This is a genomic window from Pseudomonas sp. P97.38 (genome assembly GCF_001269745.1).
GTDB classification, from domain to species: domain Bacteria; phylum Pseudomonadota; class Gammaproteobacteria; order Pseudomonadales; family Pseudomonadaceae; genus Aquipseudomonas; species Aquipseudomonas chlororaphis_E.
This window is the reverse complement of sequence record NZ_LHVJ01000016.1, coordinates 1-55,062: the sequence shown is the minus strand read 5'-3', so window position 1 is coordinate 55,062 and position 55,062 is coordinate 1. Positions and strand designations below refer to the sequence as shown.

Annotated in this window: 59 protein-coding genes (1 of these 59 only partly in view); 26 read left to right on the top strand and 33 right to left on the bottom strand. The window is 63.9% G+C overall.

Annotation, left to right across the window (positions count from 1 at the left end):
- Positions 1-480 carry the 3' portion of a GTPase/DUF3482 domain-containing protein gene (locus tag AD664_RS13295; protein WP_053147161.1) on the top strand. It extends 897 nt beyond the left edge of the window, so only the last 480 of its 1,377 coding nucleotides appear in the window; its start codon lies off the left edge, out of view; the stop codon is at positions 478-480.
- A 149-nt stretch (positions 481-629) separates the two neighbouring features.
- On the opposite strand, the gene AD664_RS13290 is transcribed toward AD664_RS13295, so the two are convergent.
- Together AD664_RS13290 and AD664_RS13285 are read right to left on the bottom strand one after the other, a co-directional pair.
- Complete coding sequence (locus AD664_RS13290; RefSeq protein ID WP_053147159.1) at positions 630-1,121, bottom strand: DUF523 domain-containing protein; 492 nt, start codon at positions 1,119-1,121, stop codon at positions 630-632.
- Between the two features lie 4 nt (positions 1,122-1,125).
- On the bottom strand, positions 1,126-1,758 hold the full coding sequence (locus AD664_RS13285) for a 2OG-Fe(II) oxygenase (protein WP_053147157.1): 633 nt from the start codon (positions 1,756-1,758) through the stop codon (positions 1,126-1,128).
- Positions 1,759-1,898: 140 nt separating this feature from the next.
- Between AD664_RS13285 and AD664_RS13280 the strand changes: the two genes are divergently transcribed.
- Positions 1,899-2,642 carry a DUF2059 domain-containing protein gene (locus AD664_RS13280; RefSeq protein WP_042731305.1) on the top strand — a complete coding sequence of 248 codons (744 nt, stop codon included), beginning with the start codon at positions 1,899-1,901 and terminating at the stop codon, positions 2,640-2,642.
- A 127-nt stretch (positions 2,643-2,769) separates the two neighbouring features.
- Here the strand turns inward: AD664_RS13280 and AD664_RS13275 are convergent, their stop codons facing one another.
- Positions 2,770-3,717, bottom strand: a complete 948-nt coding sequence (locus AD664_RS13275; RefSeq protein WP_053147284.1) for an alpha/beta hydrolase — start codon at positions 3,715-3,717, stop codon at positions 2,770-2,772.
- Between the two features lie 108 nt (positions 3,718-3,825).
- Here AD664_RS13275 and AD664_RS13270 point away from each other — a divergent pair, with 108 nt between their 5' ends.
- The 14 genes from AD664_RS13270 to AD664_RS13205 all read left to right on the top strand — a co-directional run bounded on the left by AD664_RS13270 (position 3,826) and on the right by AD664_RS13205 (position 13,399).
- Positions 3,826-4,401, top strand: a complete 576-nt coding sequence (locus AD664_RS13270) for a DUF6436 domain-containing protein (RefSeq protein ID WP_053147155.1) — start codon at positions 3,826-3,828, stop codon at positions 4,399-4,401.
- A gap of 394 nt (positions 4,402-4,795) precedes the next feature.
- Positions 4,796-5,719 carry a sigma 54-interacting transcriptional regulator gene (locus AD664_RS13265; RefSeq protein WP_053147153.1) on the top strand — a complete coding sequence of 308 codons (924 nt, stop codon included), beginning with the start codon at positions 4,796-4,798 and terminating at the stop codon, positions 5,717-5,719.
- Positions 5,720-6,022: a hypothetical protein gene (locus tag AD664_RS13260; protein WP_343294205.1), complete on the top strand. Its 303-nt coding sequence runs from the start codon at positions 5,720-5,722 to the stop codon at positions 6,020-6,022.
- Positions 6,023-6,080: 58 nt separating this feature from the next.
- Positions 6,081-6,995, top strand: coding sequence for a type III secretion protein (locus tag AD664_RS13255; protein ID WP_053147151.1), 915 nt, complete (start codon positions 6,081-6,083; stop codon positions 6,993-6,995).
- Between the two features lie 46 nt (positions 6,996-7,041).
- Positions 7,042-7,416 carry a type III secretion system inner rod subunit SctI gene (gene sctI, locus AD664_RS13250; RefSeq protein ID WP_053147149.1) on the top strand — a complete coding sequence of 125 codons (375 nt, stop codon included), beginning with the start codon at positions 7,042-7,044 and terminating at the stop codon, positions 7,414-7,416.
- A gap of 14 nt (positions 7,417-7,430) precedes the next feature.
- Positions 7,431-8,315, top strand: coding sequence for a type III secretion system inner membrane ring lipoprotein SctJ (gene sctJ / locus AD664_RS13245; RefSeq protein ID WP_042731299.1), 885 nt, complete (start codon positions 7,431-7,433; stop codon positions 8,313-8,315).
- A complete protein-coding gene (locus AD664_RS13240) occupies positions 8,312-8,905 on the top strand; it encodes a hypothetical protein (protein WP_053147147.1) in 594 nt (197 codons plus the stop codon). Before sctJ ends, AD664_RS13240 begins: the two co-directional genes overlap by 4 nt.
- Positions 8,883-9,464 carry a type III secretion system stator protein SctL gene (gene sctL / locus AD664_RS13235; protein WP_053147145.1) on the top strand — a complete coding sequence of 194 codons (582 nt, stop codon included), beginning with the start codon at positions 8,883-8,885 and terminating at the stop codon, positions 9,462-9,464. Before AD664_RS13240 ends, sctL begins: the two co-directional genes overlap by 23 nt.
- A gap of 98 nt (positions 9,465-9,562) precedes the next feature.
- Positions 9,563-9,787: a type III secretion protein gene (locus tag AD664_RS13230; RefSeq protein WP_042731296.1), complete on the top strand. Its 225-nt coding sequence runs from the start codon at positions 9,563-9,565 to the stop codon at positions 9,785-9,787.
- Entirely contained in the window at positions 9,774-10,211 is a 438-nt protein-coding gene (locus AD664_RS13225) for a type III secretion system chaperone (RefSeq protein ID WP_047735832.1), read from the top strand. Before AD664_RS13230 ends, AD664_RS13225 begins: the two co-directional genes overlap by 14 nt.
- A complete protein-coding gene (sctC, locus tag AD664_RS13220) occupies positions 10,204-12,351 on the top strand; it encodes a type III secretion system outer membrane ring subunit SctC (RefSeq protein WP_053147143.1) in 2,148 nt (715 codons plus the stop codon). Before AD664_RS13225 ends, sctC begins: the two co-directional genes overlap by 8 nt.
- A complete protein-coding gene (hrpT, locus tag AD664_RS13215) occupies positions 12,348-12,557 on the top strand; it encodes an HrpT family type III secretion system protein (RefSeq protein WP_053147141.1) in 210 nt (69 codons plus the stop codon). The genes sctC and hrpT overlap by 4 nt, the downstream gene beginning before the upstream one ends.
- Positions 12,558-12,668: 111 nt before the next feature.
- Complete coding sequence (locus AD664_RS13210; protein ID WP_172679725.1) at positions 12,669-12,941, top strand: type III secretion protein HrpV; 273 nt, start codon at positions 12,669-12,671, stop codon at positions 12,939-12,941.
- Between the two features lie 8 nt (positions 12,942-12,949).
- Positions 12,950-13,399: a type III secretion system chaperone gene (locus tag AD664_RS13205; RefSeq protein WP_053147139.1), complete on the top strand. Its 450-nt coding sequence runs from the start codon at positions 12,950-12,952 to the stop codon at positions 13,397-13,399.
- 54 nt (positions 13,400-13,453) lie between these two features.
- Here AD664_RS13205 and AD664_RS27655 read toward each other — a convergent pair whose 3' ends face one another.
- From AD664_RS27655 to AD664_RS13145, 12 genes are all read right to left on the bottom strand, one after another.
- Entirely contained in the window at positions 13,454-13,975 is a 522-nt protein-coding gene (locus AD664_RS27655) for a type III effector (RefSeq protein WP_172679724.1), read from the bottom strand.
- Between the two features lie 126 nt (positions 13,976-14,101).
- On the bottom strand, positions 14,102-15,202 hold the full coding sequence (gene sctU, locus AD664_RS13195; RefSeq protein WP_047735829.1) for a type III secretion system export apparatus subunit SctU: 1,101 nt from the start codon (positions 15,200-15,202) through the stop codon (positions 14,102-14,104).
- A 15-nt stretch (positions 15,203-15,217) separates the two neighbouring features.
- The gene (gene sctT / locus AD664_RS13190; RefSeq protein WP_042731018.1) at positions 15,218-16,015 is read right to left on the bottom strand and encodes a type III secretion system export apparatus subunit SctT; all 798 of its coding nucleotides are present in this window, start codon (positions 16,013-16,015) and stop codon (positions 15,218-15,220) included.
- Positions 16,015-16,269 (bottom strand): type III secretion system export apparatus subunit SctS, encoded by a 255-nt coding sequence (gene sctS / locus AD664_RS13185; RefSeq protein WP_042731017.1) that lies wholly within the window; start codon positions 16,267-16,269, stop codon positions 16,015-16,017. Before sctS ends, sctT begins: the two co-directional genes overlap by 1 nt.
- A gap of 9 nt (positions 16,270-16,278) precedes the next feature.
- The gene (gene sctR, locus AD664_RS13180; protein ID WP_042731016.1) at positions 16,279-16,932 is read right to left on the bottom strand and encodes a type III secretion system export apparatus subunit SctR; all 654 of its coding nucleotides are present in this window, start codon (positions 16,930-16,932) and stop codon (positions 16,279-16,281) included.
- Positions 16,929-18,041 carry a FliM/FliN family flagellar motor switch protein gene (locus AD664_RS13175; RefSeq protein WP_053147137.1) on the bottom strand — a complete coding sequence of 371 codons (1,113 nt, stop codon included), beginning with the start codon at positions 18,039-18,041 and terminating at the stop codon, positions 16,929-16,931. The genes sctR and AD664_RS13175 overlap by 4 nt, the downstream gene beginning before the upstream one ends.
- A 1-nt stretch (position 18,042) precedes the next feature.
- Positions 18,043-18,606 (bottom strand): hypothetical protein, encoded by a 564-nt coding sequence (locus tag AD664_RS13170; protein ID WP_053147135.1) that lies wholly within the window; start codon positions 18,604-18,606, stop codon positions 18,043-18,045.
- Positions 18,599-19,018, bottom strand: coding sequence for a hypothetical protein (locus AD664_RS13165; protein WP_047735826.1), 420 nt, complete (start codon positions 19,016-19,018; stop codon positions 18,599-18,601). The genes AD664_RS13170 and AD664_RS13165 overlap by 8 nt, the downstream gene beginning before the upstream one ends.
- Entirely contained in the window at positions 19,005-20,363 is a 1,359-nt protein-coding gene (locus tag AD664_RS13160) for a FliI/YscN family ATPase (RefSeq protein ID WP_053147133.1), read from the bottom strand. Before AD664_RS13160 ends, AD664_RS13165 begins: the two co-directional genes overlap by 14 nt.
- Entirely contained in the window at positions 20,363-21,250 is an 888-nt protein-coding gene (locus AD664_RS13155) for an FHA domain-containing protein (protein WP_053147130.1), read from the bottom strand. The genes AD664_RS13160 and AD664_RS13155 overlap by 1 nt, the downstream gene beginning before the upstream one ends.
- A gap of 125 nt (positions 21,251-21,375) precedes the next feature.
- Positions 21,376-23,463, bottom strand: a complete 2,088-nt coding sequence (gene sctV / locus AD664_RS13150; RefSeq protein WP_053147128.1) for a type III secretion system export apparatus subunit SctV — start codon at positions 23,461-23,463, stop codon at positions 21,376-21,378.
- A complete protein-coding gene (locus AD664_RS13145) occupies positions 23,460-24,563 on the bottom strand; it encodes a TyeA family type III secretion system gatekeeper subunit (RefSeq protein ID WP_172679723.1) in 1,104 nt (367 codons plus the stop codon). Before AD664_RS13145 ends, sctV begins: the two co-directional genes overlap by 4 nt.
- 339 nt (positions 24,564-24,902) lie before the next feature.
- Between AD664_RS13145 and AD664_RS13140 the strand changes: the two genes are divergently transcribed.
- Positions 24,903-25,439, top strand: coding sequence for an RNA polymerase sigma factor (locus AD664_RS13140; RefSeq protein WP_047735823.1), 537 nt, complete (start codon positions 24,903-24,905; stop codon positions 25,437-25,439).
- A complete protein-coding gene (locus tag AD664_RS13135; protein WP_053147126.1) occupies positions 25,436-26,026 on the top strand; it encodes a GNAT family N-acetyltransferase in 591 nt (196 codons plus the stop codon). The genes AD664_RS13140 and AD664_RS13135 overlap by 4 nt, the downstream gene beginning before the upstream one ends.
- A 49-nt stretch (positions 26,027-26,075) precedes the next feature.
- Here AD664_RS13135 and AD664_RS13130 read toward each other — a convergent pair whose 3' ends face one another.
- Positions 26,076-27,305 (bottom strand): cytochrome P450, encoded by a 1,230-nt coding sequence (locus AD664_RS13130; RefSeq protein WP_053147124.1) that lies wholly within the window; start codon positions 27,303-27,305, stop codon positions 26,076-26,078.
- Positions 27,306-27,451: 146 nt separating this feature from the next.
- On the opposite strand from AD664_RS13130, the gene AD664_RS13125 reads away from it, so the two are divergent.
- Positions 27,452-28,609: a serine hydrolase domain-containing protein gene (locus AD664_RS13125; RefSeq protein WP_053147122.1), complete on the top strand. Its 1,158-nt coding sequence runs from the start codon at positions 27,452-27,454 to the stop codon at positions 28,607-28,609.
- Between the two features lie 45 nt (positions 28,610-28,654).
- Here AD664_RS13125 and AD664_RS13120 read toward each other — a convergent pair whose 3' ends face one another.
- Positions 28,655-29,779, bottom strand: coding sequence for a transglycosylase SLT domain-containing protein (locus AD664_RS13120; RefSeq protein ID WP_083454194.1), 1,125 nt, complete (start codon positions 29,777-29,779; stop codon positions 28,655-28,657).
- A 165-nt stretch (positions 29,780-29,944) separates the two neighbouring features.
- On the opposite strand from AD664_RS13120, the gene AD664_RS13115 reads away from it, so the two are divergent.
- The 4 genes from AD664_RS13115 to AD664_RS13100 all read left to right on the top strand — a co-directional run bounded on the left by AD664_RS13115 (position 29,945) and on the right by AD664_RS13100 (position 35,754).
- Positions 29,945-30,433: a type III effector gene (locus tag AD664_RS13115; protein ID WP_053147118.1), complete on the top strand. Its 489-nt coding sequence runs from the start codon at positions 29,945-29,947 to the stop codon at positions 30,431-30,433.
- A gap of 80 nt (positions 30,434-30,513) precedes the next feature.
- Entirely contained in the window at positions 30,514-32,559 is a 2,046-nt protein-coding gene (locus AD664_RS13110; protein ID WP_256207100.1) for a type III effector, read from the top strand.
- Positions 32,560-32,905: 346 nt separating this feature from the next.
- Positions 32,906-35,311, top strand: coding sequence for a penicillin acylase family protein (locus AD664_RS13105; protein WP_053147114.1), 2,406 nt, complete (start codon positions 32,906-32,908; stop codon positions 35,309-35,311).
- A 101-nt stretch (positions 35,312-35,412) separates the two neighbouring features.
- The gene (locus AD664_RS13100) at positions 35,413-35,754 is read left to right on the top strand and encodes a carboxymuconolactone decarboxylase family protein (protein WP_024780471.1); all 342 of its coding nucleotides are present in this window, start codon (positions 35,413-35,415) and stop codon (positions 35,752-35,754) included.
- Between the two features lie 352 nt (positions 35,755-36,106).
- Here AD664_RS13100 and AD664_RS13095 read toward each other — a convergent pair whose 3' ends face one another.
- The 8 genes from AD664_RS13095 to AD664_RS13060 all read right to left on the bottom strand — a co-directional run bounded on the left by AD664_RS13095 (position 36,107) and on the right by AD664_RS13060 (position 45,273).
- Entirely contained in the window at positions 36,107-36,994 is an 888-nt protein-coding gene (locus AD664_RS13095) for an ABC transporter permease subunit (protein WP_042729312.1), read from the bottom strand.
- A complete protein-coding gene (locus tag AD664_RS13090; RefSeq protein ID WP_053147112.1) occupies positions 36,991-37,911 on the bottom strand; it encodes an ABC transporter permease subunit in 921 nt (306 codons plus the stop codon). Before AD664_RS13090 ends, AD664_RS13095 begins: the two co-directional genes overlap by 4 nt.
- Positions 37,908-39,050: an ABC transporter ATP-binding protein gene (locus tag AD664_RS13085; RefSeq protein ID WP_042729314.1), complete on the bottom strand. Its 1,143-nt coding sequence runs from the start codon at positions 39,048-39,050 to the stop codon at positions 37,908-37,910. Before AD664_RS13085 ends, AD664_RS13090 begins: the two co-directional genes overlap by 4 nt.
- A 67-nt stretch (positions 39,051-39,117) precedes the next feature.
- Positions 39,118-40,215, bottom strand: coding sequence for a polyamine ABC transporter substrate-binding protein (locus AD664_RS13080; protein WP_053147110.1), 1,098 nt, complete (start codon positions 40,213-40,215; stop codon positions 39,118-39,120).
- Between the two features lie 185 nt (positions 40,216-40,400).
- Complete coding sequence (locus AD664_RS13075) at positions 40,401-41,513, bottom strand: polyamine ABC transporter substrate-binding protein (protein WP_053147108.1); 1,113 nt, start codon at positions 41,511-41,513, stop codon at positions 40,401-40,403.
- Positions 41,514-41,673: 160 nt separating this feature from the next.
- A complete protein-coding gene (locus AD664_RS13070) occupies positions 41,674-43,038 on the bottom strand; it encodes an aspartate aminotransferase family protein (protein ID WP_053147106.1) in 1,365 nt (454 codons plus the stop codon).
- Positions 43,039-43,097: 59 nt separating this feature from the next.
- Positions 43,098-44,456, bottom strand: a complete 1,359-nt coding sequence (locus AD664_RS13065) for a glutamine synthetase family protein (RefSeq protein WP_042729318.1) — start codon at positions 44,454-44,456, stop codon at positions 43,098-43,100.
- Between the two features lie 40 nt (positions 44,457-44,496).
- Positions 44,497-45,273 (bottom strand): gamma-glutamyl-gamma-aminobutyrate hydrolase family protein, encoded by a 777-nt coding sequence (locus AD664_RS13060; protein WP_042729319.1) that lies wholly within the window; start codon positions 45,271-45,273, stop codon positions 44,497-44,499.
- A 278-nt stretch (positions 45,274-45,551) separates the two neighbouring features.
- On the opposite strand from AD664_RS13060, the gene AD664_RS13055 reads away from it, so the two are divergent.
- On the top strand, positions 45,552-46,928 hold the full coding sequence (locus tag AD664_RS13055) for a glutamine synthetase family protein (protein ID WP_042729320.1): 1,377 nt from the start codon (positions 45,552-45,554) through the stop codon (positions 46,926-46,928).
- Positions 46,929-47,254: 326 nt separating this feature from the next.
- Positions 47,255-47,890, top strand: a complete 636-nt coding sequence (locus AD664_RS13050) for a TetR/AcrR family transcriptional regulator (RefSeq protein WP_053147104.1) — start codon at positions 47,255-47,257, stop codon at positions 47,888-47,890.
- 12 nt (positions 47,891-47,902) lie between these two features.
- On the opposite strand, the gene AD664_RS13045 is transcribed toward AD664_RS13050, so the two are convergent.
- The 8 genes from AD664_RS13045 to ssuE all read right to left on the bottom strand — a co-directional run bounded on the left by AD664_RS13045 (position 47,903) and on the right by ssuE (position 54,361).
- Complete coding sequence (locus tag AD664_RS13045) at positions 47,903-49,117, bottom strand: type II toxin-antitoxin system HipA family toxin (protein WP_053147102.1); 1,215 nt, start codon at positions 49,115-49,117, stop codon at positions 47,903-47,905.
- A complete protein-coding gene (locus tag AD664_RS13040; protein ID WP_042729323.1) occupies positions 49,117-49,434 on the bottom strand; it encodes a hypothetical protein in 318 nt (105 codons plus the stop codon). The genes AD664_RS13045 and AD664_RS13040 overlap by 1 nt, the downstream gene beginning before the upstream one ends.
- 188 nt (positions 49,435-49,622) lie before the next feature.
- On the bottom strand, positions 49,623-49,838 hold the full coding sequence (locus AD664_RS13035) for a molybdopterin-binding protein (protein ID WP_003177394.1): 216 nt from the start codon (positions 49,836-49,838) through the stop codon (positions 49,623-49,625).
- A gap of 105 nt (positions 49,839-49,943) precedes the next feature.
- Positions 49,944-50,750 carry an aliphatic sulfonates ABC transporter ATP-binding protein gene (gene ssuB, locus AD664_RS13030; RefSeq protein ID WP_053147099.1) on the bottom strand — a complete coding sequence of 269 codons (807 nt, stop codon included), beginning with the start codon at positions 50,748-50,750 and terminating at the stop codon, positions 49,944-49,946.
- Positions 50,747-51,529 (bottom strand): aliphatic sulfonate ABC transporter permease SsuC, encoded by a 783-nt coding sequence (gene ssuC, locus AD664_RS13025; RefSeq protein WP_047735815.1) that lies wholly within the window; start codon positions 51,527-51,529, stop codon positions 50,747-50,749. Before ssuC ends, ssuB begins: the two co-directional genes overlap by 4 nt.
- 7 nt (positions 51,530-51,536) lie before the next feature.
- Positions 51,537-52,685 (bottom strand): FMNH2-dependent alkanesulfonate monooxygenase, encoded by a 1,149-nt coding sequence (gene ssuD / locus AD664_RS13020; RefSeq protein WP_053147097.1) that lies wholly within the window; start codon positions 52,683-52,685, stop codon positions 51,537-51,539.
- A 25-nt stretch (positions 52,686-52,710) separates the two neighbouring features.
- Entirely contained in the window at positions 52,711-53,676 is a 966-nt protein-coding gene (locus tag AD664_RS13015) for a sulfonate ABC transporter substrate-binding protein (RefSeq protein WP_053147096.1), read from the bottom strand.
- A gap of 91 nt (positions 53,677-53,767) precedes the next feature.
- On the bottom strand, positions 53,768-54,361 hold the full coding sequence (gene ssuE, locus AD664_RS13010; RefSeq protein WP_042730186.1) for an NADPH-dependent FMN reductase: 594 nt from the start codon (positions 54,359-54,361) through the stop codon (positions 53,768-53,770).
- Positions 54,362-54,852: 491 nt separating this feature from the next.
- On the opposite strand from ssuE, the gene AD664_RS13000 reads away from it, so the two are divergent.
- A partial coding sequence (locus tag AD664_RS13000) for a transposase (protein WP_157061567.1) occupies positions 54,853-55,062 on the top strand: 210 nt, incomplete at its 3' end.

Here is a 55,062-nt window from a genome sequence, read left to right as displayed (position 1 = left end):
GATGACCTGTTCAATCCAGAAACCCTCAAGCAATTGGGTGTGCGGGTTGGCGGGGGAATCGCCGCAGGCGCCGCGGCCGGTGCCGGGGTGGACTTGCTGGTGGGCGGCCTGACCCTCGGCGCCGCCGCCCTCGCCGGGGCCATTGCCGGCGGCGCCCTGCAAACCGCCCGCAGCTACGGCAATCGACTCATGGGCAAACTCAAGGGCCAGCGTGAACTGACGGTGGACGACAGCGTGCTGCGCCTGCTGGCCCTGCGCCAACGGCAACTGCTGCAAGCCCTCAACCAGCGTGGCCATGCGGCCCTCGACAGCATCCGCATCGCCACGCCCCAGGCAGACAAGACCTGGCGCGAAGGCAAGCTGCCCGACGCCCTGGCCAAGGCCCGCGCCCATCCCCAGTGGTCTTGCCTCAACCCCCAGGCGCGGTTGAGCCAGGCCGAGCGGCAGGAGCAGATCGAGCAGTTGGCGGGTCAGTTATAGCCCACCCAAACCTGTGGCGAGGGAGCTTGCTCCCGCTGGATCACGCAGTGATCCCACAATGCGGCAGGTACCACGGCGCTCATGCCTGGGGCCGCTACGCTGCCCAGCGGGAGCAAGCTCCCTCGCCACAAAAGCCATATGGCCGGTGATTACTCGTCGCTCAACACCACGAGCGCCAACGCAACTTCAGCCAACTCCAACTCATTGAACACCCGCACCCCATGGCGCTTGAGCAAGGCCGCTGTCACGCCCTCGCCACTGACTTTCACGCCACTAAACGTGCCGTCGTAGGTCAGCAGGTTGCCGCACGATGGGCTGTTGGCCTTGAGCACGGCGATCCGGATGCCGTGTTCGCGGACCAGCGCCAGCGCCTGGTCGGCGCCCGACAGGAACTGCGCACTCACGTCCTCGCCCTCGGTGGTGATCACCGCCGCCTGGCCGTCGAGCACCTGGGCGCCTTGTCCCCCGGCAATCTCCGCCGCGGCCCGGGGCGTGGGCAGGCCGCCGGCGACTTCCGGGCACAGGGGCACGACCCGGCCTTCGTCGAGCCATTGCTGGAGTTGATCGAATGGCCCGCTGGCACCGCCGTCATAGCGCACCCGGTGGCCAAGCAGGCAGCGACTGACCAGGATCTTTTCCATGGGGTCAGAACAACTCGTTGCCGCGGCGCCGGAACCAGCCGGTCAAGGACAGGCGGTTGCGCGTGGCCGGCAGGACTTCGTGGGGGATCTCACCCGAGAGGAACACCACCAGGCAGCCCCCGACGGGCACGACGTCATGCTCCACGCCGTCGTCCAGGTACATGCGCAACTGGCCACCCTGTTCCGCCGACCAGGCGTCATTGAGGTAGAGCACCGCCGACACCATGCGCCGGTCGTCGTCGCGAAAGCGGTCGACGTGCTTGAGGTAGAACGCGCCGGGCGGGTACAGGGCGAAGTGGCTTTCGAAATCTTCCAGGCCCAGGAACAGCCCACGGTTCATCGCCTCGCGCAGGCTGTCCATCAAGGCCAGGTAATGATCGCAAGCCTGCGCCTGGCCAGGCTCGATCCATTGGATGCGATCACCCCGGATACCTTCGCGGATCTCCGAGAACGGTCCGCGCCCGACCGCCGCCGGCGCCAGTTCGCCTTCGGCGGCGCGCTGGCGACACTCGGCCGCCAGGGCGCGGGTCAGCGCGTCCGGCAGGAACAGGTTCTGCTGCGACCAGCCGTGCTCGGCCAGGTCGTCGACGATACGTAACAGCAGCGGGTGATCAGAAGGTATTTGCATGGCGCGCATAGTATGCCTGTGCCTGCAAAACCGACAGCGCCACGCAGCGACTTTACGGCGCCAGGTAGCACTGGCGTACGAACTTGATACGAATTCTCGACAAGTTCCCATGCCCCACGGAGAATAGTCGGCTGCTGACAGGAGTCCCTATGCGCCGTTTGCTTTTCTCACTGTTGATGTTCTGCGTGTTGCCCGCCTGGGCAGACAGCTACGACCAGTTGTACAAGGTCGCCGGCTGGCCGGAACAACGGGCGCATTTCAATGACGCCCTGAGCGCGGCCCAGCAGCGCTACCAGAGCAGCCTGCCACCGGCGGTGTTCCAGGCCCTGGTGACCAACAGCAATCAACGCTTCGCCCCCCAGGCCATGGACCAGCGGGCCGAGGCGCAAATGCGCAAGAACCTTCGCGATCCGAACCCGGCACTGAATTTTTTCCAGACGCCCCTGGGTCGCAAGGTCGTGGCGGCCGAGTTGCTGGCCACCCGGCGTGATCAACTGGCCAAGAACGCCAAGGGCCTGCCAAAGATGCAGGCCAGTGACAATCGCCTGCTGATCATCGGCCACCTGGCCCAGGCCCTGCCAGCCCGCGAGGCCGGCGCCGAGGTCAGCCTGGCGATCGCCGGCGTCGCGGCCGACAGCCTGAGTTCGATGATCCCCGGCCTGCTGGGCGCCGGCCAGGCCCAGGGCATGCTGAACGGCCAGCGCCAGCGGTTGATGGAGCAGATCGGCGCGGACCTGAACAACACGCTGCTGTACGTCTACCGTGACCTGAGCGATACCGAGCTGGAAGAATTCGCCACTTTCGCCGAATCAGCCGAGGGCCAGGCTTATTATCAAGCCGCGCTGGCGGCGATCCGGGCGGGGCTGGCGGTGGGGCAGAATCTCGGGCAGTAGTTCTTAGCGCCTGCACTGCCGCTTTCGCGAGCAAGCCCGCTCCCACACTGGATTTCGACAGGTCACGAAATCGGAGTTCACTCATGGCCTTGTGGGAGCGAGCTTGCTCGCGATTGCAAATTCAAAGTCACCGCCGCATCCGGCTCATCCGCTTCGCCAGAAACCCGAACATCTCCTGGCGCAACGCCAGGGTCTCGTTCGCCAGGTGATGCCGTCCCTGGGGCAGCATCAGCACCTGGGGCCGGTCGAACTTGCTGCGCAACACGTCCAGGTTGTGTTTCCAATCCACCGTCATGTCGGCCTGGCCCTGCACGATCAGCGGCTGGCGTGGGCTGCCCGGGGCGGCCTCGATACGCTTGATCCACTGGCCCAGCGCCCCGACCCATGCCGTGGGCAGGCGTAGCGGTTGCAGTGGGTCGGCTTGCAGGAATGGCAGGAACTGCGGGTCACTGGAGTTTTCGCTGAAGCGCCGGGCAATGCCGGTCACGAACGGCTTGAGCAGGTAATAACTGAGGCGCGACCAGCCCCACGCCCGCGGTCGCACCAAAGGCGACAGCAGGATGACCTGGCCCTGGGCCGGGCTCCGGGCGCCCTGGTTGAGCACGTGATCGACCACGATGGCCCCACCGGTGCTCTGCCCGCACAGGTGCCACGGCTGGGGCAGCTCCAGCGTGGCGGCCTCGCCCAACAGGCCCTGCAAGGTGGCCTGGTATTCGGCGAAATCACCGATGCTGGCGCGCTCGCCACTGGACAGGCCATGGCCCGGCAAGTCACAGGCGATCACCGCGAAGCCCTGCTCCAGGCCCCATTCGATCAAGTGCCGGTACAGCCCCATGTGATCGTAGTAGCCGTGGAACACGAACAGCGTCGCCACGGCTTTTTCCGGCCACCAGACCTGACTGACGAGCGTGTAGCCCTCTACCTCGAAACACCCCAGCCCCTTGCGTACGTCGCGCCCGGGAAAGTCCAGGCCATAGAAGCGCTGGTACGCCTGGGCTTGCTCCGACAGGGGTTGCCACCGGGCCAGGGGTTGCAGGCTGGCACGCAGGAGATCGGGATCGAAAGGGGCAGGCATCAATAGGTCCAGGCAGAAGCGCATCGCGCGAAACAGACTTTGTAGGCCTGCGATATTCATCTGTCGCGGCGGGCATGGCAAGCTACGCGACCTCAGAGGATCGACACCATGCGCCCGTCCCACCGCACGACCTTGCTTGCCAGCCTGCTTGCCCTCGCGTGCGCCATCCTGTTGTGGGTGGCCTACGACTGGTTCCAGGGGCGTTTTCTGCGGGCCTTCAGCCAACACACGGCGGTATTTTCCGGCGAGCCGCTGCGCCTGCCGTCCGAGCTGGCCGGCCCCGGTGCCATCCGCCTGGTGCATTTCTGGGACCCGGCCTGCCCGTGCAACGTCGGTAACCAGCAACACCTGTCCGAACTGGTCGATCAATATGCCGCGCAAGGCGTGGAGTTTTATGCGGTCCAGAAAACCGGCAGCCAGGGCCAATTGCCCGCGACGCTCAGCCGCCTCAAACCCCTCGCCACACTCCCCGGTTCCAACCAGATTCCCGCCAGCCCGGCAGTGGCGATCTGGGACCGCAGCGGCCAACTGGCGTACTTCGGTCCCTACAGCGAAGGGCTGACCTGCAACTCCACTAACAGCTTTATCGAACCGATCCTTGAAGCGCTTAGTAGTGGCCGAAAAGTTAATGCCACTAACACATTGGCGGTGGGCTGTTATTGCCCCTGGTCAACTCCAAAGTGACTAAGCCGAACTACGAAACGTATTTCCAAAACCCACTAGTTCAGTACTAAGCGATCGAACATTTGTTTGATTGTAGAGCGTTTGCTCCAAACAGGCGCTTGCGCTGAACCGTTTGTCGGATCCAATTTTCCGAAGCCCCTCCTCCACGCCCCATTTTTTGGCCGAACCCCATGCCAGACGGGTCGCGCAGGGGTGTTCCGGCTTTCCGGCCGTCGAGCTGAAACGATTAACATCTGCCGTGCCAGCATGAACTTTTTTTTAATCGGTTCTCTAAACCTCCGTAGCAAACAGAACGTTGGTCTCAAGTCGGTCATGCCGCGGCGCGGGAAATTTCTACGCGCCTTTGATCTTTAATTGTCGACCTCCTACCAAAACAAGAATGGAATCGTCAGTGATGCAAAAGATGCTTTGCGCTGCACTTTCCACTACCCATAAAGAGGATGTTCTCAACCTTGAGGCGTTTGCCCAAAGTGTGGCGCCGCTCATGGTTGACGTGCTATTGCGCGGCGAAACCGGCACCGGCAAAGACACGCTGGCGGAGAAAATCCACCGCATGTCCGGTCGTTCCGGCAAGTTCGTCGCCATCAACTGCGCCGCCATTCCCGAGAGCCTGGCGGAGAGTCAACTGTTCGGGGCCAACACCGGTGCGTTTACCGGTGTCAGCCAGAGCCGCGCAGGGTTCGTCGAGGCGGCGCATAACGGAACGCTGTACCTGGACGAGGTCGACAGCATGCCCCTGGCGTTGCAAGCCAAGCTGCTGCGTGTCCTGGAATCCAGGACCGTCCAGCGCTTGGGTTCGACCCAGAGCATCCCGGTGAACATGCGGGTGATCGCCTCCGCCCAGTGCCCTTTGGGGGAGATGGTCGAACGGGGCGAGTTTCGTCGCGACCTGTATTTCCGGCTGAACATCGTCAGCCTCAAGCTGCCGCCCCTGCGCAGCCGCAAGGAACGCATCGTGCCGCTGTTCCAGTCACTGGTGCGGCGCGAAGCCAAGGCCCTGGACCGGCCCTACATCGCCCCATCGCCGGAGTTGCTGTGCCACCTGATCGGCTACGCCTGGCCAGGGAACATCCGTGAGCTGCAATCCGCCGCCAAGCGCTACGTGCTCGGCCTGCCAGCGCTGCCGCGCGCCGAACAGTCGGAGCACTGCAACACCACGCTCAATTTGAAGGAACAACTGCAGCAGTTCGAGAAAGTGCTCATCGAAGACTGCATGCGTCGCCACCATCGTCATATCGACAAGGTCATCGCCGAGCTGGGCATCGCCCGGCGCACGCTCTACTACCGGATGAAGTGCCTGGAAATATCGATGGGTTGAGTGCCCGGCGTGGAACCGTTTCCACCTGCGCCGCCACCTAACCTTCGAGACACTCACAACCGTCTCGCCATTCCACAATCCGGAGATACGACTATGAGTTTTGGTGGAGCTTCTCTTGCGGCCTCCATGGCGGCCATGCAGCAGATGGATGCTACCTCGGCCGCGATGACGACCATGAAATCCGAATTCGACCAAAAGAAACTGATCGCCGACACCATGAACGCCATCTCGGCAGAGTCCATGGACAGTGCCACCAAGGCCATTACGGCCATGGGGGAGGCGTCCAAGAACATACGATTCTGACAACCCGCTTCAAGCCCCGCCGCGGCGGGGTCTCTTCAAGCGCGATGAGATCAGGCCCATGCATATCGATCGGCTGAACAGCCTTCGTCCTCCCGCAGCCCTTTCACATGACGACTCCACGCAACGCCGCGCCTCGATCACCCAGGGCCTGGCCGATGCGGTGATCGAGCACCTGACGCAGCACGCGGGCAGCGGCCGGTTGAAAGAGTCACTGGTGCGATGGGGCGGTGAACACGACTCGGCAGGCGGACGCTCGCCCTTCGGCTGGCAGCCCCCGCAGCAGGGCTTGGCCGCGGAAACGGAAAACCCGCTGAACCTGGTCCTGACGGACATCCTGGAAGAGATCAACGGCGGTACCGGCCAGAACCTGGAGGTCGATATCGACGACGCCTATTCCGATGAAGACCTGTTTGGCGACCTGGCGCAGATGTTCGCCCATCGCCGGCCACCCATCGGCGACAACGACGTCGGCAGCCAGAGTGATTTCGGCAGTGCGAACAACCCGTTCTGCGGCGCGCTGTTCGGCGCCTGGGAAACGGACGGCCCGCTCGACCGGCATAACGCCAGCCTGCGCCTGTTGCTCAGGCTCATCGCGGTGCTGGGCCGGCGCAAGCTGCTGACGCTGCTGGACATCGACGACAGCGCGGGCCAGGCGCGCTACGAGCCGGACGACCAGGACCTGTTGTTCGAGATCGCCAGCTTCATGGACCAGCACCCACAGCGCTACCCGCCGCCCAGCACCCACGGCGAAACGTGGACATGGACCGAGCGCATCGCCCTCGGCACGCCACTGCAAGCCCGCGAAACCCGGCTGTTCCAGCTGGCCCTGGAACAACTGGACCTGGCGCTGGCTCGCCTGGCGGGCCAGTACCCGGTCGCGCGGCGGCGAGCCCGACGCGGGCGTGAGGAAATCGAGTTTCACCTGAGCGTCACCGGCAGTGCCCGCAACGTCCTGCGGCTGATGTGCGCCTGAAGGCATCCGCCCCTTTTGATTCATCCCCTCGAAATTGGAGAAGCCCATGGAAATACAAGCCATCGATGCCAGCCAACTGGCCTCCTCAACGGCCAAGGCGGGCGCACGGCCGCAGGCCAGTGCCGAGACCAGCGACGTCAGCTGGTTCAACGCCCAGATGCGCGAGAAGCCACCGGCGCCGGATAACGAAAACAACGTCGCGGCACGCATCATCGATTCGCTGTCGAGTCGCTCCGGCGAACTGCAACGACTGGACGAGCGCGCCAACCGCGACATGCTCAAGGCCATCCGCACCGCCGATCCGCAGGACATGTTGCAGTCCAACCGGTCGTTGTCGTCGTTCCACCTGGAAAGCCTGATGACCGCGAAACTGGTCAGCAAAGGCTCCCAGGCGATCGAGAAGCTCACTAACCTCCAGTAAAGGAAATGCCGGCCATGTTCATGCGCGCATGCTCAACGTTGTTACTGTGCTTGCTGCTCACGGCTTGCGAGGAGCGGTCGGCGCTGCACAGCCGCCTCTCCGAGCAGGATGCCAACGAAGTGATCGCAGAGTTGGCGGACAAGAACATCGAGGCGAGCAAGCAAGTCGACAAGGACGGCATGACCGTCCTGGTCGAGCCCGCCGACATGAACAGTGCCGTCCACGTGCTCGAAGCGGCCGGCCTGCCGCGCCGCTCACGTTCCAGCCTGGGGGATATCTTCCGCAAGGAAGGGGTCATTTCCACGCCACTGGAAGAGCGCGCCCGCTACATCTACGCGTTGTCCCAGGAGCTCGAATCGACCCTGTCGCAGATCGACGGCGTGGTGCTCGCCCGGGTCCATGTGGTCCTGCCGGAACGGGTCGCCCCCGGTGAACCGGTGCAGCCGGCATCGGCCTCGGTGTTCATCAAGCACACCGGCGCGCTGGATCCCGACAGCATCACGCCACGGGTGCGCAACCTGATCGCCAGCGGGATCCCCGGCATGGCCGATGCGGCCCACAATGCGAGCAAGTTATCGGTGGTGTTCGTGCCCACCGTGCCGTATCAGGAGCGACGCAAGATGGCGCACTTCGGGCCGTTCGTCATGCAGGCCGAGGAAGTCGCCTACTGGCGAACGGTCACTGTGGTGGCGGGCATCATATTGCTGGGGATCCTGTTGGGCGCCGGCTATGGTCTCTACCGGTTGTGGCGCAAGGGCGCCCTGACGCTGCCGCGCTTTCTCGAACACAAGCTCGCCCGGCCGGGCGCCCCCGCCGCACCACCGGGCAACACGGCGGCACCGTTGTTCGCGGTCAAGACACCGGGCGCTGGAACCCATGACAAAGGCTCTGCCGCATGAGCGCCGCGCTGGAGTGGGTTCACTGGTGGCACCACGCCTGGCGCCAGGCCACCCCCGAATGGCAGCCACCCGACCTTGCCCGCCTGAGTGCGTCATGCCTCGACGCCCTCGCCCGCGGGCACCACGCCGCGCTGGCCAGGCGCTTCGGCATGACGCCCTGCACGCCACCCAGGCCGAGCCCGGCGCAGCAGGCACTGCTTTGCGCACCGGCGGCCCTGGCCCTGGCCTGTGAGCTGGTGGCGACCACCTGTTCACCGTTGACGGCCGCCCCGGCGTTGTCGGCGCAGGACCGCGCCTGGTGCGAACGCACGGCCAAGGCATTGCGCCCCGGGCATTGGCTCGAACCGGACCAGGATCCGCTCGCGCTGCTGCAGGCCTGGCTCGACGAACCGACCTGGCAACGGGCGCGCCTGGCATTCCCTCGCGCAAGGATCATGGCCATCGAATGCAGCACGGCGCCCCAACCGCCCGCGGCCAGGCTCGACACGCTCTGGCAGTCCGCCTGCTGGAAAGCCGGGCAAAGCCTGGCGCCCCCCGTCCCTACCGCCCACGACACGGAGATCCACGATGCTCGCCCGGCGCTCGCTTGAACTACGCCCCGAAGGCCAGGGCTTACTGCAGCCCTATATCGCGCGCGAAACCCTGGTCGATTGCGCCCGTGCGCAACGTGTCATCGAACACGCCAGGGACCAGGCCGCGCAGTTACTCGAACAGGCCAGCGAAGTGGCCGAAGCGCAGGTCCTCCAAGCCCAGGCGCAATTCTGGGACAAGGCCGACGCCCTGCTCGCCACATGGGAAGCGCAGCGCCAGGCGATGTGGGAGCAGATTGAAAGCAGCGCTGCACGGCTGGTCAACGAGGCCCTGCAAACGCTACTGGACGAGGTGCCCGAACCGGCGCGCATCGATGCGCTGGTGCGTCAGTTGGCCTCGGGGCAACGCGATCCGGCCGCCGCTACCCTGCACTGTCATCCCGAAGACCTGGCGAGCCTGACCCGCATCCTCGGCAACGCCAGCCCGCAAGCCTGGACACCGGTGGCCGATGCCGGCATGGACCGCCATCAGGTGAAACTGCAAACCCCTGGCGGCACGTTCCAGCTCGACTGGCCCAGCGCCGTGCAAGCGCTGCGGCTGCCAGAGCCGCAACCCTAAATCCAGTCCACCGCTTCTTTTCTCGCTTGCTTGCGGAACCGCCACGGGCGTAACCACCACTCACCGGGTGAACACGCCCAAGCCCGGAGGAACCGTTTATGTCTTCTATCGATGCCCTGCAGCGCCGCCTCGACACTTACTTCCAACGCGCCACCGACAACGTCAACAACGCGGCGATGAACGCTGCGCAGAGCCAGTCCCTGGACGACATGCACACCTTCCTCACCAGCATGAACGGCATGTCGGTCGCGGTGACGGCGGCCACTCAACAGACCACGGCCCACCACAACCTCGCCAAGGCGATCATCGATGCAATGCCATGAGCTGCGCGCGCAGCTCATTCGCTGGAGTGCCGGCGCCGATGAGCCCGCGCCTTTCACCCTGGTCATCGACGACGGCGACGTCACCTTCGACAAACTCGAAGGCGCGCTGCTGCTGTCGGTCGAGCTGCCCGCCAGCGTGTCCAACGAGGCGGCCCTGGAAGAGGTGCTCCGGCTGGCCCACCCGAGCCTTTCGCGATTCCCCGGGGCACTGGCGCGCGCGCCCCACGATGCGCGGCTGTGGCTGATGGCGCAGCTGGCTCCGGACGGACACGTCGACGACTTGATCGAGTTACTCGAAGCGCTGCTCAACCAGCGCGACACCTGGCAATCGATTCTGCAAAAAGCCCCACGTGGTGCGGCGGCGCCCGTGGCGCGGCGGCCCTCGCACGCTCATTTCCTCGGAACAGGACTGCGCCATGCCTAACCAGTGGTTTATGCCGTACCGCTTGATGACCGAAGGCAACGCTCGTCTTCGCCAATTGATCACGCAGCGCTGGGCGAGCCCCTCGCTGATCGCGCTGGTGCTGGCCGGCTCGCTTGGGCTGGCCGCGCCGACACAGGCCGCCGTGCCCACCGATTGGAAGAACACCCCCTATGCCTATGACGCCCAGGCCACGCCGCTGACCAAGGTGCTCGATGACTTCGCCAATACCTTCGGCGTGCAACTGGTGATCGACGGCAACGTCAAGGGCACGGTGGAAGGCCGGATGCGGGCCGAAAGCCCCCAGGCGTTCCTCGACCGGCTCGGGCTGGAGAATCGCTTCCAGTGGTTCGTGTACGGCAGCAGCCTGTACGTCAGCCCGTTGCAGAACCAGCGCTCCAAGCGCCTGGAGGTGTCCGCCGATGCCGTGCCGGACATGAAACAGGCGCTGACCGACATCGGCCTGCTGGACCCGCGTTTCGGCTGGGGTGAATTGCCTGACGAAGGCGTGGTGCTGATCACCGGTCCCGAACGCTACGTGCGCCTGGTGACGCAGTTCGCCAAGGCACGCAAGACCCCCGAAGAAAAACAGGAAGTCATCAGCTTCCCGCTGCGCTACGCCACCGCGGCCGACCGCAACATCAAATACCGCGGCGACACCCTGGTCATCCCCGGCGTCGCCAGCATCCTGCGGGGCCTGCTGGAGAATCGTGGCTCGACCTCCGGCGCGGCACCCACCGCCCTGCCCCAAGCGTCGTTCCAGAACATGCAGGGCAACCAATCGATGGCCATGGGCAATATCGAACAACTGGCCTTCAACGGCATGGGCCGTCCGAACACCACCCGCGTGCAGCCCGGCGATAGCGGCGGTGGGAGCCGCGGCAAGATCCGCGTCGAAGCCGATGTGCGCAACAACGCTGTGCTCATCTACGACGCGCCCAAGCGCCGGGAAATCTATACCCCGCTGATCCGCGACGTGGACGTGCCGCGCAAACTGGTGGAAATCGACGCGATCATCCTGGACATCGACCGGACCCAACTGGCCGAACTGGCCTCCAACTGGAACGTCGAGAGCGGCGACCTGATCGGCGGCGCCTCGATGCTGCGCCCCGGTGCCAGCTCGACGGTATTCATCCAGGACTACGGCGACTTTTCCGCGCAACTGCGCGCGCTGGAAGGCCGCGGCCTGGCCACGGTGGTCGCCAACCCCTCGGTCCTGACCCTGGAGAACCAGCCGGCGGTCATCGACTTCAGCCGTACCGAATACCTCTCCGCCATCGGCGAGCGCGTGGCCAACATCGAGCCCATCACCGCCGGCACCAGCCTGCAAGTGGTGCCGCATGCCATCGAGACCGGCGGGCACAAGCAGATCCAGATGGCCCTGGACATCGAAGACGGCCGTATCGAACCTTCCGAGGTTGGCCAGCAGACGCCCAGCGTACGCCGCGGGGTGGTCAGCACCCAGGCGGTGATGGGCGAAAGCCGTTCGCTGGTGGTGGGCGGTTTCCACACCGAGGAAACCGGCGACAACCTGGAACGGGTGCCATGGCTGGGACGCATCCCGCTGCTGGGGCCGCTGCTGTTTTCGTCGACCACCCGCGAAACCAGCCGCCGGGAGCGAGTGTTCATCCTGACTCCGCGCCTGATAGGCGACCAGGTCGACCCGGCTCGCTACATCTCGACCCTCGACCGCGAACAGGTCGACAGCGCCATGGCGCGCCTGGAAGAGCGGCGCAACGGCAAACGCCCGGTCGGTCGCCTGGAGGTCAGCGACGTGCTCGCCCGCCTGGCCGACGGCAACATCCCGGCCTCGTTCAAGCAGGCCGACTCGATTCCGTACTCCCCCGAGACGCTGTGCGCCTTGCAGCCCGGACTGACGCTGGACGCCTCGCGCGCCCAATGGTTCGCCGGCCCCGACTACGGCATCGCCGTGGGCGTGGTGCGCAACGATGGCCAGCGGCGGTTGCGCTTCGATGAAGCGAGCTGTGGCAGCCGCTGGACCCTGGCGGCCTCTGCCTGGCCGAAAGTGTGGCTGGAGCCTGGTGAGGAAACCGAAGTGTTCGTGGTCATGAACCAGCCCGCGCGCGTGCCGGGCGGCGAACGTCCTTCCCTACTGCAAACCACTGCGAGGATGAATCCATGAGTCGCACACCGCTGCTGCTGGCCGTACTCCTGAGCCTGCCGGTATTCGCCGGCTGCGCAAGTCGCTCGGGCTGCCAGGCCGGTTCCTGTGAACGTGCCGAGCCCGACCCTGCGCGGATCGTCGTCTGGTGGTCGCCCGGCATGCGCGGCGGCCTCGGCTCGCCCGAACACCCACTCGACCACAGCGTCGTCCCCTTGGAGAACTGAATCGGCATGTCTTTCTCGGTGCACAGCGCAAGCACTCGCCAAGCTTTTCAAAAGAACATCATCGCCGGCATTGCGACGTATTGGGAAATTGCCCCCGGCATTGAGTTCGGCTTGAGACGCGAGCCTCACAGCGTGGGGCTCGCGCTACAAGTACAAAGCCAGGTGCTACGCGCCAACCAGATCCAGCAAGCGCTCGAACGACGCTTCGCCAACCCGCTGGAATACGCCCAACTGTTCGTGTTCCTCGACCCACAGCGAGCGCTCGTGGTGTGGCAGGCGCTGCCGGACTCCTCCATCACATCTGAACTGCTCGACGAGATCCAGTCCCGACAGCTTTCGCTGCTGGGCCTGGAAGACCTCGACGACCGTCCAGCCACCTACTGAGGTTCACCATGACCGCCGCACCGCTCGCCCAACGTTTGATCTCGGCCCTCGCAGACCATCTGCACGCGGACTTGCAACTGGAGCAAGGCGTGTGCGCGCTGTATGACAAGCACAACCGCGAAGCGGTGGTCATCGAGTTGCCCGAGCACAGCGACATGGCCATTCTCCACTGCACGATCGAGGTGACGGTCCACGCCCCCGGCCTGCACAAGCGCCTGCTGGAACTCAACTTTCGCCTGGACCTGCTCGGCGGCAGTTGGCTGGCCTTGGACGACAAGGCCTGTGTTCGCCTGTGCGCCCACAGCGCGTTGTCGGCCCTCGACGAAACCCGGTTCTGTCATTGGGTGGTGGGGTTCGTCGCCCAGGTCAACGAGGTGCGCCCTCGCCTCCTCGATTTGGCCAAGCCGGGCGAACCCCGTCCGGCGAGCCTCGCCATGAACCGCACCCGCCTGGGTTGAACCGCCCCGTCGAGCCCCACCAGGCATGCCTGGCGGGGCCGTGGGCACCGGGCCTCAACGCAGCTTCATCGCTTCGCCACCTTCCTGCATGACCTTCCTGGCGCTGTCCAGGAAGCCCTTGGTGACTTCGGTCACCGTGTCGCTCATTAGCTTGGTCATGTCCGCGGCACTCTTGATTTTCAGCATCGCCGCCTGGCGCTCCTCGATGCCCATCTGAAGTTCGAACTGATTCGCCATCAACTGTCGTTGACGGGACTCCATGTCGCTCAGCAGCGTTTGCTCGGAGCTGGGTGCCGGCGGCGGGGTCGCCGTATCGGTTTCGGCGGATGGCCGTGGCTGCGGCGGCTGGGACCTGGCACGGGGCGCGCGGGTTTCCTCGCGGGTGCGGGTTCGACCGCGCTGATGCAACGTCGGGGGCGTCGAGGACGAACGCCCTCGTGCCTGCAAGCTCTGGCTGGTGCGGCGTTGCTGGGCTTCGAGGGGCTGCTGGCTCAACGTGGAAGCGTTGGACAACAGGCTGCTGTCGACCCCGTGCAGGGCGCCTGTGCGCCCGACAAGGCTTGGATCATGGGGCATGGGAAATTCTCCAGTGGGTTCCTCGGGGAGGATGGGCGGGCCATAGCGGCAAGCCGGCAGCGCCCGGACGAATCCGGCTCATCCCCTGAGTGGCCGCCACGGGTGCATCGGTTCCCTCGCCTGGCCTCAGCGCAGGTTCAACTCCGGAATCTCGATTACCTCGGCCTTGGCCTCGTCGTCCAGTTCCCGCAGCACCCGGTAGATGTGCGCCACTGCCTGGAGCGTCTCGCGGGGGATGAAACCGCCGACGTCCTCGCGGTAGATCGTGCGCGCCAGCCAGATGCACTGGATGACCGGGATCCGCGCCGCCTTGGCCCGCTCGATCAGCGCCCGGGCCTCGGCATCGACGCCCTTGACGATCAGTTGCGGCAGCGCCGTTTCCTCGGGCCGGTAGCGCAGCGCGACGGCAAAGTGAGTGGGGTTGACCACCAGCATGTCGGCGTCCTCCACCGGCTGGGTTTCCTTCTCGGCGGACTGCCCGGCCAACTGCCGGGCCAGGTTGCGGCGGTGCATCTTGACGTGCGGGTCGCCCTCCATTTCCTTGAATTCCTTGCGCACTTCTTCCTCGCTCATGCGCAAGCGCTTGGCAAAAAAGTACTTCTGCAGGCCGAAGTCGATGATCGCCAACACCAGCAACACCGCCAGGCACGTGTGCATGATGTGCCGGAACAGGCTGGCCAACCCGCGCCAGTAGGTTTGCAGGTCGCCGTTGACCAGGCTGACCAACGCCCCGAGCGCCGGCATCGTGACCAGGTACAGCACGGCCCCGATGAACACCGCCTTGACCAGCCCCATGAACAGGTTGATCAGCGCCTGCCCGGAAAACATCTGCTGGGCCTGGTTCAGCGGGTTCAGGCGGTTCGGGTCAGGCGCCAGGGCCTCGGGGGAGAACAGGAAGCCGAACTGTATCCAGCCGGCCACCAGCCGCGTGGCAATCGCCAGCCCCACGGTCATCAGGGTGAAGCTGAGCAACACGCTACCGGCATGGGCCAGGGTTTCCTCGAAGGCCCGCGTGAAATCGACGTCCAGCCGATGCAGCGGGAAGGCCGCCAGGTCTTGCAGCGTCTGCATGCTGTCATCGGCCAGCGTCAACGCCACCTCGGTGACCGCCGCGAGCACCAGCAGGCTGCTGAGGTCCTGGCTCTGGCCAACCTGGCCTTTGTTGCGGGCGTCGCGAATCTTCTTCGGTGTCGCGCTCTTGGTCTTTTCGCCACTGTCTTCACTCATCGGCGAGCCCCTCCCTCAAGGCGCCTGCAACAGCAGGTCTAGCAGGTGCCGGATTTCCCCATAACGGATGAGACGGCCGGTCATCGCGTCCCACAGCGTGGGCAGGTAGAACAGCAAGAAGCCCAGGCCGATCAGGCTCTTGGCCGGCATGGCGAGGATAAACACCTGCAGTTGCGGGCTGTACAGGCTCAGCAGCGCCAGGCTGAACTCCACCAGCAACAACAGGCCAATGAACGGCGCGGCGTAGAGCAGCATGTGCATGAACATCTCGGCGAGCAGCCCGAGGAACACCCCGAAACCATCCGCACCGGGCAACGGGAACCAGGTCGTGGGCGACCAGACCAGATAGCTGTCCCAGATCACCTGGGTCAAGGTGCCGATGCCCAGGGTGGCGACCAGCAACAGGATGATCATCTCCTTGAACAGGTGGCCCAGGGGCGTGGTATCGGTGCCTAGCGCCGGGTTCAACTGGCCGCCGATGAGCGCGCCGCGCTGGTTGTCCAGCAAGGCCCCCACCGATTCGTACAGCCAGAACGGCATCGCCAGCAACACCCCGAGCAAGAAGCCCAATATCAGCTCCTTGACCATCAAGCCGCCCAGGAACAGCCAGTTGACCTGAGCGTCGATCAGCGCCTGGCGGATACCGGGGGCCGGCAACATCGCCAAGGCGAAGACGATGGCATGGCGCGGCAGGCCGCGCAGGTGCTGGAAGCAGAACACCGGCACCAGGTAGGCGACCGGATAGATGCGCGCCATGCCAAGCGCCACCGACAGCAGCAGGTCGAAATAGGGCAGGAACGCCGAGGCCGCCATCAGGTATTGGCCATCATTTCAAAGGCCCGGCGCAGCAATCCCATCAGTTCTCCGCCCACCCAGCGCCCGGTCACCAGCAGGGTCAGCCCCACCGCCACCAGCTTGATGCCGAACGGCAGGGTCTGGTCCTGGATCTGCATCAAGGCCTGCACCAGCGAGGTCAGCACCCCCACCAGCACCGCCACGATCAACGGCGGCGCGGAGAGCAGGACCACCAGCAACATGCCTTCCTTGAACAGCGTCATCGCGTCCATCGCAGGTCCTCAGAGGTAGGAGTAGAAGAGGCTGTCCAGTAGCTGCGTCCAACCCTGGGCAAGCACGAAGACCAGCAACTTGAGCGGCAACGAAATGGTCATGGGCGCCACCATCTGCATGCCGAGCGCCAGCAGCAGGTTGGACACGATCAGGTCGATGACGATGAACGGGATGTAGATCAAAAAGCCCATCTGAAAGCCCGCCTCCAGTTCCGACAGCATGAACGCCGGGATCAGCAGCATCAGGTCATCGCGACTGGCCTGCTCGGCGCGCTCCTTGGGCCACATTCGCTGGGTGTTCTCCAACAGGTGGGTGAGGATGTCCGGGTTGGTGTTACGCGACATGAAGGCTTGCAGCGGCTTGATCGCGTTCAGGGCCGATCCCTGCAATGCCTCGGTGTTGCTGAAGTCCAGCGGCCGTTCTTTGAGCGCTTCGGCCACGTTGTGGCCCACCGGCGCCATGATGAACAGCGTCGCGGCCAGTGCAATGGCATACAGCGCCATGTTCGGCGGCACTTGCTGCACGCCGATGGCGTTACGGGTGATGGTCAGCACGATGGCGATCTTGAGGAACGCGCTACAGATGATCAGCAGCAGCGGCACCAGGGAAATGCCCCCGATGAACAGCGCCAGCAGGAAGGGGTCGACCCCCTGGAAGCTCATCCAGCCACATCCACGCGGACGATCTGCAAGCCCAGCCGGCCATCGACCTCCACCAACTCGCCATGGGCCACGGGCCGCTCGCCGTAGAACAAGGCCCCGGCCCCCGCCGCTACGCCTTGCACTTGCAGCACCGCGCCGGGCGCCAGGTTGCGCAGCTCGCCCAAGGTCAGGTTCAGGTGGCCGCAACGTACCGTGAGCGCCAGCGGCAGGTCGTCGAAACGTTCAAGGCGATCGACGGCCGCCTGTTGTGCCGCCGGTGCGTCCTCGGCTTCGGCGTCGGCCTGGGCCTGGGCCAAGGTCGCCGGGTCGAACGCCGCCGGGTCCTGTTCGTCGGCGGCGTAGCGGGCGGTGTCGTCCCATTCGGGCGTCAGGATGTCGGTGTCGGCGGTGCTGCTCATAGCGGTCTCCTCAAGCGCGAGTACGGTCAGGTGCAACGGTGCGGCGTGGCTGTGCACCTGCACATGTAGGCAATGCCGGCCCAGGCGAACCAGGCCTTGGCCGGATGAATCGAACCGGTGTGCCTCGGGTATCACCACGTCACCGGGACGCAGGGCGGCGAGCTGTCCGCTGGCCAGGGCCAGGTGCCCGACCAGCAGCGGCACGCGGAACACAAAGTGTTCGGTCCAGGGCACGGCCTGGTGCTGCCAGGGGGCCGCGTCGAGCAGGCCCAGCAAGGTCTGGCCGGGCACGTCCAGGTGGCTGACCACACGCGCGGCCCCCAACTGCACCTCGAGTCGACAGGCAATGCCGCTGACTCCGGTCGCGGCCAGTGGCTTGAGAAAACCGAAGGCGTGGCGCAAGGGCTCGCTCAGAAGCTGATGGAACAGGGACCAGAACCACTCGTCATCGGCCCCAGGCTCGGCGGGCAAGGCCACCGGGCACTCACCGAACAGGCTCAGCACCGGGCCGGGTTCGCCCAAGACAAACGTCCCATGGGCACACTCCAACACCGCGGGCGCGGTGCCCGTGGGACCGTTGCCCAGGCTCAGCGCCAGCCGCCCCGTTTCTCCCGCCACGTCGAACGGCAACTCGACGCCAGCCCCCAGCCGTTGGCGAGCAACGGCTTCCTCGGCGCTGACCGATGGCAGCGACAGTGCAAATGCGCTCATGTCAGTCGTCCTCCTCTACGCGTGCCACGTGCACGCTCACCGGTTGTCCCAGGCTCTGCGTCAAGGCGTCTTCGAGCTGGCCGCTTCGGCTCGACAGGCGCGCCTGCACCTCATCGCTTTCGCCACTCAGGCCGATGTCCCAGCCGGGACCACTGTCCAGCCGCCGCGCTAGCACCTTGATCCGTCCCAGGTGCGGCAGGTGCAGCAACAGGTCCAGTTGCAGGTCCTGGGTGGCGCGCAAGCGCGGCGTGAGCTGATCGACAAACGCCTCCACATCACTGCCGTCCAGGCCCACCAGGCCCGACAACGAGCCCGCCCCGGCAGTGTCCTGTTGCAAGCCGCCCTCTGGTGTCTCGACCCATTGGCGGAACCAGTAGCCGTCGCTGCGACCGATCATGGCTTCCGGGTCGCGATCGGTGCCGGGCGTGCAATCACGCAGCGTCGAGCGTGGCGCCCGACTCGCCTGGGCCGGTGGCGGTTCATACCCACGCAGCGGATGGCGAACCGGGGCGCTCGGCGGTTCGTGCAGAGGCACCGGTTCATGGCGTACGGGACGTTCATTCATCGCATGACTCCTGCGCCAGGCGCTCCATCAACGCCTTCAGCTTTTCCAGGTCGCGGCGGCGCCCGCGCAGGCGCTGCTGTGCCGCTTCCGTGTCCTGTGCCTGCTGGGCCCGGGCAGCGTCCAGCGCCTGCACGCCCTGGGCTTGCTCGGCCAGCTCGCCCATCAGGCGGCGTTCCTGGGTACTCCAGGCATTCAACTCGACCACGCTCAGCGCCCGCCCACGGTGTTCGTCGCACAGGGCCGCACGCTGCGCGGCCTGGCGTTCGCTGGCCGCCTGCCATTGCGCCCGCGCCGCCGCCACGCTGGCTTCGCGCTCACGCAGCAGGTCACGGGCCTGGCGCCACGCCCGCTCGGCCTGCGCCTCACGGTGACGACGCACCGGCGCCAGGGCATCCAGGTCAGCTTGGGACATAGGCGGTCAACTGGTGCAGGTGAGCCAGGGTCGAGGACATGGGCTCCGGCTCGCGCAGGTCCTGGCGCAAAAAACCGTCCAGGGCCCCGCGTGACTCCACGGCCAGGTCGGTCAGCGGGTCGGCGCCGGCCTGGTACTCACCCAGGCGCAGCATCAGTTCGATCTGATCGTAGGCCGACAACAACCGGCGCAGGTTGATGCCCGCCCGCAGGTGCTCCGCCTCGGCCACATTGGCCAGGGTCCGCGACAGGCTGGCCAGCACGTCGATGGCCGGGTAGTGCCCGCGCTCGGCCAGTTTTCGCGACAGGACAATGTGGCCGTCGAGCAACGAGCGCACTTCGTCGGCCACCGGATCGTTCATCGAGTCCTGCTCGATCAGCACGGTGTACAACGCGGTGATGGCGCCTTCTTGGGTCAACCCGGCCCGCTCGACCAGGCGCGGCAGCAGGCTGTAGACCGATGGCGGCAGGCCTCCGCGGCCCAGCGGCTCACCGGCGGCCAGGCCAATTTCACGCTGGGCCCGGGCAAACCGGGTCAGGGAATCGATCAACAGCAGGACGCGCCGGCCTTCGGCTCGAAAGCCCTCGGCCAGTGCCGTCGCCGTGAAAGCCGCGCGGGCGCGCTCCATGCTGGAACGGTCGGAAGTGGCGCACACCAGCACCGCGCGGGCCCGGAGTTCGTCGTCGAGTTCGTGATCGAGGAACTCGCGCAATTCGCGCCCACGTTCGCCAATCAGGCCGAACACGATGACGTCGCAATCGACGTTGCGGGCGATCTCTGCCAGCAACGTGGTCTTGCCGCAGCCGGCACCGGCGAACAACCCCACGCGCTGGCCTTCGCCGAGGGTCAGCGGCCCGTCGATGGCCCGTACGCCGGTGGTCAGGGCGTGCTGGATGCGGGGCCGGGCGGTGGGCGCAGGCGCTTCGCCAATCACCACCGACGCGTGCAGCACGGACGCATCGGCAAACGCACCGGCGCCACCGTCCACCAACGGCCGGCCAAACCCGTCCAGGACCTGGCCCAACAACTGCGGCCCCACGTGCACCCGGTGCGGCATGCCCAGGGGCTCCACCGTCGCCCCGACGCGCACGCCTTCCAGGCCGCCCAGGGCACTGAGCAAGGCGTCATGCTGGTCGAAGCCGACGATCTCGGCGAGCAGTGGCTCACGGGCATCGCGCTCGACCCGGCACAGATCGCCGATCTGCGCCTCGGGCAGCCGGCATTGCAACAGAATGCCGTTGACCCGTTGCACCCGCCCGCGCACCGCGACCGGCGCGAACCGCTGCAAGCGCGCTCGCTGGGCGCTTTCCCAGGCCTGCAGGCGTGCCGCCGCCGCGTGCGTCATCACCAGGTGACCTCGTAGCGTTGGTCACCTTCGAAGGTCACCTTGTCGTTGCCGATAGCGGTCAGGCGCAAGCCATCGATCTGGTCGCCGAGAAACAACCGGCGACCGTCGGACGTGACGACATGACCACGCTTGCCGCCCACGATCTGGGCGATCTGGAACGGCAACTGCGTCAGGTGCTCCTGCACGTTGGCGGTAATCGGAACCGGGGTTTCATAACGGTCGTTGAAACGCTCGACCAGGCGCTCGACAACCGCCAGGCGCTGGCGCGGCAGCTCGCCCACCAGCACCAGGCGATCGTCCCGGGACTCGACCTGAACCTGCGCCGCGAGGTCGCGCTCCTGCAACATGCGATCCAGCTCCAGGCGCACCGCCGCGACGTTGTCCAGCGTCACCTTGCTGCGCTTGAGCGACTGGGCCGGGCCGGGGGCCACGGGCTGCGCCGGTTGGCTGGTAAAGGCCCAGGCACTGGAGGCCACGGTGATCACGGCGGCAGCAATGGCCAGGCGCCTGGGCCACCAGGGCCGGGCCGCCGATTTCAGGTTGTCCGGGCTGCCTGCCGGCGTACTCTCCAACGTCGCCTCCTGGGGCCACGGTTGGTCGGCCGGGGCGAGGCACAGCCAGATGCCGGCGGCGACAAAAGGCGCGTTGACCGGCAACGGTTCCGTGGGCGTCCAGGGTTGTCCTTGGGCATCGCACACCACGCCATCCAGCAGCGCCAGCCGCCACTGTTCCTGCACTCGCTCAAGGCGCACGTGCCGGGCGCAGATGCCTGGATCGTAGAGGGCCAGGTCGGCGTCCTCCGCCGCCCCGACCACCCATTCATCGCCCACCAACGGCAAGGCCGCACCCCGGTGCAGACCACTCAATACCCGTAGCTCGAACATGGCCAACTCCTCAAGGGGCGACATCGCTCGCCCTCACCTGTTGTGGACGGGACACCCGCAGGCTCCCCTCCTCGTTATGTGCAATCCGTGCAATTGCCACGTGACGCCGCCGAAGCCGACGGCGGTCAGGCAGCATCCTCCACCCGCAGTTGTTCCTGCTCGAGGTCGAAGCGGCCCAACACGTTGACTTGGGCGTTGCTGTGCAACTCGCTGTAGGCGAGCACCGGCACGTGGTTGAACTCGTCGCGCAGCAGGTCGCGCAACGGTGCGCGCAGGTCCTGGGCCACCAACAGCACGGCCACGCGCTTGGCGCGCAGCGGGAAGCCTTCGCGCAACTGCAAGACCAGCGCCCGGGTGTGCCCGCTCTCCAGGGCAAAGAAGGTTTCGGTTTGCGTCTGGCGCAACGCCTCGCGCAACAGCGTTTCGGTTTCCGGCGTCAGCAGCCAGGCGTGCAGGCCCTCGGCGTCGCGGTACTGGTGATAGATCTGCGACTTCAGGGCGATGCGGGCGTAGTCGGTCAGGGCGCCGACGTCCCGTTCGTGTTGCCCGTGTTCGATCAACGACTCGGCGATCAGGCGCACCGCCCGCAGCGGCACCCCTTCGCCGGCCAGGCGTTGCAGCACCGCCGCGAAACGCGCAAGCGGCATGGTCCGCTGCAACTCCTGGACAAGCTCCGGCTGGCCCGCTTCGAGCCAGCTAAGGATCGACTTGCTTTCCTGCAGGCCAAGGAACTGCGGACCGGTGGCGAACATGGCGCGGCTCATCCGCTCCACCAGCAGCTCGGTGGCGGACACCGCCTCCACCCGCTCATCCGCCAGCAACGGGTCATCGGGCATCAACCACAGCCACTGCTGCTCGTCCCGCACCTCGCTGCCGACCTGCGCCTGGCGCGGTTCGAAAGGCAGGGGCCCGCGCGCCACGGCCACGCGCTCGCAGAAGGTGGCGCGCAACATCGGCACCTCATGCACGCAGAAGCGACATTCGTCGTCCTCCAGCAACGCGCTGTATTCGATTTCAAAGGGCGGCAACGTCAGGCCAAAGCCGGCCACCAGCCCATTGCGCTTCTTGCGGATCGTCTGGATGGCTTCTTCGGTGGCCGGGTGTCCCTGCATGGCCTTGGAAAACTGCAAGAGATAGGCGCGGGTCGGGTCGAAGCTGCGCAGGTCTTCTGCACCGTTCTGCTCGGGGGACAACGCCGTCGGTGCCTGATCGCCTTGCCGCGCCTGCCGTGCGCGGGCATACAACTGGACGATCCCGGCCGTGCCGGTGATCAGGGCGATGACGATGAACACCAGCGTCGGCATGCCGGGCAGCGCGGCGAAGCCCAGCATCCCCACCGACGCGATCACCCAGGCCTTGGGCTCGGCGGTCAACTGGCTGGCGATTTCCTTGCCGACGCTGCTCCCGGCCGGCTGTCCTTCCGGCGACACCCGGGTGATGATCATGCCGGCGGTGAGGGAAATCAGCAGTGCAGGAATTTGCGCGATGAGGCCATCACCGATGGTCAGCACCGAATACAGGTGCATCGACTCGGAGGCGCCCATGTCGTGCTGCATCATGCCCACCGAGAAACCACCGATGAGGTTGATCACGACAATCACCAGGCCGGCGATGGCATCGCCCTTGACGAACTTCATCGCCCCGTCCATCGCCCCGAACAATTGGCTTTCCTTGTTCAGTTCTTCGCGGCGGCGACGGGCTTCGTTGACATCGATCAGGTTGGCGCGCAGATCACTGTCGATGGACATCTGCTTGCCCGGCAGCGCATCCAGGGTGAAGCGCGCGGCCACCTCGGCGACACGCTCGGAGCCCTTGGTGATCACCAGGAAGTTCACCACCGTCAGGATCAGGAAGATCACCAGCCCGACGGCCAGGTTGCCGCCGACCACAAAGTTGCCGAACGCCTGGACGATATGCCCGGCATCGCCCTGGAGCAGGATCAGCCGAGTGGTCGCCACCGACAGCGCCAGCCGGAACAACGTGGTCAGCAGCAGCACCGCCGGGAACGAGGAAAAGGCCAACGGACGGGGCAGGTAGAGCGAGAGCACGATCAGCAGGCAGGAGATGCAGATGTTGACCGCGATCAGCGCATCGACCACCGAGGTCGGCAGCGGCAGGATCAGCATGAACACGATGCCCAGCACCACGAACGCGCCGGCTACCTCGATGCGCCGCACCGCTGCGCCGGCGACTTTGTTCAACAGGGCGATCATGCGTGCACTCCTATGATCGGTGCGGCGGTCTGCCCGCGAACCTCGCCACGGGAACGCTCATCCAGCAGCACCAACAGATTCTTCAATGCGCTCTGCCGACTCTTGCCGTCGCGCCAGAGCGCCAGCGGCAAACGCTTGAGCATCGAATACAAGCCGTTCAGCGAAACCAGTTGGTCGCGTTCCTCTTCACCGCCGAGCTCACGCCCAATGCGGCGCACTTCGGCCGCCGACAAGCCACTGGCCGCCACCCCGAGCATGCGCTGGAGCAACAGCACCGCGGTGAGCTGGCTGGCCGGGCAACTGCCGGCCAATTGCTCCAGCAACTGCCGGCAGCTGTGCAGCACGCTGCCGAGCTGGGTCGAAGCGGCCAGGCCGATCAGCAGCGCACGCAGCTTGGCGGTGGGGCTCGACGGGGTCTGCGCGGCGATGTCGTCCGCCAGGGCCCGGCGCATCATGTCCAGCCCCGACACGAACGCGGCTTCGCCAAACAGCCCGAGCAGCGCCTGCATCATGGTGGGCAGGGATTGCTTGAGCACCACGGTGTCGTAGTAGAGGCGGCGCACCGCCTGGCGCAGTTGCGGATCGCCGCCCGCCGCGCGCAACGCTTCGGCGATGTTCATGCCGGCCTGGATCTGCGCGCTGTATTGTTCGCGCAGCAATTGCAGGTAGTCGCGGGCCCGCTTGGCTTCGACCTGCCGGCCCTGGGACTCGGCCTCGCGCACCACTTGTTGCAGGATCAGGTCGGTACGGGCCGGATCCCCACCGGTGGCTTGCACCACGTCTTCGAGCACCGGCTCGCCGTAGAGCAGGGTCCCGGCCTGGGCCGCCATCGCACTCAGGCTCTGCTTGCCGGGATGACCGAGTTGGTCGTACCACTCTTCCAATCGCTCACGCGTCTCGACCCGCGTCTGGCCCACCTCGCTGCGCGCATTACGGATGCGCCGCTGGCTCAAGGCCTTGGTGTTGCGCTCCACGTGATGGCTGAAGGTCATGCCGACCTCCTCCATCGAATTGGACTGCACGGCCTGTTGCGTTTCGACAGGCTTGCCAACGCCCTCCAGCGCCGAAGCGGCTTGGGCGAGATTGACGGCAATGCGCATGTTTGTCGGTGCTTCTACTTTCATGATGACCATGAGCGTGGTTTCGGACGCTCAATGGGTGGCAGTGCTTCGCTGTTCGGTTCCATCCCTCACACAGGCTTTTTCCGATGCATTCGCAGGGTGGCACCAGCGTGCTTTTTCACCCGGCCATGCGGTGCAAATTATTGCAGTGGCGCTCGGGTCGGCTGTGCACGGCTCTGCACAGATAGAGCCTGAGCTCTAACAAAAAATTGTTACTTATCAATGTGATAAAGCAAAAAATTGGTTTGGCACAGGTCCTGCTGATAGGGGTTGTCGACATCCGATCGACGCTATGCACCTATTCAGAGGGATTCATCGATGAGCAGTCTGAACCTCGTGTCACCCCCGAAAACCTCCTCGCCAGGCATGACATTTGGCGAGGAGCGCAAACTGCGTCTGTTTGTACAAAAGCGTGTGCTCAACCAGGACGACGCCGACGACCTCATCCAACTCACGTACCTGGAAGCCTGGCGCAACCAGGAGAAATTCAAGGGGCTGGCCAAGCCCGACACCTGGCTGTGCGGAATCGCCCTGAACCTTATCCGTAACCATTTCCGCCGCTACTACGCGCAGCCGCCGCTGAGCACCTTCGATGAGAGCGAGTTCCACGAATCGAGTGACGACATCGACCTCAGCGAGCTGTGCGACAACCGCCGGCTGCTGGATCGCACGCTGTTGGCGATGGATGAGCTGCCCAAGGACATGCGCGAAACCTTGTGGACCGCCGTGGACACCGAGAGCAGCTACCGCGACGCCGCCGAACGCCTGGGCGTGCCCATCGGGACCGTGCGCTCGCGTTTGTTCCGTGCCCGCGAGCAACTCAAGCGCAGCGTTTATGGAGAAGCCCGATCATGACCACCAATCGCTTGAACAGCCGACTCGACCTGCCCCACGGCGTACGTCGCTACACGCCCGACGACCTGCCGGTGATGACCGATATCTTCAACGAAAGCGCTCTGGGGGGCACCAGTTCCCCCGTGCTCAGAGCGTTTTCCCTGAAGGAAATGACATTCTTCGTCGACTGCTTCGTCAAGGAGGGCGACCCGATCTACGTGCTGGAGCGCGGGGGCGAAGTCGTCGCCTGGCTGATCGTCAACCGCTTCAGTTGGGGCGCCCAGGCCTGCCGGTTGACCGGAGAGGTGTCGATCTACGTGCGCAACGACCATGTGGGCAGCGGCGTCGGCATTCGCCTTGGCCAAGCCGCCGTGGTGTTGGCCCGACGCTATGGCTTCGAGACGCTGGTGGCCTGGATCATCGAGCATAACGAGGCCAGCAAACGCGGCGTGCAAGGCCTGGGCGCGACGCAATGGGGGCGGTTTCCGGGCATTGCCCGGTTCGCCGACACGCGGGCCGACGTGGTCCTCTACGGGCTGCACCTGACGTCGGACGTTTCGCCCCCTGCCACCCCACACACCCGGCAGGCGAACGCGGTCCTGGCGTAACGTCACGGCTCGCCCAGCCGGGTTGTCGGGCGAGCCTCACCTGCCATTGTCAGTCCACCGACCAGCGCACAGGCAAGGCTTGCGGCCCTCTGAAATTGGGGACATAGCGCCAGTGCACGGCCTCGGGCGCCACCGCCAGTTGCAGCCCCGGACAGCGCCTGAGCAAGGTGTTCAATGCGATTTCCAGTTCCTGCCGGGCCAGCGAGGCCCCCAGGCAATGGTGCGTGCCTTTGCCGAACGACAGGTGCGGACAGGCCGGGCGGGTGATGTCCAGGGTGTCGGGATGGGCACACAGCGCTTCATCACGATTGGCCGACCCCACCACCGCCATCAGTAGCTGGCCACGCTGCAAGCGTTGCCCCGCCAATTCGGTGTCCTGGGTCACGAAGCGGACCATGGCGCGCTCCACCGACGAGTCATAGCGCAGCAATTCCTCGACGGCATTGGGCATCAGGCCCGGTTCGTCGCGCAGTTGAACCAGCGCCTGGGGATGCTGCACGAGCAGGTACACCGCATTGCCGATCATCGACGCCGCCGTTTCATGCCCGGCGATGATGAGCAGCGCGATCATGCTGCACAGCTCGCTGCAACTGAGCACGTTGCCCTCTTCCTCGACCTGCACCAACGCAGTCACCAGGTCGTCGGTGGGCTGCGCCCGACGCTGCTCGATCAAGGCCAGCATGTAGCTCGCGAACTCGCTGTAGCAGCGCTGCAACTCGCTCAAGTCGTGCCCGACCTGCTGGACGATCATGTGGGACCAACGGCGAAAATCGTCCCGGTCCCGGGCGGGTACGCCGAGCAGCTCGGCGATGACGGTGATCGACAAGGGAAACGCATACTGGCTCACCACGTCCATGTGTCCGCTGGGCCCGGCCTGGTCCAGCAGCGTCTCGGCGATCTGCTCGATGCGCGGGCGCATGGCATTGACCGCCTTGAGCGTGAATGCCTTGTTCACCAGCCGGCGCAAGCGACGGTGGCGCTCGCCGTCGCGGTTGAGCATGTGATCGTTGAGAAAGGCGATGGATTGCTCACCCCCGATCATCGCCGCGAACTGCGGGCTGATGCGGGCCGGGTCACGGGCAAAGCGCTCGTTGTCCAGCAGCACGGTCTCGACTTCCCGAGCGCCGGTGACGTACCAGATCGGCAACTGCCCCTGCGGTTGGCTGAGGAACACCGGCGCGACCTCGCGCAGCGCCGCATAGTGCCGGTAAGCCGCGCTGCGGAAGGCATCGCTGTTGAAATCGACGCCGTTGAAATCAAGGGTGCGCTCGTGCGCCATGGGCATGCTCCAGAGACAGGATGGTTGCCCGTGAGTGGCCTGGCGTGCAGAAAAGATCCATACCCACCGCCCTCGGGAAAACCTCTGAACCGTTTGCGGCGCCGCGCTCACTCAGCAGAGACCTTCCCCTCTTTTCTGGAGCACACATGACGCGCGCACTCGTAGTCCATGGCCATTGCGACCCTCGCTTCGAACCGGTCAGGGCGGCCTTCAGCCAACTGATGCAAAGCCCCTTCGAACGCGGTGCCGCCTTGTGCATGCAGGTCGACGGCGAAACAGTCATCGACCTCTGGGCCGGCCAGGCCGGGCCCGAACCGGATCACCATTGGCAACACGACACCCTGCTCAACCTGTTCTCCTGCACCAAGCCCTTCACGGCGGTGGCGATCATGCAATTGGTCGGCGAAGGCCGGCTGGACCTGGACGCCCCGCTCTGCCAGCACTGGCCGGCCTTCGCCGACGCCGGCAAAGCCTCGATCACCCTGCGCCAGGTGCTGTGCCACCGCGCCGGGCTGCCGGCGCTGCGTACACCGTTGGCGCCGCAAACCCTGTACGACTGGGACACCATGGCGCAGCTGATTGCCGGGGAACAGCCCTGGGCCGGCGCCGGCGAACGGCAGACCTATTCGCCGTTGCTGTTCGGCTGGATCCTGGGTGAGCTGCTGCGTCGGGTGGACGGCCTGCCCCCCGCCCAGAGCATTTGCCGCCGGGTGGCCGCGCCACTGGCGCTGGACTTCCACCTGGGCCTGGACGACGCGACCATGGCGCGCTGTGCCTACATGGCACGGACCAAGGAAGACATCGACGACGAGGCCTTCGGGCGCGTGCTCCAGGACGTGCTCACCGAGCCGACAGCCATGAGCGCCCTGGCTTTCGCCAACCCTCCGATGGTGCTGGGACGCAGCAACGAACCCGGCTGGAAGCGCATGACCCAACCGGCCGCTAACGGGCACGGCAACGCGCGCAGCCTGGCGACGTTCTACGCCGGCCTGCTCGACGGGCGCTTGCTGGAATCACCGCTGCTCAATGAAATGCTGCGCGAACACAGCGCCGAGTACGACCCGACGCTCCAGACGCCGGCGCGCTTCGGCCTGGGCATCATGCTCGACCAGCCGAACGTGGCGAATGGCAGCTATGGCATGGGCAGCGAGGCGTTCGGCCACATGGGCGCCGGTGGCACGGTCGGTTTCGCCGATCCGGAGCGCGGCGTCTCGTTCGGCTTCGCGTGCAATACGATCGGTTCCTACGTGTTGATGGACCCGCGCGGCCGGCACCTGGCCAACGTCGCGACGGATTGTCTGTAGCCTGTTTGAGCGGTGCCTCGCCCCGGGCACGGGGCGAGCGTCGGGTCATGCCCCTGGCGGCACGTTGGCCTCCGCGACCTGGGTCCCCACCGCCCCGGCCTCGGGGGTGACGACCCGTTGTTCTTCGCCGCCCGGCACCCGGGGTTGCGCCGCCCGGGCGATCAGGTCCGGCTGCGCGCTCAATCGGCGCGAGGCCGCCATGGGCATCAGCAAGCGCCCACTGGCCCGGCCTCGTCCAGCCGGGTTGAGCATGCGCAACTCGCGCTCATGCACACCGGACAGCACCGCCAGGTGCGCCAGGTCCACCGGCTGCGCCAGGGCGAGCATCTGGAAGTACGGCTGGTCGGCGATGGGCACCAGGTCGACGCCATAGTCCGCCGGCGTATTGACCAACTGCGACAGCGCCAGCAACCGCGGCACGTAGTTCTGGGTCTCGCCGGGCAGCGACAGGTCCCAGTAGCGGGTCGCCAGGCCACGGGCCCGGTTACGCGTGATGGCGTCGCGCACCCGTCCTTCGCCGGCGTTGTAGGCAGCCAGCGCCAACAGCCAGTCGCCGTCGAAGTAGTCATGCAGGTAAGACAGGTAGTCCAGGGCGGCGCGGGTGGAAGACGGAATATCCCGGCGCTCGTCATAGTCGGCCCGCTGCTGCAATTGATAACGGCGCCCCGTGGCCGGGACGAACTGCCACAGGCCCATGGCCTGGGCGGGCGATTGTGCGTTCGGGTTGAAACCGCTCTCGATGGCCGGCAACAGCGCCAGCTCCAGCGGCATGTTGCGCTTGCTCAACTCGCCGACGATGAAGTGCAGGTAACGGCTGCCGGCGCGCCCGGTCTGGGTGAGAAACGCCGGGCGCTCCATCAGCCAGCGGCGCTGCTCGTCGATGCGCGCCACGCCGCGGGTCTTGGCTTGCAGCGAAAACCCCTGGCGCATGCGCGCCCACAGACTGCCGTCGCCTTGGGACGACAGTTCTTCGATCTGGACGATCGTGTCCGTGGGCGCCGGCGTGCGCCAGCGCAGTTGCGATCGATAGGTTTCATTGGCGTACGGGTCACCGATGGTCAGCGGCGGTTCGAGGTGCTGGCAGCCGTACAGCAAGGACCCCATCGCCAACATGGACAGCCCCCTGGGGACGAAGCGAAGGACCGGCGAACGTGAAAGTGAACGGGACATGGGCGGTCAACCTTGAATGAGGTGGCGCCAATGGGTGGCCGATCCCGGCCCGGCGGTTCCCATCCGCACGACATGACAACGGCACTTGGAACCGAAATGCCGCCGGCGTCACTCACGAGGGGCAGCAGGCGCTCGTCGCGCCTGGATGACAATGCGAGGTCAATCATGGCGTCACCCATCTATTGCAAGCTGATCGATCAGCTTTGCGCCCTCACGATGATTCCCACCCCGTCCGCGTTCTACGAACAGGCGAACCTGTCGGTCAAGGAGGTCGACTTTTCCCTCAAGCACACCCCCAGCGTGGGTGAAGGCGACGTGTTCATCTACGCCAGCTTCGGGCCGCTGCCGACCGCCAATCGCGAAGCCGTCCTGCAACGGCTGCTGGAAACCAATCTCTACCTGCTGAGCGGGCCGTTCTGCCCGTCCCTGTCCTACAACAGCGACAGCGAACTGGTGATCCTGATCGGCCACGTGCCCCTGGAAAACCTCACCGCCGAACACTTGCTGGGGCTCATGGGCGGTATCGCCGACATGGCGCTGATCTGGCGAGAGGGTTACTTCTTCGACGGTGCCAGCCCGAACGGCGCCGCCAGGCCCACCCAGCACAAACCGACACCCCGTAGCACCGGGCTCAACAACGCCCTGTCAATCTAGGAGAGCACGACATGCCAGATTTATCCGTAGGACGAAGCACAAGCTCGGCGACGTTGCACGATGCAGATCGGATCACACCGATGGGCTCCCGCCTGTCCGAACAGGTCCGCCCCTCTACCACGCCGCTGGTGCCTTATCACTTCGAAGGAAAACCGAGCGACGCCACCCAGCAGACCCTCAGGACCCGGCAGCAGCGCCTGACAGGGCTGGTCAACACCCTCGGCAAGAAAAACCCCGACACCGACCCGCTCGGCTACGCGCGCGAGCACATGAGCCTGGAAAGTAAAGTACTGGGCTTTGCGCCAAGAACCAGCTATCAGGATGTGCAGAAGCAACTGGTCGAACTGGGCGGCACCCCCCACCCGATGCTGTCTGGCCACGAAGAAACCGCCGAGTTCGTCAAGGACTTCAACCAATACCTGGGCATGAGCGAGGAAGACCGCAAGGAAGGCGGCGGTTTCAAGGCCGTCTGGGACAAACACTGCGACCGCGTGGGTAACACCCTCGGCGCCTACCATTCGCTGTGCCAGGAGGTCATCGAAGGCACGCCGCAGGGGGATGAACGTACGAGTCTGCAAAGCAGCCATGATGCCTTCCGCGGTTACGCCAAAGGCGTCATGCAAGCCATGACGCAAGAGCTGCCCGACCGCTTGAATACCTTCATGGAAAGCCGCATCGAGCACGCGCGCAGTGCGATGAACAACGAGAGCCTTTCCCAGCCCGAACGAGACCAGGCGACCTCTGAACTGAACCAGTTGATCAAGGTTCAGGTGGAATTCGAAGAGTTAGTGGACAAGAAGGACGACAAGCCCAGCGAACTGACGACGGCGACGAAGAAAAACGAAGTGCTGGACACGGCGCTGAAGAACGTCGGCCGCCAGGACTATGTCGCAGACCTCAAGACCCACAGTGGATTCCTGACGGGGCTGGCGGTGTTTGCCGATGCGGGCATTCCGCAAGGCTTCGCCTCCTCGGCCCACTTCGGTGCCAGCACCGCGGCAATCGATGAGAAGCTCGACGGTACGCACCTCGCAGCCCACGCCGCGGGTACCTCGGCCGTCCTGGGCGCCGCCCATAAAGTGGTCAGCGACAGCGCCCGCCCCATCATCCAGACCATCGTCGATAAAACCATCGGCAGTGGCCTGGAGAAGGTCGATCCGCTGTCGGTGTACCCCAAGGCCCTGCAGGACGTGACGGTGAATGGGCGACGGGTCGCCAATCCTCAACGCGAGGCCCTCGACAAGACGCAGGAAGACAAGCGCACCAGTTTCCTGCTTAAACAAAACGCCAATAACTTCGGCACCATCAGCGGCGACTTCACCGGTTACCTCGCGTTCGGTGCGGCTCACGCGGTACGCGAAGCCCTGAATCAATTCACCAGCGTGAACGCTTCGGGCATCGGCGCCCGTAGCCTGGCGTCCGCGGTCGGTGGCACGTTCATGGCCGGCGGTCAGGCCGTGGCCAAATATTCTCAAACCCACGGTGACGAGAAGATCCCGACCTACCGGGTCAAAAACGAAACGCGCGAATGGAAGGAGCTCCTGCCCAAGGCCCTGGCCGAATCAAGCAAAGTGCTGCCAACCAACATGACCAATATCAGTGACTATGTGAACCGAATCGTTGGTGTCGGTGCGGGTATTACCATGCGCACCGCAGTAGGGGACGCCGCCGCGCCAGGCGAAGATGCCGAGACGCTGGAAAAAATGCAGCAGATCATCACGACCTTCTTCTCCTCGGGCCTGACCCTGCTTCCGTTCTTTGCCAACAGCGTAGCGGCACCGCTGGAAAACAAAGCGTTGAACGACGGCAAGGACGACCTGACCGCACGCGCAAACGTCCCATGGCAGAACCTCACGAATGCAAATCGGGACACCCTGCCCCACACCCAGCCACCGGGTTGGAGACGCGCTGGCGAGAACGTCTATCACGGCACTCGCGGAGCTTCTCAACTGGTTCCGCAAGCCACGGTCGCCGGGCTTAACGTGGGTGCAGAGTGGATTAAGAGCCTGGGCCCAGGGCCTAAGAATACGGCGGCAGGCGACACGATGGAGCTGGCCGAACGAGGCGAAGCGCCACCGCAAGGCGGGCCGTCCAACGAACCGACGCCGACTACCCGGCCAAGCTGATGACCCCGTCGGGCCGTCCTTCGACGGCTCGACGATCACCACCTGAAACCTCCCTCCCACTACCGGCCGCCGGCGCTGCCTGCGGTCGGCCCTCCTGACGCACGCCGACTGACATCCCCCGCACTTCGACGACAGGCGTGATTGCTGTCGCAATCAACGATAGCCTTGCGATGCTCGGCCTCGGCCACCCGGTCGCGGCACCGAACCTTCCACCGCCTATTACGCTGGCCGCGGGGCCGTCTGGAGAAAATCCCTCCAATGGACGATGCGCCGAGAAGCGGCCGTATGCTAAACAGGGAATCAACAGCGACACGATGGACCGCTGTCACCCGAATAAGGAATCCCCATGAAACGCACCCTCGTTGCCTTCCTGTCACTGGTCGTCACCGCTGTCATCGTCGCGGGCGGCTACCTCTACAGCAAGCAGCCCACCCGCCAGGGCACGGTGCAATTGCAGGGCCTGCAAGGCTCGGTGACCGTGCGCTACGACGAGCGTGGGGTGCCGCATATCCGCGCCGAGAACGAAGCCGATCTGTACCGCGCCCTCGGCTATGTCCATGCCCAGGATCGGCTGTTCCAGATGGAGATCATGCGACGCCTGGCCCGTGGCGAACTGGCCGAGATACTAGGGCCCAAACTGCTCGACACCGACAAGCTGATGCGCAGCCTGCGGATCCGCGAGCGGGCCGCACGCTATGTGACGGAGCAGGATCCGCAATCCCCGGCCTGGATCGCCATGCAGGCGTACCTGGACGGCATCAATGCCTACCAGGACAGCCACACCCGGCCGCTGGAGTTCGATGTGCTGGGCATTCCCAAGCGCCCCTTCACCGCCGAAGACACCGTGAGCATCACCGGCTACATGGCCTACAGTTTCGCCGCGGCCTTTCGCACCGAACCGCTGCTGACTTATGTGCGCGATCAACTGGGCGCTGACTACCTGGATATCTTCGACCTCGCTTGGCAGCCCCAGGGCGTGCTGGCCGAGGGCCGCAAAAGCGCCTTGCCACTGGCCGCCAATGACTGGAAAGACCTCAATGCCCTGGCCCGCCTGAGCGAGCAGGCCCTGGCCGAGAAGGGCCTGCCGCAGTTCGAAGGCAGTAACGCCTGGGCGGTCTCCGGCAGCCGCACCCACAGCGGCAAGCCGTTGCTGGCGGGCGACCCGCACATTCGCTTTTCCGCGCCCTCGGTGTGGTACGAGGCGCACCTGTCGGCACCCGGCTTTGAACTCTACGGGCATTACCAGGCGCTGATGCCGTTTGCGACGCTGGGCATGAACAAGGATTTTGGCTGGAGCATCACCATGTTCCAGAACGACGACCTGGACCTGATCGCCGAGAAGGTCAACCCGGACAATCCCGAGCAGGTCTGGTACCGCGACAAGTGGGTGGACATGACTCGCAGCGAGCAGCAGATCGCGGTCAAGGGCCAGGCGCCGGTGACGCTGGTGCTGCGCCAGTCGCCCCATGGGCCGATCGTCAACGACGCCCTCGGTGCCAACGCCGGCAAGACCCCGGTCGCCATGTGGTGGGGCTTTCTGGAGAGCCGTAACCCGATCCTCGAAGCCTTCTATCAGCTCAACCGCGCCGACACGCTCACCAAGGCGCGCGATGCCTCGGCCAAGATCCATGCACCGGGGTTGAACGTCGTCTGGGCCAATGCCAAGGGCGACATCGGCTGGTGGGCCGCCGCGCAGTTGCCCAAGCGGCCGAGCGGCGTGAAGCCAGGGTTCATGCTCGACGGCAGCAGCGCCGAGGCGGAAAAGGACGGTTTCTACCCCTTCAGCAGCAACCCGCAGGAGGAGAACCCGGCGCGGGGCTACATCCTTTCGGCCAACTTCCAGCCGGTGGCGGCCAGCGGCATCGAGATCCCGGGCTACTACAACCTCGCCGACCGCGGCCAGCAACTGAACCTGCAGCTCGGCGACAAGCAGGCCAAGTGGGACATCCAGACCACCCAGGCACAGCAACTGGGTACCACCACCGCCTACGGCCCCCGTCTGCTCGCGCCGCTGCTGCCCGTGCTGCGTGGCGTGATCAGCGACCCGCAGGAACGCAAATGGGTGGAACAACTGGCCCAATGGTCCGGCGATTACCCGCTGGACTCCGTCAGCGCCACGCTGTTCAACCAGTTTCTGTTCAACCTGGCCGAGGCGGCGCTGCGCGATGAACTGGGCGACGGCTTCTTCGACACGGCGCTGTCGACCCGGGTGATCGATGCGGCCCTGCCACGCCTGGCGGCTTCAGCCGATTCCCCCTGGTGGGACGATCGCTCGACGCTGGGCACGGAAACCCGCGCCGACATCGTCCACATCGCCTGGAGCAAAAGCCTCGCGCACCTGAAGGCCACCCTGGGCGAGGATGCCAGCCAGTGGCAATGGGGCAAGGCCCACACCCTGATCCATGGTCATCCGCTGGGCCAGCAGAAACCGCTGGACCGGCTCTTCAACGTCGGCCCGTTCGCGGCACCGGGCACCCATGAGGTGCCCAACAACCTTTCCGCCCGCATCGGTCCGGCGCCCTGGCCGGTGACCTACGGGCCCTCCACCCGGCGCATCATCGACTTTGCCGACCCGAGCCACAGCGTCACCATCAACCCTGTAGGCCAGAGCGGCGTGTTGTTCGACAAGCATTACGAGGATCAGGCCGAGGCGTACATCGAGGGGGTGTATCACCAGGCACACCTGGCCGAGGAAGAGGTGACGGCCAACACCCATGGCACGCTCAAACTGTTACCGGCCCGAGCCCCTTGAACGAGGAGCGGGCTTTTTTTCACCGCCAACGGGCCTGTTCGTCATGGATGGTCAAGACTACAAGGCTCAACACCCCGTCCACTTCCTGAGGAGTCAACGCAATGTTCAATAACTGGTCCGAACTGCTGCCTACCATCAAGTCCGCCTTCGGTGCCCTGGGCAAGAGCAACCCGAAGATGGTCAAGGCCTACATGGCCCTGGATGAAGCCGCCGCCGAGAACAACGTGCTCGATGCCAAGACCCGCGAGCTGATCTCCATTGCCGTGGCAATCACCACCCGCTGCGACGGTTGCATCGGCGTCCACACCGATGCCGCCATCAAGGCTGGCGCCACCCGAGAAGAAATCGCCGCCACCCTGGCAACTGCCGTGTCACTGAACGCCGGCGCGGCCTACATCTACTCCCTGCGGGCACTGGAGGCCCATGACACGCTGAAGAAATGAGCAAGTGGCGGGACAACGCCGGCGCCCGCCCCACCGCCTTCGCGGGCAAGCCCGCTCCCACAATTGGTTCTGTGGTGGCCACAAACCCAAGGCAACCCCACAGTTGCTCTGTGGTGGCCACAGACTCAAGGCAATCCCACAACTGCCCTGTGGTGGCCACAAACCCAAGGCAATCCCACAACTGCCCTGTGGTGGCCACAGACTCAAGGCAATCCCACCATTGCTCTGTGGTGACCACAGACTCAAGGCAACCGCAAAACCTGTGGGAGCGGGCTTGCCCGCGAAGACGGCCGCACAGTCAACATCGCCATTGACTGACCCACCGCCTTCGCGAGCAAGCCCGCTCCCACACTCACACCTGGGCGGTCGCGGCGCGGCGCACTTCCGGTTGTTTCCAGGAATCGGCGGCGCTTTCCTCGATGGCTTGCTGGATGGCGCGCTTGCGGTTCTCTTCGGCACGACGGCTGAAGTACCAGACCAGGAACGTCACCAGCGACACCGCCAGCAGGATCAGGCTGGCCACGGCGTTGATCTCCGGCTTGACGCCCAGGCGCACCGCCGAGAACACTTCCATCGGCAAGGTCGTCGACCCCGGCCCCGACACGAAGCTGGCCAACACCAGGTCATCCAGGGACAGCGCGAACGACATCATGCCCCCTGCCGCCAGCGACGGCGCGATCATCGGGATGGTGATCAGGAAGAACACCTTCCACGGCCGCGCGCCCAGGTCCATGGCCGCCTCTTCGATGGACAGGTCCAGTTCACGCAAGCGGGCCGAAACCACTACCGCCACGTAGGCCGCGCAGAACGTCGTGTGGGCGATCCAGATCGTGACGATGCCACGCTCCTGGGGCCAGCCGATGATCTGCGCCATGGCCACGAACAGCAGCAACAGCGACAGGCCGGTGATCACCTCCGGCATGACCAGCGGCGCGGTGACCAGCCCACCAAACAACGTACGCCCCTTGAAGTGAGTGATGCGGGTCAGCACGAAGGCCGCCAGCGTACCCAGCGCCACGGCGGCCACCGCCGTGTAGCAGGCGATTTCCAGCGAGCGCAGCACCGACCCCATCAACTGGGTGTTGTCCAGCAGGCCGACGTACCACTTGATCGACCAGCCGCCCCACACCGTCACCAGTTTCGAGGCGTTGAACGAGTAGATCACCAGGATCAGCATCGGTGCGTAGATGAACAGCAAACCCAGCACCAGCATCAGGCTTGAAAAACTGAAGCGCTTCATTCCTTGCCCTCCATTTCCTTGGCCTGACTGCGGTTGAACAGGATGATGGGCACGATCAGGATTGCCAGCATCACCACCGCCAGGGCGGATGCCACCGGCCAGTCACGGTTGTTGAAGAATTCCTGCCACAGCACTTTGCCGATCATCAGGGTTTCCGGACCGCCCAGCAGTTCCGGGATCACGAACTCGCCCACCACGGGGATGAACACCAGCATGGCCCCGGCGATGATGCCGTTCTTGGACAGCGGCACGGTGATTTTCCAGAAGCTGTTGAACGTGCTCGAACCCAGGTCGGAAGCGGCCTCCAGCAGGCTGGGGTCGTGTTTGACCAGGTTGGCGTACAGCGGCAGGATCATGAACGGCAGGTAGGAGTAGACCACCCCGATGTAGACCGCCAGGTTGGTGTTGAGGATCTGCAACGGTTCGCTGATCCAGCCCATGCTCAGCAGGAAACCATTGAGCAAGCCGTTGTTGCTGAGGATGCCCATCCACGCATAGACGCGGATCAGGATCGCGGTCCAGGTCGGCATCATGATCAACAGCACCAGCACCGTCTGGACTTCCTTGCGGGCGTTGGCGATGCCGTAGGCCATCGGATAACCGATCAGCAGGCACAACACGGTGCTGATCAGCGCCATCTTCAGCGAGCCGAGGTAGGCGGCGATGTACAGCTCGTCGTCGCTCAGCATCGCGTAGTTGGCGAAGTTGAGCAGCACCTGCAGCTTCTGGTCGACGTAGCTGTAGATCTCGGTGTATGGCGGAATGGCCACGTCGGCTTCGGCGAAGCTGATCTTCAGGACGATGAAGAACGGCAGCATGAAGAACAGGAACAGCCAGATGAAAGGCACCCCGATGACCAGTTGACGGCCACCGGGCGTTATTCGATCGAGTCGGCGTTTGAATTTGCGCATGTTCATGAGCGAAGCACCACGCCGCTGTCATCTTCCCACCAGACGAACACCTGGTCGCCCCAGGTCGGGCGCTGGCCACGGCGTTCGGCGTTGGCGACGAAGGACTGCACCAGCTTGCCGCTCGGCAACTCGACGTAGAACACCGAGTGCCCGCCCAGGTAGGCGATGTCGTGGACCTTGCCGCTGGACCAGTTGTGCTCGCAGGTCGGTTGCTCGACGGTCACCAGCAGTTTTTCCGGGCGAATGGCGTAGGTCACCGACTTGTCCTGCACCGAGGTGCTGATCCCGTGGCCGACGTAGATGTTGCGATCCAGGTCCTTGCAGGTCAGCACCGCGTGCCCCTCGGCGTCGTCCACCACTTCGGTCTCGAAGATGTTGACGTTGCCGATGAACTCGCAGACCAGCCGGCTGGTCGGGGTCTCGTAGATGTCGATCGGGCTGCCGATCTGGGCGATCCAGCCCAGGTGCATGATCGCGATGCGCTCGGCCATGGTCATGGCCTCTTCCTGGTCGTGGGTCACCATCACGCAGGTCACGCCGACCCGCTCGATGATCTCCACCAGTTCGAGCTGCATCTGCGAGCGCAGCTTCTTGTCCAGGGCCCCCATGGGTTCGTCGAGCAGCAACAGCTTGGGACGCTTGGCCAGGGAACGGGCCAGGGCCACGCGCTGGCGCTGGCCGCCGGAGAGCTGGTGCGGCTTGCGCTTGGCGTACTGGCTCATCTGCACCAGCTTGAGCATTTCGGCCACGCGGGCCTCGATCTCAGGCTTGGGGATCCTGTCCTGCTGCAGGCCGAAGGCGATGTTCTGCGCCACGGTCATGTGCGGGAACAGGGCGTAGGACTGGAACATCATGTTGATCGGCCGCTCGTACGGCGGCATGTCGGTGATGTCCACACCGTCGAGGAAAATGCGCCCCTCCGTGGGCCGCTCGAAGCCGGCGAGCATGCGCAGCAAGGTGGATTTGCCCGAACCCGAACCGCCGAGCAAGGCGAAGATCTCGCCTTTCTTGATCTCCAGGGACACATCGTCCACGGCAATCGTCTCGTCGAACTTCTTCGTGACCCGGTCGATTTTGACCAGCACCTGCTTGGGTGTCTGGTCGCCCTCGAGGGCTTTCTTATAGGCGCCGGAGGCAACTGCCATTTGCGAAACTCCCACAGAATTTACTGTTCGCCCCATGCGGGCGAGCGTTTAGTTAGAGCGCTTAACGCTATTTACCCGACTTGACCTTGGTCCAACTGCGGGTCATGAGTCGTTGAATCTTGGGCGGCAACTCGGAGTTGACGTACAGCTTGTCGACGACCGCCTGCGGTGGGTACACCGCTTCATCGGTGCGCACTTTCTGATCCATCAGTTCGCCCGCCTTCGGGTTCGGGTTGGCGTAGCCGACGGCGTCGCTCACCTGGGCGATCACCTCAGGCTTGAGCAGGTAGTTGATGAAGGCATGGGCCTCCTTGACGTTGGTGGCGTCGCGCGGGATCGCCAGCATGTCGAACCAGAGGTTGCCGCCTTCCTTGGGGATCACGTAGGCGATCTCGACGCCTTTGCCGGCTTCGCTGGCACGCGAGCGGGCCTGGAAGATGTCGCCGGAGAAACCGGCGGCCACGCAGATCTCGCCATTGGCCAGATCGGAGATGTACTTGGAGGAATTGAAGTAGGTCACGTACGGCCGGATCTTGAGGAGCTGGGCCTCGGCCTTCTTGTAGTCTTCAGGGTTTTCGCTGTTGGGGCTCAGGCCCAGGTAGTTGAGCATCGCCGGGATCATTTCGTCGCCCGAGTCGAGGAACGACACGCCGCAGCTGGAGAGTTTCTTGATGTTTTCCGGCTCGAACAGCATGGCCCACGAGTCGATCTTGTCGACGCCCAGCACCGCCTTGACCTTCTCGACGTTGTAGCCGATGCCGTTGGTGCCCCACAGGTACGGCACGGCGTACTGGTTGCCCGGGTCGTTACGCTCCAGGCGCTTGAGCAGCGCGGGGTCCAGGTTGGCGTAGTTGGGCAACTGGGCCTTGTCGAGTTTCTGGAACGCCCCGGCCTTGATCTGCTTGCCCAGGAAGTGGTTGGACGGCACGACCACGTCGTAGCCGGTACGACCGGCCAGCAACTTGCCTTCCAGGGTTTCGTTGGAATCGAACACGTCATACACCGGCTTGATGCCAGTGGCTTTTTCGAAGTCCGCCAGGGTGGTCTCGCCGATGTAGTCCGACCAGTTATAAATATGCACGGTGGAAGCAGCCTGGACACTGACGGCGAGCGTCAGGCCGGCGCCGACCAGCAAGGCGTTGCGTAACAAAGAAAAGACTGGCACGTGGAGGTCCTCTTAAATAGTTGGGCCCAAGTTGCCCCCGTTACCTGGCCACGACAGGCCCTGCAACAAAACCGGCGCGCAACTTACCCTCGATAAACCGATCCAGCAAAACTTTTAGTTATTCTTGGCTTCCTGTTGCCGCCGCCTCGGAGGGCGACGGCGACAGGAAAGTACTTCAGGCCGGCTTACTTGCCGGATTTGATCTTGGTCCAGCTGCGGGTCAGGATCCGCTGGGTGGCCGGCGGCAAGTCGCTGATCGCGTAGAGCTTGGCTTTCACTTCATCCGACGGGTAGATGTTCGGGTCGCCGGAGATGTCTTTTTCCACCAGCGCCGTCGCCGCCTTGTTGCCGTTCGGGAAGCGTACGTTGTTGGTGATCTCGGCCATGATTTCCGGCTTCAGCAGGAAGTTCATGTACTGGTAGGCCGCGTCGACGTTTTCGGCGTCCTTGGGAATGGCAACCATGTCATAGAAGGAACCGGCGCCCTCTTTTGGAATGGCGTAGGCCACCTTGACCTTGCCACCCGCTTCGGCAGCGCGGGACTTGGACTGTTCGATATCGCCCGAGTAACCCACGGCGACGCAGATGTTGCCGTTGGCCAGGTCAGAGATGTACTTGGACGAATGGAAATAGCTGATCGAAGGACGGATCTTGAGGAACAGTGCCTCGGCGTCGGCCAGTTGCTTCTTGTCCTGGCTGTCGGTCGGGTAGCCCAGGTAGTGCAACGCCACCGGAATCATTTCGGTCGGCGAGTCGAGGAAACTCACGCCGCAGCCCTTGAGCTTGGCGATGTTCTCCGGCTTGAGCAGGGTGTCCCACGAGTCGATCTTGTCGACGCCCAGCGCGGCCTTGACTTTCTCCGGGTTGTAGCCGATGCCGATGGTGCCCCACATGTAGGGGAAGGCATGCTGGTTGCCCTTGTCGCTGGCATCGCCAACGGCCTTGAGCAGGTCGGTGTCGAGATTCTTCCAGTTGGTCAGCTTGGACTTGTCCAGTGGCTGGTAGACGCCGGCCTTGATCTGCTTGGCCAGGAAGTTGTTCGACGGCACCACGATGTCATAACCGGATTTGCCGGCCAGCAACTTGGCTTCCAGGGTTTCGTTGCTGTCGAACACGTCGTAGACGACCTTGATCCCCGTTTCCTTCTCGAACTTGGCGACGGTGTCCGGCGCAATATAGTCGGACCAGTTATAGACGTGCAGCACTTTGTCGTCCGCCTGGACGGCACCCGCCATCACGCCCACCAGGGACATGGCGAGGAGGGTCTTGCCAGCTATCTTCATACCTAATGCCTTCATGGATTGATGCTCCAGTTATTCTTTTTAGCCACGTTCAGTAGCCGGCTCGCGGGCAACTTGAACAGCCGGTAGTCTGGCAAGTTACAGGGCAGGCTTTCAACACAAGCCCGGCCTTTTGTTCGCGCTGGGCGAGGCAAGCGCCTCGCTCAGAGCCTAGCACTTAGCCTTGCAACGCACTGAGGGTCAGGTCCAGGCACTGCCGCGCCTTGGTCACCAGTTCGTCGATCTCGGCCTTGCTGATCACCAGCGGCGGCGCAATGATCATGGTGTCGCCCACCGCACGCATGATCAGCCCGTTGTCGAAGCAGAACTGCCGGCAGATCATGCCCACGCCCCGACCTTCATAGCGCTTGCGCGTGGCCTTGTCCTGAACCAGTTCGATTGCCCCCAGCAGGCCGACACCCCGGACTTCACCCACCAGCGGATGATCGTTCAGTTCCCGCAGACGCTTCTGCAAATAGGGTGCCGTTTCGTTGTGGACGCGCTCGATGATCTTTTCTTCGCGCAGGATGCGGATGTTCTCCAGGGCCACCGCCGCGGCCACCGGGTGACCGGAGTAGGTGAAGCCGTGGTTGAAGTCGCCCCCTTCATTGAGCACCTCGACCACATCGTCACGCACGATCAGCCCGCCCATGGGGATGTAGCCGGAGGTCAGGCCCTTGGCGATGGTCATCATGTGCGGCTTCAAACCGAAATGATCGGTGCCGAACCACTCCCCGGTGCGACCAAAACCGCAGATCACTTCGTCGGCCACGAACAAGATGTCGTACTTGGCGAGGATTTCCTTCACCCGCGGCCAGTAGCTGTCCGGCGGAACGATCACGCCGCCCGCGCCCTGGATCGGCTCGGCGATGAACGCACCGACGTTGTCCACGCCGATCTCCAGGATCTTGGCCTCCAGTTGGTCGGCCGCCCACACGCCGAAGGCCTCCGGGCTCATGTCGCCGCCTTCGCCGAACCAGTAGGGCTGGGCGATGTGGACAATGCCCGGGATCGGCAGGTCGCCCTGCTCGTGCATGTAGGTCATGCCGCCCAGGCTCGCGCCGGCCACGGTCGAACCGTGATAGCCGTTCTTGCGGCTGATGATGACTTTCTTGTTCGGCTGGCCCTTGATCGCCCAGTAATGGCGAACCATGCGCAGCATAGTGTCGTTGCCTTCGGAGCCGGAGCCGGTGAAGAACACATGGTTCATGCCTTCAGGGGCGATATCGGCGATGGCCTTGGACAGCTCCAGCACCGGCGGGTGAGCGGTCTGGAAGAACAGGTTGTAGTACGGCAGTTCGCGCATCTGCCGGCTGGCGGCGTCGGCCAGTTCATCACGGCCGTAACCGACGGCCACGCACCAGAGGCCGGCCATGCCATCGAGGATCTGGTTGCCTTCGCTGTCCCAGAGGTAGACGCCCTTGGCGCGGGTGATGATGCGCGGGCCTTTCTCCTTGAGTTGCTTGAAGTCGCTGAACGGCGCCAGGTGGTGATCGTTGCTCAGGGCCTGCCATTCGCGGGTTTGCGGGTTGTTGCCGGTCATGCGGATTCTCCTTTCGTATCGGTGGGGGCGAGGCTGGCGCAGCAGCCCCGCCCGGCGCTTCAGACGGCAAAGAGCAGGAATTCCCGCTCCCACGAACTGATGACGCGCTTGAAGTTTTCATGCTCGGCCCGCTTGACCGCGACGTAGCCCGTGATGAATTTCTTGCCCAGGTATTTCTCGATGGTGGCGCTGTTTTCCATGCGCTCCAACGCATCTTCGATGGTCAGCGGCAGGCGCAGGTTCCGGCGTTCGTAACCCCGGCCCACCACCGGCGCACTCGGGTTGATGCCTTCGACCATGCCGATGAAACCGCACAGCAGGCTCGCGGCAATGGCCAGGTACGGGTTGGCGTCGGCACCCGGCAGGCGGTTTTCCACCCGACGGTTCTGTGGCCCGGCATCCGGCACGCGCAGGCCGACGGTGCGGTTCTCTTCGCCCCACTCCACGTTCACCGGCGCCGAGGTGTCCGGCAGGAAGCGGCGGAACGAGTTGACGTTGGGGGCGAACAGCGGCAGCAGCTCGGGGATGAGCTTCTGCAAGCCGCCGATGTGGTGCAGAAACAGCTCGCTCATGGTCCCGTCTTCATTGGAGAAGACGTTCTTGCCGGTGTCCTTGTCGATGATGCTCTGGTGCAGGTGCATTGCACTGCCCGGCTCGCCGGTCATGGGCTTGGCCATGAAGGTCGCGGCCACGTTGTGCTTGAGCGCCGCCTCGCGCATGGTGCGCTTGAACACCAGGATCTGGTCGGCCAGGGACAGGGCGTCGCCATGACGGAAGTTGATTTCCATCTGCGCCGTGCCGTCCTCGTGGATCAGGGTGTCGAGGTCCAGCTCCTGCAACTCGCACCAGTCGTAGACGTCCTCGAACAGCGGGTCGAATTCGTTGGCCGCCTCGATCGAGAACGACTGGCGCCCGGTTTCCGGGCGGCCGGAGCGGCCAACAGGCGGTTGCAGCGGAAAGTCCGGGTCGTCGCTGCGCTTGGTCAGGTAGAACTCCATCTCCGGCGCGACGATCGGCTGCCAGCCTTTGTCGGCATACAGCTTGAGCACCTTCTTGAGCACGTTGCGCGGCGACAGCTCGATCGGGTTGCCCTGCTTGTCGTAGGAATCGTGGATGACCTGGGCAGTGGGCTCGATGGCCCAGGGCACAAGGAAGACGGCGTTCTCGTCCGGGCGGCATATCATGTCGATGTCGGCAGGATCGAGCAGTTCGTAATAGATGTCGTCTTCGACATAGTCGCCTGTCACGGTCTGGAGCAGGACGCTCTCGGGCAGGCGCATGCCTTTTTCGGCAATGAACTTGTTGGTCGGCGAGATCTTGCCCCGGGTGATACCGGTCAGGTCGCCAATCATGCATTCGACTTCTGTGATCTTGTGGTCTTTCAACCAATCGGTGAGCTGGTCGAGGTTGTTACTCATAAATGCCTCTAGGCGTGAGTTTCCTGACTGCTATTAGTCGTCAGGCGTTGTTTGACGCATCGGCGTCGCGTTGTATTGCCCTTGCTCGGCAGGCATCGCCAAATGCCTGGAAAATCGCAAGGTAGTGCGGGTTAGAGCTTACCGCCCATTCGGGGTGCCACTGCACTCCTAAAGCAAAAGCCTTGCCTTGTATAACCGAAACGGCTTCGATCAGGCCATCCGGCGCCCTCGCTTCAACCCGCAAACCCGGCGCCAGGCGCTCGATGCCCTGGCTGTGGATGGAGTTGACGTCGATCACCGGCGGCAGGCCCAGGCCCGCCAGCACGCCACCGGGCTGGATATGCACGGCATGGGCCGGGCCGTACTGGATCGCCACCGGCTGGGTGTCGTCTTCACGGTGATCGATAAAGGTTCCGACTTCATGAACTTTCTGATGCAGGCTGCCGCCAAAGGCTACGTTCATTTCCTGGAAACCGCGACAGATCCCCAGCACCGGGACGCCTGCCTCGACGGCGGCGCGGATCAGCGGCAGGGTGGTGGCATCGCGTGCAGGATCATGAGCAGTGCCCGGCGCACTGGCAGGGCCATGGTAGTGAAAAGGTTCTACATTGGAAGGAGAACCGGTAAAGAGAATACCGTCCAGGGCGTCCAGAATAACGGACGGGGAGAACAGATCCGCCAGGGACGCAATCAGCATGGGCAAGCCCTTGGCGGCTGTCGCGACAGCCCGGGAATATTTATCGCCGCTGATGTGATACGCATGCAGGCCCAACTGCCTGGAGCAGGTGGTGACGCCGATTAACGGCAGGCGAGACATGAAGCACCCCGGTATTATTGCTGTTATGGGTTTGAATCGAGCTTAGCCTTGTTCATTTTTTTACACAACACCCCCGTAAAAAATACAACACGGCCCGCTCAAGCCCGCGGTCGACACGACCTTCAAAGGGAAAAAAACGCCCTAAATTGCCTCAAAAAAGCCCCGCGAGTGCTTTTTTAGGGCAAAAAAGGCCCTGCTTGACTTCGGCATGCCGTTCGGGTTGACTGGCTTTCGAAGAGATCAATGATTGATATTTTTAACAACAAAGGTGTTGCATCATGTCGGTACCCCCGCGTGCCGTTCAGCTTAACGAAGCGAACGCGTTCCTTAAGGAACATCCTGAGGTTCTGTACGTTGACCTTCTGATTGCGGATATGAATGGTGTGGTGCGCGGCAAGCGCATCGAACGCACCAGCCTCCACAAGGTTTACGAGAAAGGCATCAACCTGCCGGCCTCCCTGTTTGCCCTGGACATCAATGGCTCGACGGTGGAAAGCACCGGCCTGGGCCTGGACATCGGCGATGCCGACCGGATCTGCTACCCCATCCCCGGCACCCTGAGCAATGAGCCCTGGCAAAAGCGCCCGACCGCGCAACTGCTGATGACCATGCACGAGCTCGAAGGCGAGCCCTTCTTCGCCGACCCCCGCGAAGTCCTGCGCCAGGTCGTGACCAAGTTCGATGAGCTGGGCCTGACCATCTGTGCCGCGTTCGAGCTGGAGTTCTACCTGATCGACCAGGAGAACGTGAATGGACGCCCACAACCGCCCCGCTCCCCCATCTCCGGCAAGCGTCCGCATTCGACCCAGGTCTACCTGATCGACGACCTCGACGAATATGTCGATTGCCTCCAGGACATCCTCGAAGGCGCCAAGGAACAAGGCATTCCCGCCGACGCCATCGTCAAGGAAAGTGCCCCGGCGCAGTTCGAAGTGAACCTGCACCACGTCGCCGACCCGATCAAGGCCTGCGACTATGCGGTCCTGCTCAAGCGCCTGATCAAGAACATCGCCTACGACCATGAAATGGACACCACCTTCATGGCCAAGCCGTACCCAGGCCAGGCGGGCAATGGTCTGCACGTTCACATTTCGGTCCTGGACAAAGACGGCAAGAACATCTTTGCCAGCGAGGATCCCGAGCAGAACGCCGCGCTGCGTCACGCGATCGGCGGTGTGCTCGAGACCCTGCCCGCGCAGATGGCCTTCCTCTGCCCGAACGTCAACTCCTACCGCCGTTTCGGCGCCCAGTTCTACGTGCCGAACTCGCCGACCTGGGGCCTGGACAACCGCACCGTGGCCTTGCGCGTACCGACCGGCGCTGCCGATGCTGTGCGCCTGGAACACCGTGTGGCCGGCGCCGACGCCAACCCATACCTGCTGATGGCCTCCGTGCTGGCTGGCGTGCACCATGGCCTGGTCAACAAGATCGAGCCCGGCGCGCCGGTCGAAGGCAACAGCTACGAGCAGAACGAGCAGAGCCTGCCGAACAACCTGCGCGATGCCCTGCGCGAGCTGGACGACAGCGAAGTCATGGCCAAGTACATCGACCCGAAATACATCGATATCTTCGTGGCCTGCAAGGAAAGCGAGCTGGAGGAGTTCGAACACTCCATCTCCGACCTTGAATACAACTGGTACCTGCATACCGTGTAAGCGGTTGCTGCAAAAAAACGCCGCAGGCCTTCACGGGCTGCGGCGTTTTTTATGGCTGTTCAGCCCAGATGATGAATTGGCTGCCTCCACAATGGTCCGGCCAGACACAAGACCGTGGCGAGGGAGCTTGCTCCCGCTGGGCTGCGCAGCAGCCCCAAAAACGACTTGAGCGATCAACTTGAAGCACCGCAGTGACTGACGTCAGGGCCGCTTCGCAGCCCAGCGGGAGCAAGCTCCCTCGCCACAGGGATTTTTTCCTCACAGGCACCGCTATGGACCCTCCGCTCGCTCTGCGTACAATGCCCGCAGTCCCGCAGGAGCCACCCATGACGCGCATCGCCACCCCTCGCAAACCCCGCGCACGCAGCCAGGCCCGGATCGACTCGATCCTCGACGCCGCCCGCACGCTGCTTGCCGCCGAAGGCGTGGCCAGCCTGTCGATCTACAGCGTCGCTGAGCGCGCCGGGATTCCCCCGTCCTCCGTGTATCACTTCTTCGCCAGCGTCCCGGCCCTGCTCGAAGCCCTGACCGCCGATGTCCACGCCGCGTTCCGCGCCTGCCTGCAAGCCCCCATCGACCATGACGCCCTGAACCACTGGCACGACCTGTCACGGCTGGTGGAACAGCGCATGCTCACCATCTACGGCCAGGACGCCGCCGCCCGCCAATTGATCCTGGCCCAGCATGGCCTGACCGAGGTCACCCAGGCCGACCGCCAGCACGACCTCGAACTCAGCGACCTGATGCACAAGCTCTTCGACCGCCATTTCGCCCTGCCGGCCCTGCCCACCGACGTCGACGTATTCGCCCTGGCCATGGAACTGGGCGACCGCGTCTACGCCCGCTCGGTGCAGCAACACGGGCAGATCACCCCACGCATGGCCGAGGAAGGCATGCGGGTGTTCGACGCTTACCTGGGCCTGTACCTGCCGCCGTATCTGCCCAAGCGAGAAACAGCTTGATCCCCTCAGTCATCAACTTTTCATACGTTTAGCGCCCATCGCGCTTACGGCGAGTTCCAACTCAGCCCCCGTCAAGTGGCTGGCGTAATGCGCGCCAAGCTCTGCCTCCCAACTGGTCACTTCATCCAGGACATCGGTGGCCTGCTCTGGCGTCAAGGCAAAGTGCAGGCAATGGCTGAGCAGGTTCTCTCGACTGATCACTCGCCCACTGCGACCAACCGCCATCGAAAGGTAGGGTGGTGACGAACCCTCCAGTCCCGGGACTACGTCATACATCGGAGCCAACCGCCAGCGCCCCTCGAGCCAGAGAATGGCGTGATTCTTCGGGTGATCATCGTCATTGCCCACCAGGGCGTTGAAACACATGCGCTTGAACAGTTCACGCAAGTCATCATCCGGCACCCCGCGACGCTGCATCTCGTTGGCAAGCCCGGCATACACCCAGGCGCTGCGATCATTGGATCGCCAATCAGCATCCAGGAGCGTCAGCCCGCTCAGCAACGGTATCCGACGGCCGGACTCGGCAATCGGAAATCGGTCGAATCGTTTGACCAGCAACGTCGAGGGCGCACCGAGGTACAGCGCAGTTTTCGCGACATTCAGTCCCTTGAGCGAAGCGAATGTCATGCAGGCATGTTCCATGGCCGGGACATCACAGGTGTCATAGCGATCACGGGGCTTGGCAAGAATGAAGACGCCCTCATCGTGTAATGTACGCTTGGGCCTTGCGCCCCCCAGCGATGAACGTTGTTTGCGCAACTGGAGGGTTTTGATCGCCTCATCATCCAGTTGGTTATCGAAGATCGCTTCGGTAGCCTCGATGAATGCAGACAACCCCTTAAGGGAGGGCAGCGCTTCCTGGCCGATGCCAACGGGTGGATGCCGGCTTATCCCGGCCATGAGGTTGCCTGCGCGATCGTTGTTGGGGGACTTGAGCAGGTAATCGACAGCCTCCAGATCCGCTCGATGAAGGTCTCTCAAGACACGCTCGCCCCAGCCGTCGGGCATTGAATCATTGATGAAACCGGGCACGCCGCGGTTGGTGGCAATGCCGGTAAAAGGCTGGATGCGCAACGGATAACGGATGGGATCTGGCACCCAACGATGCTGGGCAACATACTCCGGGTCGTAGGTGAACTCGCCCCGACCATTATCGATGCTCAATCGCCCCAGCGTGCGGATCTCTCCAGTCTGAGGGTCTTCAACATAAATGTAGGCCCTGGCCATCAGAATTCTCCCTTTACACTGGCCAGACGTACACGAGCGTTGCGAGGCGCTTGAGTGGACACAAGGGATGAAGCTTCCAGCTGTTGACGGCTTTGGAACACTTCCTGGATCAGCCCCAATTGCCACAGCACCAACATGAATGAGCGCAATTCCACAGTGGGGTCGCCCGCCTCGATTTTGCGCACTGTTCGCTCCGACAGCTTAAGAGAAGCGGCAAGATCTTTCTGCCGCTGCCGGTGTTGAAGCCGCCGACTTTTCACCAGCAGGCCAATGGCGTGGAGCGTGTCGGCACAATCAATAGGAAAAAATCCAGACATAAACGGTGCTCTGAAGCTGCTAATGCTTGATAAAACGGACTATAGCACCGCTTAAATAGAATAAATGTTAAAAATAATCCACTCTTAAAGATCTTATAAATCTCTTTAAATTAGATAAAACGCCTTTTAGTGACGCTAAAAAAGCCCCGAAAGGCTTACGCCGTTCAGGGCCGTGGGTCACGCACCGCTCACAACTTGGCGATGGACACTTCGGTGGATTTGACGAAGGCGATCACTTCGCTGCCGATTGCCAGCTCCAGCTCTTTCACCGAACGGGTGGTGATGACCGAGGTGACGATGCCGGAGGCCGTTTGCACGTCGATTTCCGAGAGCACGTCGCCTTCGACGATTTCCTTGATGGTGCCTTTGAACTGGTTGCGCACGTTGATGGCTTTGATAGTCATGTTATTTCTCCTGGGGTCGAAATGAGCTGCAAGCTTCGAGCTACAAGCTGCAAGGAAAAGCACGCGTCTCTTCTTGCAGCGTGTCGCTGGCCGCTTGAAGCGGCTTCATTGCGCCCAACGCAACTGCGTGGGCAAGGGTGAAACGGGTTCGGGTTCCGGCGGTTGGCCGGGCAAGGACAGCACACGGTTGAGCACTTCGGCTTCCAGGCTCGCCAGGCGATGAGAGCCGCGAACCCGTGGACGTGGCAGGTCGATGAGCAGGTCGAGGCCGATCTGGCCATCCTCGATCAGGATGACCCGGTCGGCGATGGCCACCGCTTCGCTGACGTCGTGGGTCACCAGCAACACCGTGAAGCCGTGTGCCTGCCACAGGTTTTCGATCAACTGCTGCATCTCGATACGGGTCAGGGCGTCCAGCGCCCCCAAGGGTTCGTCGAGCAACAGCAAGCGCGGTTGGTGGATCAGCGCCCGGGCCAGGGCCACTCGTTGCTTCTGGCCACCGGACAACGCAGCCGGCCACTCATTGGCACGGTCGGCCAGGCCGACGGCCTCCAACGCCTGCAAGGCTTGCGGCCGCCAGTTGCCCTTGAGCCCAAGACCGACGTTGTCGATGATTTTTTTCCAGGGCAACAAGCGCGCCTCCTGGAACATCAACCGCGTGTCCTGTTGCACGGCACTCAACGGCGCCGAGCCGGCCAGCAATTGACCTGCGCTGGGTTGGTCGAGGCCGGCCAACAAGCGCAGCAAAGTACTTTTGCCACAGCCGCTGCGACCGACCACCGCCACGAACTGCCCGGCCGGGATATGCAGGTCGATGTCACGCAGCACTGGACGGGTGCCGAAGGTTTTCTGCAACTTGCGCACCGCCAGCGGGATGCCTCGCAGCAGGCGCGGAGGTTGTTGGGCCGTCATGCGACACCTCCCTTGCTCACTTGGTAGGCCGGGTGCCAACGCAGCCAGACTCGTTCAAGCCCGCGGGCGGCAAGGTCGGCCAGCTTGCCCAGCACGGCGTACAGAAGAATCGCCAGCACCACCACGTCGGTCTGCAGGAACTCCCGGGCATTCATCGCCAGGTAGCCGATGCCGGAGCTGGCCGAGATGGTTTCCGCCACGATCAGCGTCAACCACATGAAACCGAGCGCAAACCGCACCCCCACCAGGATCGACGGCAAGGCACCTGGCAGGATCACCTGGCGAAACAGGCTGAAGCCGGACAATCCATAGCTGCGGGACATCTCCACCAAGGCCGGATCGACATTACGGATGCCGTGATAGGTGTTGAGGTAGATGGGAAACAGCGTGCCCAGCGCCACCAGGAAAATCTTCGCCGACTCGTCGATGCCGAACCACAGGATCACCAGCGGAATCAACGCCAGGTGCGGGACGTTGCGGACCATCTGCACCGAGCTGTCCAACAGGCGCTCGCCCCATTTCGACAGGCCGGTGATAAAGCCCAGGATCAGGCCGATACCGCCGCCGATGGCGAAACCGACCGCCGCCCGCCAGCCGCTGATAGCCAGGTGCGTCCAGATCTCGCCGCTACGCACCAGGTTTACCCCGGCCTCGATGACCGCCACCGGCGCCGGCAGGATCCGCGTGGACAGCCAGCCCGCCGACACTGCCAGTTGCCACACCGCCAGCAACAGCAGCGGCACCGCCCAGGGCGCCAGGTTGTGGATAAGTTTTTTCATGGCCGCCTCAGCTCTGTGCGGCGGCTTTGGGGAGAATGTCATTGGCGACCATTTCCCCGAACGGGCTCACGTAGCCCTGGCTCTTGGGCAGTTCCGGACGCTCCACGTCCAGGTGCGGGAACAACAGTTCCGCCACGCGGTAGGACTCTTCCAGGTGTGGATAACCCGAGAAGATGAACGTATCGATCCCCAGATCGGCGTATTCCTTGACCCGCGCGGCGACAGTCGGACCATCGCCCACCAGTGCCGTGCCGGCACCGCCACGAACCAGACCGACACCGGCCCAGAGGTTGGGGCTCACTTCCAGTTTGTCGCGCCGACCACCGTGCAGGGCGGCCATGCGTTGCTGGCCCACCGAGTCGAAGCGCGCCAGGGAGGCCTGGGCGCGAGCGATGGTGTCGTCGTCCAGGTGGGAGATCAACCGGTTGGCGGCCTGCCAGGCCTCGGCATTGGTTTCGCGAACGATCACGTGCAAGCGGATGCCGAAGCGCACGGTGCGGCCCAGCTTGGCAGCCTTGGTCCGGACCTGTTCGATTTTCTGGGCAACGGCCTCCGGTGGTTCGCCCCAGGTCAGCACCATTTCCACCTGTTCGGCGGCGAGGTCCTGGGCCGCTTCGGAAGAGCCGCCGAAATACAAAGGCGGACGCGGTTGCTGGATCGGCGGGTAGAGCAACTTGGCGCCCTTGACGCTGATGTGCTCACCGTCGTAATCCACGGTCTCGCCTTCCAGGACCCGACGCCAGATGCGAGTGAACTCCACCGACGCCTGGTAGCGCGCCTCGTGGTCGAGGAACAGGCCGTCGCCGGCCAGCTCGTCCGGGTCGCCACCGGTCACCAGGTTGAACAATGCGCGCCCGCCGGACAACCGGTCCAGTGTTGCGGCCTGCCGCGCCGCCACCGTCGGGGAAATGATCCCGGGGCGCAGGGCAACGAGAAACTTCAGGCGCTGAGTCACGGGAATCAACGAGGCCGCCACCAGCCAGGAGTCTTCGCAGGAGCGTCCGGTGGGAATCAGCACGCCGCCGAAACCCAGTCGGTCCGCGGCCTGGGCAATCTGCTGCAGGTAGCCGTGATCGACGGCGCGGGCGCCTTCGGCGGTGCCAAGGTAATGGCCGTCGCCGTGGGTGGGCAGGAACCAGAAAATGTTGAGGCTCATGGAGTGGTCTCCTAAGGGGGTCGGATTACTGCGCGTTCGCAACGGTCGCCGGAGGCGTCCAGATCACGTCCTTGATGCTCAAGGGCTTGGGTATCAGCTTGAGTTGGTAGAAGCTGTCGGCGATTTTCTGTTGGGCCGCCACCACGTCGGGTGTGAGGAACGAGGCACCGAAGCCCTGGCGTTTCATCGAGGTCAGGGTGATCGGCTCAGGCAGGCCGAGCAGCGGCGACACCTGTTTGGTCACGTCTTCAGGATTGGCCTTGGACCACTCCCCCACGGCACGCACTTCGTCCACCAGGGCGGCGATGACCTGAGGATGCTGCTGCGCATAGGGCTTGGTGGCGAGGTAGAACTGGTGGTTGTCGACGATGCCCTGGCCGTCGCGCAGGGTTCGCGCCTGCAACTGTTGTTCGGCGGCGGCCTGGTACGGATCCCAGATCACCCAGGCGTCGACACTGCCACGCTCGAACGCGGCACGGGCGTCGGCCGGTGGCAGGAAAACGGTCTGGATGTCGGTGTATTTCAGACCGGCATCTTCCAACGCCCGCACCAGCAGGTAATGGACATTGGAGCCCTTGTTCAGCGCGACTTTCTTGCCCTTGAGGTCTTGCACCGACTGGATGGGCGACCCCTTGGGCACCAGGATCGCTTCGCTGGTGGGCGCGGGCGGTTCATACGCCACGTAGAGCAAGTCGGCGCCCGCGGCCTGGGCGAACACCGGCGGGGTTTCACCGGTCACGCCGAAATCGATGGAGCCGACGTTCAGGCCTTCAAGCAGTTGCGGGCCGCCGGGAAACTCGGTCCATTGCACATCCACGCCTTGGGCGGCCAGGCGTTTTTCCAAGGTGCCCTTGGCCTTGAGCAGCACCAGGGTGCCGTACTTCTGATAACCGATCCGCAAGGTCTCGGCTTGAGCCTGGGTAATAGCGCCGAAGGACACAGCCGCAGCAAACAGAGCGACCAGCCCGCGACGCAAAATGACAGTGCGCATGGCGCCTCTCCTTTTTGCTGTGGGGGTGTGGCTGCACCTGCTTGGCCGTTGGCGGCTGAGTAAGGTGAGTTGAAACTGGGTTTACACGGGGTCAAATGCTCCAGCGAGCACTCAACAGGCGTTCATTCAAGACGTGTGGGTCCAGCGGCCTGGGCCGCCGCGCCATGGCACTGAAAAACTGCTCCAGGGCTTCGTTCAAGCGTTGTTGCAGGGCCGGCGCCAATTGCGCCTGGGCAGTGCCTTCGCCATAGGCGATCTGGCTGTCTTCGGCAAAGATCCCCTGGAGCATTTCCTGGGCCTTGAGGGCCGACAACACCGGCTTGAGGGCGTAGTCCACCGCCAGCATGTGGGCGATGCTGCCTCCGGTGGCCATGGGCAGCACGACCTTGTGGCTCAGCGCCCGCTCCGGCAGTAAGTCCAGCAGCGTCTTCAGCGCGCCGGAAAAAGACGCCTTGTACACGGGCGTCGCGATCAACAGGCCGTCGGCGTTGTCGATCTGCTGGAGCAGGTCAACCACCTTGGGGCTGTCGAAACGGGCATGGAGCAAGTCTTCAGCCGGAAAATCACGCACCTGATAACTGACCACTTCCACACCTTGCTGCTGCAACCAACGTTGCGAGCGTTCCAGCAACACCCCGGAGCGTGAGCGCTGGCTGGGGCTGCCACCGAGTGAGACGACCAACATGCCTGCCATTCCTTAACTGTCACGTGCGATTCGCGGTGGGCGATCTCGCTGCATGAAGCAAACCATAACAGGGGATTCATATATCTTTAAATCATATTTATTCATTTGGTTATTCTTTAGATGAATATGAAAACGACGCTCCTCCAGGCATAAAAAAAGGCCGTCGAAACGGCCAAAACCCTTGGTGCACAGCGTTTCACTGTGGGAGCGGGCTTGCTCGCGAAGGCGATAGGTCAGGTCAAGAAATGTCGCCTGATACACCGCCTTCGCGAGCAAGCCCGCTTGTGTCTGAGTAAGGGAATAAACTCTGGGGTGAGAGGGGTAGATGGCAAGCTGTGAGTCCGCGGTGCTTGAAGCACGAGTGGGAGCAAAGCTGCCATCTACCTTTCTACTCTGGCCCATAAGCCCGAACAGTTGTACGAGCGGCACTCGAATCACAAGCGTGGGCAAAGCCAGAGCACTCTCATTTCTGAGTGTAAGAGGGTTTTGCCATGATTTCCTGGGTCGGTATCGATATATCCAAATCAAATCTCGTCGTTTGGGTTCGACCACAGAACCAAGGCTATGAGGTCCCCAATACGTCTGAGGGTTTTGCACAGCTGGTCGAACAGCTAAGCCAATACACGATTGGCCGGGTGTTACTGGAAGCCACGGGCGGCTATGAACGAAAGGTTATGGCAGCACTGCAGGAGGCAGGTTTC

Excerpts from the sequence above, each read along its gene's own strand:
- AD664_RS13115 (WP_053147118.1), top strand. The coding sequence starts at position 29,945 with ATGGCGTCACCCATCTATTGCAAGCTGATCGATCAGCTTTGCGCCCTC.
- AD664_RS13055 (WP_042729320.1), top strand. The coding sequence starts at position 45,552 with ATGTCGGTACCCCCGCGTGCCGTTCAGCTTAACGAAGCGAACGCGTTC.
- AD664_RS13015 (WP_053147096.1), bottom strand. The coding sequence starts at position 53,676 with ATGCGCACTGTCATTTTGCGTCGCGGGCTGGTCGCTCTGTTTGCTGCG.
- sctL (WP_053147145.1), top strand. The coding sequence starts at position 8,883 with ATGCTCGCCCGGCGCTCGCTTGAACTACGCCCCGAAGGCCAGGGCTTA.
- AD664_RS13155 (WP_053147130.1), bottom strand. The coding sequence starts at position 21,250 with ATGTTCGAGCTACGGGTATTGAGTGGTCTGCACCGGGGTGCGGCCTTG.
- AD664_RS13205 (WP_053147139.1), top strand. The coding sequence starts at position 12,950 with ATGACCGCCGCACCGCTCGCCCAACGTTTGATCTCGGCCCTCGCAGAC.
- sctT (WP_042731018.1), bottom strand. The coding sequence starts at position 16,015 with ATGGCGGCCTCGGCGTTCCTGCCCTATTTCGACCTGCTGCTGTCGGTG.
- AD664_RS13040 (WP_042729323.1), bottom strand. The coding sequence starts at position 49,434 with ATGTCTGGATTTTTTCCTATTGATTGTGCCGACACGCTCCACGCCATT.
- sctI (WP_053147149.1), top strand. The coding sequence starts at position 7,042 with ATGGAAATACAAGCCATCGATGCCAGCCAACTGGCCTCCTCAACGGCC.
- AD664_RS13270 (WP_053147155.1), top strand. The coding sequence starts at position 3,826 with ATGCGCCCGTCCCACCGCACGACCTTGCTTGCCAGCCTGCTTGCCCTC.
- AD664_RS13060 (WP_042729319.1), bottom strand. The coding sequence starts at position 45,273 with ATGTCTCGCCTGCCGTTAATCGGCGTCACCACCTGCTCCAGGCAGTTG.
- AD664_RS13050 (WP_053147104.1), top strand. The coding sequence starts at position 47,255 with ATGACGCGCATCGCCACCCCTCGCAAACCCCGCGCACGCAGCCAGGCC.
- AD664_RS27655 (WP_172679724.1), bottom strand. The coding sequence starts at position 13,975 with ATGCCCCATGATCCAAGCCTTGTCGGGCGCACAGGCGCCCTGCACGGG.
- AD664_RS13035 (WP_003177394.1), bottom strand. The coding sequence starts at position 49,838 with ATGACTATCAAAGCCATCAACGTGCGCAACCAGTTCAAAGGCACCATC.
- sctU (WP_047735829.1), bottom strand. The coding sequence starts at position 15,202 with ATGAGTGAAGACAGTGGCGAAAAGACCAAGAGCGCGACACCGAAGAAG.
- AD664_RS13255 (WP_053147151.1), top strand. The coding sequence starts at position 6,081 with ATGCATATCGATCGGCTGAACAGCCTTCGTCCTCCCGCAGCCCTTTCA.
- AD664_RS13145 (WP_172679723.1), bottom strand. The coding sequence starts at position 24,563 with ATGCGCATTGCCGTCAATCTCGCCCAAGCCGCTTCGGCGCTGGAGGGC.
- ssuD (WP_053147097.1), bottom strand. The coding sequence starts at position 52,685 with ATGAGCCTCAACATTTTCTGGTTCCTGCCCACCCACGGCGACGGCCAT.
- sctC (WP_053147143.1), top strand. The coding sequence starts at position 10,204 with ATGCCTAACCAGTGGTTTATGCCGTACCGCTTGATGACCGAAGGCAAC.
- AD664_RS13100 (WP_024780471.1), top strand. The coding sequence starts at position 35,413 with ATGTTCAATAACTGGTCCGAACTGCTGCCTACCATCAAGTCCGCCTTC.
- AD664_RS13120 (WP_083454194.1), bottom strand. The coding sequence starts at position 29,779 with ATGTCCCGTTCACTTTCACGTTCGCCGGTCCTTCGCTTCGTCCCCAGG.
- AD664_RS13285 (WP_053147157.1), bottom strand. The coding sequence starts at position 1,758 with ATGCGCGCCATGCAAATACCTTCTGATCACCCGCTGCTGTTACGTATC.
- AD664_RS13125 (WP_053147122.1), top strand. The coding sequence starts at position 27,452 with ATGACGCGCGCACTCGTAGTCCATGGCCATTGCGACCCTCGCTTCGAA.
- ssuE (WP_042730186.1), bottom strand. The coding sequence starts at position 54,361 with ATGTTGGTCGTCTCACTCGGTGGCAGCCCCAGCCAGCGCTCACGCTCC.
- AD664_RS13045 (WP_053147102.1), bottom strand. The coding sequence starts at position 49,117 with ATGGCCAGGGCCTACATTTATGTTGAAGACCCTCAGACTGGAGAGATC.
- AD664_RS13070 (WP_053147106.1), bottom strand. The coding sequence starts at position 43,038 with ATGACCGGCAACAACCCGCAAACCCGCGAATGGCAGGCCCTGAGCAAC.
- AD664_RS13175 (WP_053147137.1), bottom strand. The coding sequence starts at position 18,041 with ATGAGCGCATTTGCACTGTCGCTGCCATCGGTCAGCGCCGAGGAAGCC.
- AD664_RS13160 (WP_053147133.1), bottom strand. The coding sequence starts at position 20,363 with ATGACGCACGCGGCGGCGGCACGCCTGCAGGCCTGGGAAAGCGCCCAG.
- AD664_RS13265 (WP_053147153.1), top strand. The coding sequence starts at position 4,796 with ATGCAAAAGATGCTTTGCGCTGCACTTTCCACTACCCATAAAGAGGAT.
- AD664_RS13290 (WP_053147159.1), bottom strand. The coding sequence starts at position 1,121 with ATGGAAAAGATCCTGGTCAGTCGCTGCCTGCTTGGCCACCGGGTGCGC.
- AD664_RS13165 (WP_047735826.1), bottom strand. The coding sequence starts at position 19,018 with ATGTCCCAAGCTGACCTGGATGCCCTGGCGCCGGTGCGTCGTCACCGT.
- AD664_RS13130 (WP_053147124.1), bottom strand. The coding sequence starts at position 27,305 with ATGGCGCACGAGCGCACCCTTGATTTCAACGGCGTCGATTTCAACAGC.
- ssuC (WP_047735815.1), bottom strand. The coding sequence starts at position 51,529 with ATGAAAAAACTTATCCACAACCTGGCGCCCTGGGCGGTGCCGCTGCTG.
- AD664_RS13275 (WP_053147284.1), bottom strand. The coding sequence starts at position 3,717 with ATGCCTGCCCCTTTCGATCCCGATCTCCTGCGTGCCAGCCTGCAACCC.
- AD664_RS13140 (WP_047735823.1), top strand. The coding sequence starts at position 24,903 with ATGAGCAGTCTGAACCTCGTGTCACCCCCGAAAACCTCCTCGCCAGGC.
- AD664_RS13085 (WP_042729314.1), bottom strand. The coding sequence starts at position 39,050 with ATGGCAGTTGCCTCCGGCGCCTATAAGAAAGCCCTCGAGGGCGACCAG.
- AD664_RS13170 (WP_053147135.1), bottom strand. The coding sequence starts at position 18,606 with ATGAATGAACGTCCCGTACGCCATGAACCGGTGCCTCTGCACGAACCG.
- AD664_RS13225 (WP_047735832.1), top strand. The coding sequence starts at position 9,774 with ATGCAATGCCATGAGCTGCGCGCGCAGCTCATTCGCTGGAGTGCCGGC.
- AD664_RS13280 (WP_042731305.1), top strand. The coding sequence starts at position 1,899 with ATGCGCCGTTTGCTTTTCTCACTGTTGATGTTCTGCGTGTTGCCCGCC.
- AD664_RS13090 (WP_053147112.1), bottom strand. The coding sequence starts at position 37,911 with ATGAACATGCGCAAATTCAAACGCCGACTCGATCGAATAACGCCCGGT.
- AD664_RS13075 (WP_053147108.1), bottom strand. The coding sequence starts at position 41,513 with ATGAAGGCATTAGGTATGAAGATAGCTGGCAAGACCCTCCTCGCCATG.
- AD664_RS13095 (WP_042729312.1), bottom strand. The coding sequence starts at position 36,994 with ATGAAGCGCTTCAGTTTTTCAAGCCTGATGCTGGTGCTGGGTTTGCTG.
- AD664_RS13105 (WP_053147114.1), top strand. The coding sequence starts at position 32,906 with ATGAAACGCACCCTCGTTGCCTTCCTGTCACTGGTCGTCACCGCTGTC.
- AD664_RS13065 (WP_042729318.1), bottom strand. The coding sequence starts at position 44,456 with ATGAGTAACAACCTCGACCAGCTCACCGATTGGTTGAAAGACCACAAG.
- AD664_RS13110 (WP_256207100.1), top strand. The coding sequence starts at position 30,514 with ATGGGCTCCCGCCTGTCCGAACAGGTCCGCCCCTCTACCACGCCGCTG.
- sctS (WP_042731017.1), bottom strand. The coding sequence starts at position 16,269 with ATGGACGCGATGACGCTGTTCAAGGAAGGCATGTTGCTGGTGGTCCTG.
- sctV (WP_053147128.1), bottom strand. The coding sequence starts at position 23,463 with ATGATCGCCCTGTTGAACAAAGTCGCCGGCGCAGCGGTGCGGCGCATC.
- AD664_RS13230 (WP_042731296.1), top strand. The coding sequence starts at position 9,563 with ATGTCTTCTATCGATGCCCTGCAGCGCCGCCTCGACACTTACTTCCAA.
- ssuB (WP_053147099.1), bottom strand. The coding sequence starts at position 50,750 with ATGACGGCCCAACAACCTCCGCGCCTGCTGCGAGGCATCCCGCTGGCG.
- AD664_RS13135 (WP_053147126.1), top strand. The coding sequence starts at position 25,436 with ATGACCACCAATCGCTTGAACAGCCGACTCGACCTGCCCCACGGCGTA.
- AD664_RS13240 (WP_053147147.1), top strand. The coding sequence starts at position 8,312 with ATGAGCGCCGCGCTGGAGTGGGTTCACTGGTGGCACCACGCCTGGCGC.
- sctJ (WP_042731299.1), top strand. The coding sequence starts at position 7,431 with ATGTTCATGCGCGCATGCTCAACGTTGTTACTGTGCTTGCTGCTCACG.
- sctR (WP_042731016.1), bottom strand. The coding sequence starts at position 16,932 with ATGAGCTTCCAGGGGGTCGACCCCTTCCTGCTGGCGCTGTTCATCGGG.
- hrpT (WP_053147141.1), top strand. The coding sequence starts at position 12,348 with ATGAGTCGCACACCGCTGCTGCTGGCCGTACTCCTGAGCCTGCCGGTA.